The 57,671-nt window shown below is 51.5% G+C and carries 49 protein-coding genes, 3 tRNA genes and 3 rRNA genes (2 of these 55 running past the window's edge); 38 read left to right on the forward strand and 17 right to left on the reverse strand.

Annotation, left to right across the window (positions count from 1 at the left end; translation table 11 throughout):
• Positions 1–1,323, forward strand: partial view of a Fe(3+)-hydroxamate ABC transporter permease FhuB gene (gene fhuB / locus HV346_RS04055; protein WP_181622305.1) — the 3' portion only. It extends 660 nt beyond the left edge of the window; the window shows 1,323 of its 1,983 coding nt (coding positions 661–1,983); the start codon falls outside the window, past its left edge; it ends in the stop codon at positions 1,321–1,323.
• Positions 1,324–1,377: 54 nt separating this feature from the next.
• Here fhuB and hemL read toward each other — a convergent pair whose 3' ends face one another.
• The gene (gene hemL, locus HV346_RS04060) at positions 1,378–2,658 is read right to left on the reverse strand and encodes a glutamate-1-semialdehyde 2,1-aminomutase (RefSeq protein ID WP_181622306.1); all 1,281 of its coding nucleotides are present in this window, start codon (positions 2,656–2,658) and stop codon (positions 1,378–1,380) included.
• 176 nt (positions 2,659–2,834) lie between these two features.
• Between hemL and clcA the strand changes: the two genes are divergently transcribed.
• On the forward strand, positions 2,835–4,235 hold the full coding sequence (gene clcA, locus HV346_RS04065) for a H(+)/Cl(-) exchange transporter ClcA (protein WP_181622307.1): 1,401 nt from the start codon (positions 2,835–2,837) through the stop codon (positions 4,233–4,235).
• 86 nt (positions 4,236–4,321) lie between these two features.
• Entirely contained in the window at positions 4,322–4,669 is a 348-nt protein-coding gene (gene erpA / locus HV346_RS04070; RefSeq protein ID WP_014068960.1) for an iron-sulfur cluster insertion protein ErpA, read from the forward strand.
• Positions 4,670–4,748: 79 nt separating this feature from the next.
• Here the strand turns inward: erpA and HV346_RS04075 are convergent, their stop codons facing one another.
• Genes HV346_RS04075 through mtnN form a run of 3 tightly spaced genes read right to left on the reverse strand, consistent with a single transcriptional unit; the run spans position 4,749 to position 6,897 of the window.
• Positions 4,749–5,372: a TRIC cation channel family protein gene (locus HV346_RS04075; protein ID WP_181622308.1), complete on the reverse strand. Its 624-nt coding sequence runs from the start codon at positions 5,370–5,372 to the stop codon at positions 4,749–4,751.
• Positions 5,373–5,405: 33 nt separating this feature from the next.
• Positions 5,406–6,206, reverse strand: coding sequence for a vitamin B12 ABC transporter substrate-binding protein BtuF (btuF, locus tag HV346_RS04080; protein ID WP_181622309.1), 801 nt, complete (start codon positions 6,204–6,206; stop codon positions 5,406–5,408).
• The gene (gene mtnN / locus HV346_RS04085) at positions 6,199–6,897 is read right to left on the reverse strand and encodes a 5'-methylthioadenosine/S-adenosylhomocysteine nucleosidase (RefSeq protein ID WP_181622310.1); all 699 of its coding nucleotides are present in this window, start codon (positions 6,895–6,897) and stop codon (positions 6,199–6,201) included. The genes btuF and mtnN overlap by 8 nt, the downstream gene beginning before the upstream one ends.
• Before the next feature lie 82 nt (positions 6,898–6,979).
• Between mtnN and dgt the strand changes: the two genes are divergently transcribed.
• The 3 genes from dgt to cdaR all read left to right on the forward strand — a co-directional run bounded on the left by dgt (position 6,980) and on the right by cdaR (position 11,385).
• On the forward strand, positions 6,980–8,494 hold the full coding sequence (gene dgt / locus HV346_RS04090) for a dGTPase (RefSeq protein ID WP_181622311.1): 1,515 nt from the start codon (positions 6,980–6,982) through the stop codon (positions 8,492–8,494).
• Positions 8,495–8,626: 132 nt separating this feature from the next.
• On the forward strand, positions 8,627–10,072 hold the full coding sequence (gene degP, locus HV346_RS04095) for a serine endoprotease DegP (protein WP_181622312.1): 1,446 nt from the start codon (positions 8,627–8,629) through the stop codon (positions 10,070–10,072).
• Positions 10,073–10,227: 155 nt separating this feature from the next.
• A complete protein-coding gene (cdaR, locus tag HV346_RS04100; RefSeq protein WP_014068966.1) occupies positions 10,228–11,385 on the forward strand; it encodes a DNA-binding transcriptional regulator CdaR in 1,158 nt (385 codons plus the stop codon).
• A gap of 94 nt (positions 11,386–11,479) precedes the next feature.
• Here cdaR and HV346_RS04105 read toward each other — a convergent pair whose 3' ends face one another.
• The 4 genes from HV346_RS04105 to map form a co-directional block, all read right to left on the reverse strand.
• Positions 11,480–11,869, reverse strand: a complete 390-nt coding sequence (locus HV346_RS04105) for a DUF3461 family protein (RefSeq protein WP_181622313.1) — start codon at positions 11,867–11,869, stop codon at positions 11,480–11,482.
• A 112-nt stretch (positions 11,870–11,981) separates the two neighbouring features.
• Positions 11,982–12,806: a 2,3,4,5-tetrahydropyridine-2,6-dicarboxylate N-succinyltransferase gene (gene dapD / locus HV346_RS04110; RefSeq protein ID WP_181622314.1), complete on the reverse strand. Its 825-nt coding sequence runs from the start codon at positions 12,804–12,806 to the stop codon at positions 11,982–11,984.
• Positions 12,807–12,838: 32 nt separating this feature from the next.
• Positions 12,839–15,514 carry a bifunctional uridylyltransferase/uridylyl-removing protein GlnD gene (glnD, locus tag HV346_RS04115; RefSeq protein ID WP_181622315.1) on the reverse strand — a complete coding sequence of 892 codons (2,676 nt, stop codon included), beginning with the start codon at positions 15,512–15,514 and terminating at the stop codon, positions 12,839–12,841.
• 62 nt (positions 15,515–15,576) lie between these two features.
• Entirely contained in the window at positions 15,577–16,371 is a 795-nt protein-coding gene (gene map / locus HV346_RS04120; protein WP_181622316.1) for a type I methionyl aminopeptidase, read from the reverse strand.
• A 322-nt stretch (positions 16,372–16,693) separates the two neighbouring features.
• Between map and rpsB the strand changes: the two genes are divergently transcribed.
• The 20 genes from rpsB to tilS all read left to right on the forward strand — a co-directional run bounded on the left by rpsB (position 16,694) and on the right by tilS (position 40,204).
• Entirely contained in the window at positions 16,694–17,419 is a 726-nt protein-coding gene (gene rpsB, locus HV346_RS04125) for a 30S ribosomal protein S2 (RefSeq protein ID WP_181622317.1), read from the forward strand.
• A gap of 122 nt (positions 17,420–17,541) precedes the next feature.
• Positions 17,542–18,393: a translation elongation factor Ts gene (gene tsf, locus HV346_RS04130; RefSeq protein WP_181622318.1), complete on the forward strand. Its 852-nt coding sequence runs from the start codon at positions 17,542–17,544 to the stop codon at positions 18,391–18,393.
• 150 nt (positions 18,394–18,543) lie between these two features.
• Positions 18,544–19,269: a UMP kinase gene (pyrH, locus tag HV346_RS04135; protein ID WP_181622319.1), complete on the forward strand. Its 726-nt coding sequence runs from the start codon at positions 18,544–18,546 to the stop codon at positions 19,267–19,269.
• 169 nt (positions 19,270–19,438) lie between these two features.
• On the forward strand, positions 19,439–19,996 hold the full coding sequence (gene frr / locus HV346_RS04140) for a ribosome recycling factor (protein WP_181622320.1): 558 nt from the start codon (positions 19,439–19,441) through the stop codon (positions 19,994–19,996).
• Between the two features lie 97 nt (positions 19,997–20,093).
• Positions 20,094–21,293, forward strand: a complete 1,200-nt coding sequence (gene ispC / locus HV346_RS04145) for a 1-deoxy-D-xylulose-5-phosphate reductoisomerase (RefSeq protein ID WP_181622321.1) — start codon at positions 20,094–20,096, stop codon at positions 21,291–21,293.
• 186 nt (positions 21,294–21,479) lie between these two features.
• The gene (gene ispU, locus HV346_RS04150; protein WP_181622322.1) at positions 21,480–22,238 is read left to right on the forward strand and encodes a (2E,6E)-farnesyl-diphosphate-specific ditrans,polycis-undecaprenyl-diphosphate synthase; all 759 of its coding nucleotides are present in this window, start codon (positions 21,480–21,482) and stop codon (positions 22,236–22,238) included.
• Positions 22,239–22,250: 12 nt separating this feature from the next.
• Positions 22,251–23,108 (forward strand): phosphatidate cytidylyltransferase, encoded by an 858-nt coding sequence (cdsA, locus tag HV346_RS04155; RefSeq protein ID WP_181622323.1) that lies wholly within the window; start codon positions 22,251–22,253, stop codon positions 23,106–23,108.
• A gap of 11 nt (positions 23,109–23,119) precedes the next feature.
• Positions 23,120–24,472, forward strand: a complete 1,353-nt coding sequence (gene rseP / locus HV346_RS04160; protein ID WP_181622324.1) for a sigma E protease regulator RseP — start codon at positions 23,120–23,122, stop codon at positions 24,470–24,472.
• 31 nt (positions 24,473–24,503) lie between these two features.
• Positions 24,504–26,915 (forward strand): outer membrane protein assembly factor BamA, encoded by a 2,412-nt coding sequence (gene bamA, locus HV346_RS04165; RefSeq protein ID WP_181622325.1) that lies wholly within the window; start codon positions 24,504–24,506, stop codon positions 26,913–26,915.
• 122 nt (positions 26,916–27,037) lie between these two features.
• Positions 27,038–27,532, forward strand: coding sequence for a molecular chaperone Skp (gene skp / locus HV346_RS04170; protein WP_181622326.1), 495 nt, complete (start codon positions 27,038–27,040; stop codon positions 27,530–27,532).
• A gap of 3 nt (positions 27,533–27,535) precedes the next feature.
• Positions 27,536–28,561: a UDP-3-O-(3-hydroxymyristoyl)glucosamine N-acyltransferase gene (lpxD, locus tag HV346_RS04175; RefSeq protein ID WP_181622327.1), complete on the forward strand. Its 1,026-nt coding sequence runs from the start codon at positions 27,536–27,538 to the stop codon at positions 28,559–28,561.
• Positions 28,562–28,665: 104 nt separating this feature from the next.
• Positions 28,666–29,121, forward strand: coding sequence for a 3-hydroxyacyl-ACP dehydratase FabZ (gene fabZ, locus HV346_RS04180; RefSeq protein ID WP_007373234.1), 456 nt, complete (start codon positions 28,666–28,668; stop codon positions 29,119–29,121).
• Positions 29,122–29,124: 3 nt separating this feature from the next.
• Positions 29,125–29,913 (forward strand): acyl-ACP--UDP-N-acetylglucosamine O-acyltransferase, encoded by a 789-nt coding sequence (lpxA, locus tag HV346_RS04185; protein WP_181622328.1) that lies wholly within the window; start codon positions 29,125–29,127, stop codon positions 29,911–29,913.
• Positions 29,913–31,061 carry a lipid-A-disaccharide synthase gene (lpxB, locus tag HV346_RS04190; RefSeq protein WP_181622329.1) on the forward strand — a complete coding sequence of 383 codons (1,149 nt, stop codon included), beginning with the start codon at positions 29,913–29,915 and terminating at the stop codon, positions 31,059–31,061. Before lpxA ends, lpxB begins: the two co-directional genes overlap by 1 nt.
• A complete protein-coding gene (gene rnhB, locus HV346_RS04195) occupies positions 31,058–31,654 on the forward strand; it encodes a ribonuclease HII (RefSeq protein WP_181622330.1) in 597 nt (198 codons plus the stop codon). The genes lpxB and rnhB overlap by 4 nt, the downstream gene beginning before the upstream one ends.
• 38 nt (positions 31,655–31,692) lie before the next feature.
• Positions 31,693–35,175 (forward strand): DNA polymerase III subunit alpha, encoded by a 3,483-nt coding sequence (gene dnaE, locus HV346_RS04200; RefSeq protein ID WP_181622331.1) that lies wholly within the window; start codon positions 31,693–31,695, stop codon positions 35,173–35,175.
• Positions 35,176–35,187: 12 nt separating this feature from the next.
• Positions 35,188–36,147 carry an acetyl-CoA carboxylase carboxyl transferase subunit alpha gene (gene accA / locus HV346_RS04205; protein ID WP_181622332.1) on the forward strand — a complete coding sequence of 320 codons (960 nt, stop codon included), beginning with the start codon at positions 35,188–35,190 and terminating at the stop codon, positions 36,145–36,147.
• A 100-nt stretch (positions 36,148–36,247) separates the two neighbouring features.
• A complete protein-coding gene (locus HV346_RS04210; protein ID WP_181622333.1) occupies positions 36,248–38,380 on the forward strand; it encodes a lysine decarboxylase LdcC in 2,133 nt (710 codons plus the stop codon).
• 65 nt (positions 38,381–38,445) lie between these two features.
• Complete coding sequence (locus HV346_RS04215) at positions 38,446–38,835, forward strand: VOC family protein (protein WP_181622334.1); 390 nt, start codon at positions 38,446–38,448, stop codon at positions 38,833–38,835.
• A gap of 58 nt (positions 38,836–38,893) precedes the next feature.
• Positions 38,894–40,204 (forward strand): tRNA lysidine(34) synthetase TilS, encoded by a 1,311-nt coding sequence (gene tilS, locus HV346_RS04220; protein ID WP_181622335.1) that lies wholly within the window; start codon positions 38,894–38,896, stop codon positions 40,202–40,204.
• Between the two features lie 3 nt (positions 40,205–40,207).
• On the opposite strand, the gene rof is transcribed toward tilS, so the two are convergent.
• Together rof and HV346_RS04230 are read right to left on the reverse strand one after the other, a co-directional pair.
• Positions 40,208–40,468, reverse strand: a complete 261-nt coding sequence (rof, locus tag HV346_RS04225) for a Rho-binding antiterminator (protein WP_181622336.1) — start codon at positions 40,466–40,468, stop codon at positions 40,208–40,210.
• A complete protein-coding gene (locus tag HV346_RS04230; protein WP_006173580.1) occupies positions 40,455–40,655 on the reverse strand; it encodes a YaeP family protein in 201 nt (66 codons plus the stop codon). The genes rof and HV346_RS04230 overlap by 14 nt, the downstream gene beginning before the upstream one ends.
• Before the next feature lie 197 nt (positions 40,656–40,852).
• Here HV346_RS04230 and HV346_RS04235 point away from each other — a divergent pair, with 197 nt between their 5' ends.
• The 3 genes from HV346_RS04235 to nlpE are packed head-to-tail and all read left to right on the forward strand — an operon-like array spanning position 40,853 to position 42,550.
• A complete protein-coding gene (locus HV346_RS04235; protein ID WP_181622337.1) occupies positions 40,853–41,398 on the forward strand; it encodes a YaeQ family protein in 546 nt (181 codons plus the stop codon).
• Complete coding sequence (gene arfB / locus HV346_RS04240; protein ID WP_181622338.1) at positions 41,395–41,817, forward strand: alternative ribosome rescue aminoacyl-tRNA hydrolase ArfB; 423 nt, start codon at positions 41,395–41,397, stop codon at positions 41,815–41,817. The genes HV346_RS04235 and arfB overlap by 4 nt, the downstream gene beginning before the upstream one ends.
• Positions 41,818–41,851: 34 nt before the next feature.
• Positions 41,852–42,550, forward strand: a complete 699-nt coding sequence (gene nlpE, locus HV346_RS04245) for an envelope stress response activation lipoprotein NlpE (protein WP_181622339.1) — start codon at positions 41,852–41,854, stop codon at positions 42,548–42,550.
• 53 nt (positions 42,551–42,603) lie between these two features.
• On the opposite strand, the gene proS is transcribed toward nlpE, so the two are convergent.
• From proS to metN, 6 genes are all read right to left on the reverse strand, one after another.
• Positions 42,604–44,322 carry a proline--tRNA ligase gene (gene proS, locus HV346_RS04250; RefSeq protein WP_181622340.1) on the reverse strand — a complete coding sequence of 573 codons (1,719 nt, stop codon included), beginning with the start codon at positions 44,320–44,322 and terminating at the stop codon, positions 42,604–42,606.
• Between the two features lie 112 nt (positions 44,323–44,434).
• Positions 44,435–45,139, reverse strand: coding sequence for a tRNA (N6-threonylcarbamoyladenosine(37)-N6)-methyltransferase TrmO (gene tsaA / locus HV346_RS04255; RefSeq protein WP_181622341.1), 705 nt, complete (start codon positions 45,137–45,139; stop codon positions 44,435–44,437).
• Complete coding sequence (gene rcsF / locus HV346_RS04260) at positions 45,136–45,540, reverse strand: Rcs stress response system protein RcsF (RefSeq protein ID WP_181622342.1); 405 nt, start codon at positions 45,538–45,540, stop codon at positions 45,136–45,138. The genes tsaA and rcsF overlap by 4 nt, the downstream gene beginning before the upstream one ends.
• Before the next feature lie 106 nt (positions 45,541–45,646).
• A complete protein-coding gene (gene metQ / locus HV346_RS04265; RefSeq protein WP_181622343.1) occupies positions 45,647–46,462 on the reverse strand; it encodes a methionine ABC transporter substrate-binding lipoprotein MetQ in 816 nt (271 codons plus the stop codon).
• A gap of 40 nt (positions 46,463–46,502) precedes the next feature.
• Positions 46,503–47,156, reverse strand: a complete 654-nt coding sequence (locus tag HV346_RS04270) for a methionine ABC transporter permease MetI (RefSeq protein ID WP_181622344.1) — start codon at positions 47,154–47,156, stop codon at positions 46,503–46,505.
• Positions 47,149–48,180: a methionine ABC transporter ATP-binding protein MetN gene (gene metN / locus HV346_RS04275; RefSeq protein WP_181622345.1), complete on the reverse strand. Its 1,032-nt coding sequence runs from the start codon at positions 48,178–48,180 to the stop codon at positions 47,149–47,151. The genes HV346_RS04270 and metN overlap by 8 nt, the downstream gene beginning before the upstream one ends.
• 188 nt (positions 48,181–48,368) lie before the next feature.
• Here metN and gmhB point away from each other — a divergent pair, with 188 nt between their 5' ends.
• The 8 genes from gmhB to dkgB all read left to right on the forward strand — a co-directional run bounded on the left by gmhB (position 48,369) and on the right by dkgB (position 55,531).
• Positions 48,369–48,935, forward strand: a complete 567-nt coding sequence (gmhB, locus tag HV346_RS04280) for a D-glycero-beta-D-manno-heptose 1,7-bisphosphate 7-phosphatase (protein ID WP_181622346.1) — start codon at positions 48,369–48,371, stop codon at positions 48,933–48,935.
• A 367-nt stretch (positions 48,936–49,302) separates the two neighbouring features.
• Positions 49,303–50,842, forward strand: a 16S ribosomal RNA gene (locus HV346_RS04285).
• 71 nt (positions 50,843–50,913) lie between these two features.
• Positions 50,914–50,990, forward strand: a tRNA-Ile gene (locus HV346_RS04290).
• A 47-nt stretch (positions 50,991–51,037) separates the two neighbouring features.
• Positions 51,038–51,113: transfer RNA gene (locus HV346_RS04295), tRNA-Ala, on the forward strand.
• A 207-nt stretch (positions 51,114–51,320) separates the two neighbouring features.
• A 23S ribosomal RNA gene (locus tag HV346_RS04300) occupies positions 51,321–54,224 on the forward strand.
• A 93-nt stretch (positions 54,225–54,317) separates the two neighbouring features.
• A 5S ribosomal RNA gene (gene rrf / locus HV346_RS04305) occupies positions 54,318–54,433 on the forward strand.
• Together the 16S, 23S and 5S rRNA genes with 3 tRNA genes alongside form the textbook arrangement of a ribosomal RNA operon.
• Before the next feature lie 55 nt (positions 54,434–54,488).
• A tRNA-Asp gene (locus tag HV346_RS04310) sits at positions 54,489–54,565 on the forward strand.
• 162 nt (positions 54,566–54,727) lie between these two features.
• Complete coding sequence (gene dkgB / locus HV346_RS04315) at positions 54,728–55,531, forward strand: 2,5-didehydrogluconate reductase DkgB (RefSeq protein ID WP_181622347.1); 804 nt, start codon at positions 54,728–54,730, stop codon at positions 55,529–55,531.
• A 10-nt stretch (positions 55,532–55,541) separates the two neighbouring features.
• Here the strand turns inward: dkgB and yafC are convergent, their stop codons facing one another.
• On the reverse strand, positions 55,542–56,453 hold the full coding sequence (gene yafC / locus HV346_RS04320; RefSeq protein ID WP_181622348.1) for a DNA-binding transcriptional regulator YafC: 912 nt from the start codon (positions 56,451–56,453) through the stop codon (positions 55,542–55,544).
• Between the two features lie 104 nt (positions 56,454–56,557).
• Between yafC and HV346_RS04325 the strand changes: the two genes are divergently transcribed.
• Positions 56,558–57,671, forward strand: the 5' portion of a protein-coding gene (locus tag HV346_RS04325; protein WP_181622349.1) for an MFS transporter. Its footprint extends 62 nt past the window's final position; the window shows 1,114 of its 1,176 coding nt (coding positions 1–1,114); the start codon lies at positions 56,558–56,560; its stop codon lies beyond the right edge, outside the window.

A 57,671-nucleotide genomic window follows, 5' to 3' on the forward strand; every position in this document is an offset into this window, starting at 1 on the left:
GTGGCGCGCAACCTGGGGCTGGCGCTTTCGCTGGCCCGTCTGGCGGCTTTGTCGCTGGCCATTGTGCTGAGCGCATTGCTGGTGAATGCGGTAGGGATCATCGGCTTTATCGGGCTGTTTGCTCCACTGCTGGCGAAAATGCTCGGCGCGCGCCGTTTACTGGCTCGGCTGATGCTGGCGCCCTTGATTGGGGCGCTCATCCTTTGGCTCTCGGATCAAGTCATTCTCTGGCTGGCGCGTGTCTGGATGGAAGTCTCTACGGGGTCGGTGACGGCGCTTATTGGCGCACCGCTCCTGCTGTGGTTACTGCCACGCCTTCGCAGCATGAGTGCGCCGGCGATGGATGCGGGCGATAAAGTGTATGCCGAGCGCCAGTCGGTGCTGTGGTATAGCCTGGCTGGTCTGGCGATATTAGCACTTGCTGTATTGATGGCGCTTTCGCTTGGGCGTGATGCGCAGGGCTGGCACTGGGCAACCGGGACATTGCTTGACGAGCTGTTGCAATGGCGCTGGCCGCGTATCTTCTCTGCATTGATCGCGGGCATGATGCTGGCTGCTGCAGGTTGCATTATCCAGAGACTGACCGGCAACCCAATGGCCAGCCCGGAAGTTCTGGGTATCAGTTCCGGCGCAGCGTTTGGCGTGGTGTTGATGCTGTTCCTCGTGCCGGGTAATGCGTTTGGCTGGCTTATGCCCGCCGGGAGCATTGGCGCGGCGGTCACGCTGCTGATCATCCTGATTGCATCCGGAAGAGGCGGTTTTTCACCGCATCGTATGTTGCTTGCCGGGATGGCGCTCAGCACTGCATTTACCATGCTGCTGATGATGCTACAGGCGAGCGGTGATCCACGTATGGCGCAGATCCTGACCTGGATCTCCGGTTCGACTTATGGCGCGACCGGTAGTCAGGTTGTTCATACCGGAATTGTGATGGTGGTGTTGCTGGCAATTGTGCCGTTATGTCGTCGCTGGATGACGATCCTGCCACTGGGTGGCGAAACGGCGCGTGCTGTCGGGATTGCACTTACGCCCACCCGCATTGGCCTGCTGCTACTTGCTGCCTGCCTGACTGCGGCGGCGACGATGACTATCGGTCCATTGAGTTTTGTAGGGCTGATGGCCCCGCATATTGCCAGAATGCTTGGCTTCCGCCGGACCATGCCGCATATCGTGATTTCTGCTCTGACAGGTGGTGTGATGCTGGTCTTCGCTGACTGGTGCGGGCGAATGGTGCTCTTTCCGTATCAGATCCCGGCAGGGCTGTTGTCGACCTTTATCGGTGCGCCGTACTTTATTTATCTGCTGAGAAAGCAGAGTCGATAGTGAACATGCAGGCCGGGTAAGCGCGTAAGCGCTACCCGGCAATTCACACATGACTTAGAGCTTAGCAAACGCCTTACGTGCTGCGTCGATGGTGTTATTGATATCTTCTTCGCTATGCGCCACGGACATAAAGCCCGCCTCAAACGCGGATGGTGCCAGGTAAACCCCTTCTTCCAGCATCAGGTGGAAGAAATGCCTGAAGCGCTCTACGTCGCATTTCACCACGTCCTGATAGCAGGTAACCGTTTTGGCGTCGGTGAAGAAAATCCCGAACATCCCGCCTACGTGGTTCACTACCAGCGGAATACCTGCCTCTTCTGCGGCTTCCAGCAGGCCGTTTGCCAGTTGGGTTGTCAGGGCTGTCAGCGTTTCGTGAATACCCGGTTGCGCGACTTCGGTCAGGCAGGCAAACCCGGCAGCCATCGCGATAGGGTTACCGGACAGCGTACCCGCCTGGTAAACCGGACCCGTTGGAGCCAGTGCTTCCATCACGTCCTTACGACCACCAAATGCACCGACCGGCATACCGCCGCCGATGATTTTACCCAGACAGGTCAGGTCCGGCTCTACGCCGTAGTAAGACTGTGCCCCCGCCAGAGCCACACGGAAACCGGTCATCACTTCATCGATAATCAGCAGGGCGCCAAATTCGTCACACAGTGCGCGCAGGCCTGGCAGGAAGTCAGGCTGCGGTGGAATGCAGTTCATGTTGCCCGCAACGGGTTCAACGATGATGCAGGCAATTTCCTGCGGATATTGTTCGAATGCGGCGCGAACGGTCGCCAGATCGTTGTAGGTGCAAGTCAGCGTGTGTTTAGCAAAGTCAGCCGGTACGCCAGGAGAGTTCGGTTGTCCGAGGGTTAGCGCACCGGAACCTGCTTTCACCAACAAGCAATCAGCATGGCCGTGGTAACACCCTTCGAATTTGATGATCTTATCGCGACCGGTAAACCCGCGCGCCAGACGAATAGCGCTCATGGTCGCTTCTGTTCCGGAGTTGACCATGCGGACCATGTCCATGGTAGGAACCAGTTCGGTCACCAGTTCCGCCATTTTGACTTCCATCTCGGTTGGCGCACCAAAACTTAATCCGCGATGAGCCGCTTCAATGACCGCGTTGCGGATCGACGGGTGGTTGTGACCCAGTACCATCGGACCCCAGGAGCCAACATAATCAATATAGGCTTTGTCATCGACATCATACAGATACGCGCCGTCTGCACGTTCGATAAACAGCGGCGTTCCGCCTACGCCGGTAAAGGCGCGAACAGGGGAGTTCACGCCGCCTGGGATGAGCTCCCGGGCAGCACTGTAGAGGTTTTCTGACTTGCTCATGGCGTCGTTCCTGGTTCGTAGAAATAAGTTAAGGAGACTATTCTAAGGGATTAACCAAAGGTTATGAAATTTTTGCCGCATTGACACTTAACAATTGTTAAGGATTTTTCCGAAGACGCAGTGGTTGCGTCTGGTAGAATTCCTTGTGCTATTTGTATGACTAAAAAGAAAAGGCAATGAAAGCAGATAACCCCTCTTTTGAAGAACAGCAATTTTCGCGTGCACGACAACGTATCAGCATTCGACGACTGCTCAATCGCGATAAAACGCCACTGGCGATCCTGCTTGCTGCCGCAGTCGTGGGGTCGCTGGCAGGGCTGGCTGGTGTGGCGTTCGAAAAGGCCGTTAATGTGGTCCTGAACTGGCGCATTGGTACGGTTGCGGGATACGCGGATCGCGGCTGGGTAGTTTGGGTCATGGCGTTTGGCTTGTCCGCATTACTGGCGATGGCCGGCTATTTTTTGGTTCGCAGATTTGCGCCTGAAGCCGGAGGGTCTGGGATCCCGGAGATTGAGGGGGCGCTTGAAGAACTGCGTCCGGTTCGCTGGTGGCGGGTTATTCCGGTGAAATTTATCGGCGGGATGGGGACGCTGGGCGCGGGTATGGTGTTGGGACGCGAAGGGCCAACCGTCCAGTTAGGCGGAAACCTTGGACGTATGGTGGGCGATATCTTCCGTATGCGTAGCGCTGAATCACGTCATACGTTACTGGCGGCTGGGGCTGCTGCGGGTCTTTCTGCCGCGTTTAACGCCCCTCTGGCGGGCATCCTGTTTATTATCGAGGAGATGCGCGCGCAATTTCGCTACAACCTGATCTCCATTAAAGCGGTGTTTACAGGCGTTATCATGTCGAGCATCGTCTTTCGCATTTTCAACGGCGAAGGTGCAGTGATCGAGGTGGGAAAGCTGACCAACGCACCGGTGAACACGCTCTGGCTTTACCTGATCCTCGGTATGATTTTTGGCGTTGTAGGGCCGTTGTTTAATACGCTGGTGCTGCGAACGCAGGACATGTTCCAGCGTATCCATGGCGGGAACACAACTAAATGGGTGCTCGTGGGTGGTCTGCTTGGCGGGATGTGCGGCATACTGGGATTTGTGGAACCCAATGCTGCAGGCGGAGGCTTTGGGCTCATTCCGATTGCCGCAGCAGGCAATTTTAGCGTTGGTCTGCTCTTGTTTATGTTTGTCTCCAGAGTGATCACCACGCTGCTGTGTTTCTCTTCGGGCGCGCCCGGCGGAATATTTGCGCCCATGCTGGCATTAGGAACGCTGCTTGGCACAGCCTTTGGCATGGCGGCGGAAGCAGGCTTTCCGGCTTATCACCTGGAGGCGGGAACATTTGCTATTGCGGGAATGGGGGCGTTACTCGCGGCCTCTCTTCGTGCTCCGCTGACCGGAATTGTGCTTGTTCTGGAAATGACCGACAATTATCAGCTCATTTTGCCAATGATCATTACCTGTCTCGGCGCGACACTATTGGCCCAATTCCTGGGTGGAAAACCGCTATACTCCACCATTCTTGCTCGTACCCTGGCGAAACAGGAGGCTGAACGGGCCTCAACGCAGAATACTTGAATGAATTACCAGGGTATTAGATAATGAAAAAAAGAATTGGGTGATTTTTACCCAATAGCAGTAAGCAGTATTCATGGGAGCATAAGATGAGTGATGACGTAGTCGCTGTGCCGCTGGAGTTTACAGAAGCCGCAGCCAACAAAGTGAAAACCCTGATTGCCGACGAAGACAATCCGGATCTGAAACTGCGTGTATATATTACCGGGGGCGGCTGCAGCGGCTTCCAGTACGGTTTTACCTTTGACGACCAGGTAAACGATGGTGATATGACTATCGAGAAGCAGGGTGTCGCGCTGGTTGTTGACCCGATGAGCCTGCAATATCTGGTGGGCGGTGCGGTTGATTACAGCGAAGGCCTGGAAGGTTCTCGCTTTGTGGTGACGAACCCGAATGCAACAAGCACTTGCGGGTGTGGTTCGTCATTCAGTATTTGATTTTCCGGCGGGAGTGGCCTGATGCCATCATCCCGGAATCGCACTAAAAACGGTAACCCTCGGGTTACCGTTTTGCTTTTTACCTGCCATTCTCATCAAGCGCAAACGTCGGCAGTTTCAGATGCCAGCGAATAGCCGCTAACCGAATCGCCAGCGTCACCACCATACCCAACATGGCCGCATTCTCCAGCGGAACGGCAAAGGTGTAATAGGCTGTGGCATGAACAATCCCGCCAATAATACAGGCTGTGGCATAGATTTCAGTCCGCAGGATCATGGGAACTTCGCGTGCCAGAATGTCGCGAATGATGCCACCCCCGACGCCCGTCAATACGCCCATGCAGATGGCAACCATCGGTCCGGTATTCGCCATAAAGGCTTTATTGACGCCAATTCCTACAAAGACGGCCAGGCCGACGGCATCCAGCACCGGTAGCACCCATTTGGGCAGCCTGCGAGGCTGACGCACTAGCACGATTGTTAGCAGACAGGTGACCATCGCCACCACCAGATCGGTGGGATCTTTCACCCAAAATACCGGGCCGTTCGCGAGAGCCATATCGCGAATTGTGCCGCCGCCAACGGCGGTAACAACGCCCAGCACCAGAACACCGAACGGGTCCATGCGTAATTTCCCGGCGAGCAAAACGCCGGAGATAGCAAATACGGCTGTGCCAAGAATATCCAGCCAATAGACGAGCATCGTTAAATCCTCGGGTTTGGGTCTAAAACAACGTTAATGACTTTGTGCCAGTGCGGTGCAGAGCTGTTTAGCGGCGAGGATAATACGCGGGCTGGCGCGTTCAAACCAGTCGCTGTGCAGGGCAATTACCGGAATTTTTAACTGGCGCTGCCAGAATTGTTCAATTTTAGGAATTTCGCTTGCGTCACCGACGACGACAATGGCCTGCGGCTGGCGTGCCAGGACCTGTTCCCGGCTGACCTGTGGCCAGGGCACTCGGCTGGCGGCAAAGATATTTTCACCCCCGCAGATTTCGAGCACCTGATTCTGGATAGATCCCTGACCGGTAGTGAACAGCGGCTGACTACCAAATTGCAGAAACACCCGCTTTTTGGTGGTCTTATCATATTCGGTTTTTAGCGCCGCGTAGTCACTGAGCATACGTTGTGCAGCTTGTTCGGCTTTGCTGGGGGTTGGGCTGAAAGGGGCAAGATCGCGAAGCGCCTGAGCGACTTGCTCAATGCTTACTGCATCAATCCATTGCACTTTTATGCCCAGAGAGATGAGTTGGTTTACCTGCCGCTCGGCATTGCCACCGCGCCAGGCGAGCACCAGATCGGGCTTCAGGGCAACGATGCGCTCAAGATTCATACCTTGCCAGGTCGAGACTTGTTCGATCTGCTTCGCTTCAGGAGGAAAATCGGAATAACTGCTGACACCAACGGGGGTGATCCCGGCGGCAAAAGCCAGCTCAGTATTCGCGGGGGAGAGGGTAATCACACGCGGCGCGGCGTAAAGCCAGGCCGGTGTGAGCAGTAACAGGGCGACCAGCGCCCTTAAGGTCTGTTTACCCACGAGCCAGTTTCTGCACCAGGGTTTCCACCATTACGGTGGATTGTTTTGCTGCGACGGCCAGGAACTCGTCAAAGCTCAGGTGTGACTGTTGGTCGGCAACGTCTGAAATGGCGCGAACTACCACGAACGGGACGTTAAAGTTGTGGCATACGTGTGCAATCGCCGTGGCTTCCATTTCAACGGCAACGGCCTGTGGGAAGTTGTGACGGATTTTCGCCAGGCCCACTGAACCATTGATGAAAGCGTCACCGCTAACAATCAGGCCGCGCACAGCGTTGAGGTTCAGCTCAGCGATGCAGGTTTCTGCGGCACTAATCAGTTTCGCATCAGCTTTAAAGCCTGCCGGGCAACCCGGAAGCTGACCATATTCGTAACCGAATGCCGTGACATCCGCATCGTGATAACGCGCTTCGTCGGATACCACGATATCGCCCACTTTCAGCGTTGGAGCCAGACCGCCAGCAGAGCCGGTGTTAATGATCACATCTGGCTTACAGCGTTCGAGCAGCAGCGTCGCGCCCAGTGCTGCAGCTACTTTACCGATGCCTGATTTCAGCAGAGCAACGTCAACGCCGTTCAACTGGCCGGTATAAATTTCACAACCACCCAGTGAGAGGGTCTGACGGTTCTCAATTTTGTCACGCAGCAGCGTAACTTCTTCTTCCATTGCACCAATAATGCCGATTTTCATAGATTTACTCGCGATGTGCCTTGTTAAGATGCATAGTCTATCATGCGCATACGGGGAAACGCATTCTCACGCGGGGGAGCACATGGAACCAATCGATTTTCGCAATAAAATTAACTGGCATCGTCGTTTCCGTTCTCCGCAAGGAGCGAAAAGCGAGCACGAGATCCTGCGTATCTTTGAAAGCGATCGCGGGCGCATTATCAATTCTCCTGCCATCCGCCGCTTACAGCAAAAAACACAGGTTTTCCCACTCGAGCGTAATGCGGCAGTTCGCACGCGACTGACCCACTCAATGGAAGTTCAGCAGGTCGGGCGTTATATTGCCAAAGAGATCCTGAGCCGTCTTAAAGAGCAACGTCGCCTGGAAACCTACGGTCTGGATGAACTGACCGGGCCGTTTGAAAGCATCGTTGAGATGGCGTGTCTGATGCACGATATTGGCAACCCGCCTTTTGGACATTTTGGGGAGGCCGCTATTAATGACTGGTTCAAACAGCGGTTGTTCCCTTCAGACGCCGCCAGCCAGCCGCTTAGCGACGATCGTTGTGTCGTCAGCGCCTTACGTTTGCGGGAGGGTGAGGAAGTTGTAAACGACTTGCGGCGTAAAGTACGTCAGGATCTGTGTCACTTTGAAGGCAACGCGCAGGGTATCCGTCTGGTGCATTCCCTGATGCGTATGAACCTGACCTGGGCGCAAGTCGGTTGTATTCTCAAATATACGCGTCCGGCATGGTGGATGGGCGAACCTCCGGAGTCACACAGCTATTTGATGAAAAAACCGGGCTATTACTTATCGGAAGAAGCCTATATTGAGCGGTTGCGTAAAGAACTTTCACTGACCCCAAATGGGCGCTTCCCATTAACCTGGATAATGGAAGCGGCCGACGATATTTCCTATTGTGTTGCAGACCTGGAAGACGCGGTTGAAAAAAGAATATTCAGCGTCGAAGAACTTTATCAGCATCTTTATGATGCCTGGGGTAAACATGAAAAAGGATCTCTGTTTGCTCAGGTCGTCGAAAACGCGTGGGAGAAATCGCGTTCTAATTCTCTTAGCCGCAGTACGGAAGATCAGTTCTTTATGTATTTACGGGTCAACACATTAAATAAGTTGGTCCCCTATGCCGCAGCCCGCTTTATTGACAATTTACCGACGATTTTTACCGGTGAATTCAATCACGCCTTGCTGGAAGATGACAGCAGCTTTAGTCAACTTCTTGAGTTATATAAGAATGTAGCCGTACGCCATGTGTTCAGCCACCCGGACGTTGAACAACTGGAATTACAAGGTTATCGGGTCATAAGTGGTCTGCTGGAAATTTATCGCCCGTTACTGCAATTATCAGTCGATGAGTTTAGCGAACTGGTAGAAAAAGAACGTGTGCGGCGCTTGCCTATTGAATCCCGCCTGTTCCATAAACTTTCAACACGACATCGTCTTGCCTATGTTGAAGCAGTGAGCAAAATTGATCGCCAGACTTCCCGCTGGCCAGTGCTGGAATATTATTATCGTTGTCGACTGATTCAGGACTATATCAGCGGAATGACGGATTTGTATGCGTGGGATGAATACCGCAAGCTCATGGCGGTTGAATAAACACTGAGTTTTGTAAAGACGACCAATAAATTTTTACTTTTTCCATAAACTTAATCCCGGAACTTCGCGCTATAAAACGAATCTGACGTACACAGCAATTTTGCGTTATCTGTAAAATAGAGATTGAGAAACATGAAAAAAACCACATTAGCAATGAGTGCACTGGCTCTGAGTTTAGGTTTAGCGCTGTCTCCTCTGTCTGCTACTGCAGCCGAGACCGCGTCTTCGGCTGCAACCGCGCAGCAGATGCCTAGCCTGGCCCCGATGCTCGAAAAAGTGATGCCATCGGTGGTGAGCATTAACGTTGAGGGCAGTACAACCGTCAATACGCCGCGTATGCCGCGTAACTTCCAGCAGTTCTTTGGCGATAACTCCCCGTTCTGTCAGGACGGTTCGCCATTCCAGAGCTCCCCGTTCTGTCAGGGGGGGGGTGCAGGTGATGACAGCGGAAGCAGCAACGGTGGCGGTCAACAGCAGAAATTCATGGCTCTTGGCTCTGGCGTTATCATCGATGCGGCGAAAGGCTATGTCGTAACCAACAACCACGTTGTCGATAATGCTAACAGCATCAAAGTTCAGCTGAGTGATGGTCGTAAATTCGATGCAAAAGTGGTGGGGAAAGACCCACGCTCTGACATCGCACTGATTCAGATTCAGGATCCGAAAAACCTGACAGCGATTAAAATCGCCGATTCTGACGCACTGCGCGTTGGTGACTACACCGTTGCAATCGGTAACCCGTTCGGTCTGGGTGAAACCGTAACCTCGGGTATTGTCTCTGCGCTGGGACGTAGCGGCCTGAACGCTGAAAACTACGAAAACTTTATCCAGACGGATGCCGCGATTAACCGGGGTAACTCGGGCGGTGCGCTGGTTAACCTGAACGGCGAGTTGATTGGTATCAACACCGCGATCCTGGCGCCAGACGGTGGCAATATTGGTATCGGTTTTGCTATCCCGAGCAACATGGTGAAAAACCTGACGGCTCAGATGGTGCAGTATGGCCAGGTTAAACGCGGTGAGTTGGGCATTCTGGGTACTGAACTGAACTCTGAACTGGCGAAAGCGATGAAAGTTGACGCTCAGCGCGGGGCATTTGTCAGCCAGGTTATGCCAAATTCATCTGCGGCGAAGGCTGGTATCAAAGCAGGTGATGTGATCACCTCTCTGAACGGTAAGCCTATCATCAGTTTTGCAGCGCTGCGTGCCGAAGTGGGCTCGATGCCGGTGGGTAGCAAAATTCAGTTGGGTCTGCTGCGTGATGGTAAACCGGTGAACGTGAGCCTTGAACTGCAGCAGAGCAGCCAGACTCAGGTTGACTCCAGCTCTATCTTCAGCGGTATTGAAGGGGCTGAGATGAGCAACAAGGGCGACGATAAAGGCGTGGTGGTGAATAACGTGAAAGCGAATTCTCCGGCAGCCCGAATCGGCCTGAAAAAAGGTGATGTGATCATGGGGGCTAACCAGCAACCCGTGAAAAACATTGCCGAACTGCGCAAAATTCTCGACAGCAAACCGTCTGTGCTGGCGTTGAATATTCAGCGTGGTGACTCTTCACTCTACCTGTTAATGCAGTAACCCTCTCAACCCTCTGCTCGCGTTCGGGCAGAGGGTTTTCCTGTTTCTGTGACCCTTTCCACAAGTCCATACTTCTCCCCCTGACTTTGTGCATTCGCACAATGCAGCAGTGATTGAACTCCCCTATGCTTGAGCTCTGCTCACAGGAGGGTTACATGGCTGGCTGGCATCTCGATACCAAAATGGCGCAGGATATCGTGGCACGTACTATGCGCATCATTGATACCAATATTAACGTAATGGATGCGCGTGGCCGTATTATTGGCAGTGGCGATCGGGAGCGTATTGGGGAATTGCACGAAGGCGCACTGCTGGTGCTCTCTCAGGGGCGCGTGGTGGATATTGATGATGCCGTTGCAAAACATCTCCACGGTGTACGTCAGGGCATTAATTTACCTCTGCGGCTTGAAGGTGAAATTGTCGGTGTGATTGGCTTGACCGGAGAGCCAGAGTCACTGCGAAAATACGGTGAACTGGTGTGCATGACGGCAGAGATGATGCTGGAGCAGTCACGGCTAATGCATCTGCTGGCGCAGGATAGCCGCCTGCGTGAAGAGCTGGTCATGAACCTGATTCAGGCTGAAGAACACACGCCCGCTCTCAGTGAATGGGCACAGCGTCTGGGAATCGACCTCAATCAGCCGCGCGTGGTGGCGGTGATAGAGGTGGATAGCGGCCAGTTAGGGGTAGACAGTGCGATGGCGGAACTGCAACAGCTGCAAAATGCGCTGGCTACACCGGAACGTAATAACCTCGTCGCGATTGTCTCCCTGACGGAGATGGTTGTACTTAAGCCAGCACTCAATCAGTTTGGCCGCTGGGATGCAGAAGATCACCGCCGACGAGTCGACCAACTGATCGCCCGTATGAAAGAGAACGGCCAGCTCCGTTTTCGCGTTGCATTAGGGAACTACTTTACCGGGCCAGGCAGTATTGCCCGTTCGTGGCGTACGGCACGCACCACGATGATGGTCGGTAAACAACGTATGCCCGAAAGCCGTAGCTATTTCTATCAGGATTTGATGTTACCGGTGTTACTCGACAGCTTGCGCGGTGGTTGGCAGGCCAATGAACTGGCGCGTCCTTTGGTTCGCCTGAAAGCGATGGATAACAATGGGCTGTTGCGCCGTACATTGCAGGCCTGGTTTCGTCATAACGTGCAGCCTTTGGCAACATCTAAGGCACTGTTTATCCACCGTAATACGCTAGAATATAGACTTAACCGGATTTCGGAGCTAACGGGTCTGGATCTGGGGAATTTTGACGACAGGTTGTTATTGTATGTGGCGTTGCAACTGGATGAGCAGCGGTAGGTAAATGCAAGACGGCAACCTTAGGTTGCCGTTTTAGTGTTTGCTCCCTCTCCTCATAGGGAGAGGAGGGGGAAAGCATCAGGCCGCACCTGGCTTATTTGGTGCGAGTCAACTTCTCAAGATCGGCTTCGATTTCACTGATCTTGTTGGTGACAACGCTTTCCAGATGGCGCAGGTCATCCAGGATCTTACGTTTAAGATCCACTTCGGTGCGGTCACGTTGGCAGATCTGATCGAGTTCATCGATCACATAGCGCAGGTTCGGGCTAATCTCCTGAACCTCTTTGTATCCCTGCCCGATGCCATCAGCGACGACAGTCTTACGCTGACGTGGGTATTTAAACTTCACGCTCTTTGCAAAAAACTCGCCCTTGTCCTTGTGAAAATAGATTTTCAGAATATCGTTATTGGCTTCCTGGCGGAGGCTGTAACGATCAATTTCATCAGGATTGGTAATGCCCAGACTTTTCAGATTATCGTACATAGCGGTACCCTTTGATCTCAACATAACCTTTGAATAATTAACGAAAAAATCTAATTTCGCTACCCCCGGATACAAAAAAAGCGGGGTTGCCCCCGCTTTTTGTTATACCGGATTAATCGATAGTACGCAGCAATTCATTAATGCCGACTTTGCCGCGGGTTTTAGCATCAACTTTCTTCACAATCACTGCACAGTACAGGCTGTATTTGCCATCTTTTGACGGCAGGTTGCCGGAAACGACAACGGAGCCTGCTGGCACGCGACCGTAGTGAACCTCACCGGTTTCACGGTCATAAATGCGGGTGCTTTGGCCGATGTAAACGCCCATGGAGATGACTGAGCCTTCTTCAACGATCACGCCTTCAACGACTTCAGAGCGTGCGCCGATGAAGCAGTTATCTTCGATGATGGTTGGGTTAGCCTGCAGAGGCTCCAGTACACCACCGATACCCACGCCGCCGGACAGGTGAACGTTTTTGCCGATCTGAGCACAAGAACCCACGGTTGCCCAGGTATCCACCATCGTACCTTCGTCAACGTATGCACCGATGTTCACATAAGATGGCATCAGGACAGTATTACGCGCAATGAATGCACCCTGACGAACCGCTGCCGGTGGAACGACACGGAAGCCTTCTTTCTGGAAACGCGCTTCGTCGTAATCGGCGAATTTCATGGGCACTTTATCGAAGTAGCGGCTTTCTGCACCGTCGATAACCTGGTTATCGTTAATACGGAAAGAGAGCAGCACGGCCTTCTTCAGCCACTGATGGGTTACCCAATGGCCATCAATTTTTTCCGCGACGCGAAGTGCGCCGGAATCAAGCAGGGAGATCACCTGGTTAACCGCTTCGCGGGTTACGGTATCCACATTTGCCGGAGTGATGTCGGCACGACGCTCAAAAGCGGACTCAATAACGTTCTGTAACTGCTGCATTGTTTACTCTATCCATTTCACTAAAAAACACGTCACCCTTTATCGTTTGGATTGAGGGCTGCTGTCAACCGTTGTTGTACCTCTCGTTGCAACGCATTATTAAGTGCGCGCCTGTCGGCGGTTGCGATTATGAATAAATCTTCTACTCGCTCGCCAATGGTTGTAATTCTGGCTCCGTGAAGCGAAATTCCCAGATCGGCAAAAACCTGGCCGACGCGGGCAAGCAGTCCAGGCTGATCGAGCGCTATCAGCTCCAGGAAGGATTTACGGTCGGTGTGGGTCGGCAGGAAATTGACCTCGGTATCGACAGTAAAATGGCGCAATTTGGCGGGCTGACGACGAGGCTGTGGTGGCTGCCAGCTGTGCTGGGTAATGGCTTGTTCCAGACCAAATCGAATGCCTTCGTGGCGATCTGCCGAAAGTGGACTCCCGTCCGGCTCCAGCACGATAAAGGTATCCATCGCCATTCCGTCGCGGGTCGTGAAAATTTGCGCGTCATGAACGCTCAGATTGCGCCGGTCCAGCTCCGCACACACGGCAGCGAACAGATAGGCTCTGTCCGGGCTCCAGATGAAGATCTCCGTGCCGCCGCGCGTGGCTTGTGGGCTGAGCAAGATCATCGGTTTCGACAAATCGTGCTTCAGTAAATGCCGTGCATGCCAGGCAAGCTGATTTGGGCTATGGCGTACAAAGTAGTTCGCGCGACAGCGTGCCCAGATTTGATGTAATGCCTCTTCATCAATGTTTTCCATCCGCAGTAGCGCCAGGGCCTGGAGCTGGTGGTGACGGACGCGCTCGCGCATGTCTGGGGTGTTTTGCATCCCGCGTCGCAGCTGTTTTTCCGTCGCGAAATATAGCTCGCGCAACAGGCTCTGTTTCCAGCTGTTCCACAGCGTCTCATTGGTGGCGCAAATATCAGCCACTGTCAGGCAGACCAGATAGCGCAGACGGTTCTCGGTTTGCACCTCTTCGGCAAACTGCTTAATGACCTCCGGATCCTGAATATCACGGCGCTGTGCGGTGACTGACATCAGCAGATGATGGCGTACCAGCCAGGCGACAAGTTGCGTTTCACGTGAATTCAGGCCGTGCAGTTCGGCAAATTTGAGGACGTCTTGTGCACCCAGTACCGAATGGTCTCCGCCCCGGCCTTTGGCAATATCGTGGAACAGCGCGGCGATCAAAATCAGTTCTGGATGTGTGAGACGTGGCCACAGTTCGACACACAATGGGTGACGGGAGCGAGTCTCTTCTTTGGCGAAGCTCTCCAGTTTGAGCATGACGCGGATCGTGTGCTCATCTACGGTATAGGCGTGGAAAAGATCGAACTGCATCTGGCCCACAATGTGTGACCATTGCGGCATATAAGCCCACAGTACACTGTGGCGATGCATAGGCAACAAGCCACGGCTGACTGCGCCTGGGTGGCGGAGCATGCTTAAAAAGAGCGAACGCGCTTCCGGGATATAACACAGTGGCTGAGTCAGATGGCGACGCGCATGGCGCAAATGGCGCAGTGTTGTGGAGTAAATTCCGGTGATCGTGCTGTTGCGAACCATGGTGTAGAACATTCGCAGGATCGCTTCCGGCTCGCGGATAAACAGTGTTTCATCGCGCAGATCGATAAGCGTACCGCGTAACTGGAATTCATCATCAACAGGACGCGGTTTTTCATCGGCAGTGAGCGCCAGAATGGCCTCGTCGAACAGTTGCAGCAGCATCTGGTTTAGCTCAGTGACACGACGAGTGACACGGAAGAAATCCTTCATCATATGCTCAACCGGTTCGTTACCTTCACCGCTGTAGTTCAGACGCTGGGCGACACTAAGCTGGCGGTCGAAAAGCAGACGGTTATCGTAGCGGTTAAGTTCCAGATGCAGAGCAAAGCGAATACGCCACAGGAGATGCAGACATTCGTTTAGCTCGTTGCGCTCGGCTTCGGTTAAGAAGCCGAAACCGACCATTTCATCCAGCGACGTTGCACCAAAGTGGCGGCGCGCAACCCACTGCAACGTGTGGATATCGCGCAGGCCTCCGGGGCTACTTTTAATATCTGGCTCAAGGTTATAGCTGGTTCCGTGGTAGCGCTGGTGGCGCACGTTTTGTTCTTCAACCTTGGCGGCGAAAAACTTTTCAGAAGGCCAAAAACCGTCGCTGAAAATGTGTTTTTGCAGCTCAAGAAACAGAGCAACATCGCCAATTAACAGGCGCGTTTCAATCAGGTTGGTGGCAACGGTGAGATCCGATAGTCCTTCAAGCAGACACTCTTCCAGCGTCCGGACGCTGTGACCGACTTCCAGCTTCACATCCCACAGAAGGGTGAGCAATTCACCTATTTTTTGCGCCTGATCGTCTGACAGCTTTTTACGGCTCAGGATCAAAAGATCGATATCGGATAAAGGATGTAATTCGCCACGCCCATAGCCGCCGACGGCAACCAGTGCCACATCGCTGATTTGTCCGAATCCATAGTCAATCCACAGGCGTTGCAACAACTGGTCGATAAACTCGGTGCGTGCTTCGATGAGCGCTTCAGCAGAGATCCCTGCATCAAACGCGCTACCTAGCCAGCGATGGAAAACATCCATATGCGCTTTAATATCAGCGCAGGTCAGCTCTTGTTGAGGCCAGACGCCGGGGTTATCGGGCTGATCGGGAAGGGTGGGGAGTGCCGTATTAGCATACTGTTCAGGTAAAAGATTACTCATCGCGTGCCACCCATAAGAAAAAACTATAGCTATTAAAAAAGCCGGCATTTGCCGGCTTTTTATCATTCGTTGTGCGTCAGTATTGCCGGGATGGTGTCATCCTTGCGCAACGTCATAATTTCGCAGCCGTTGTCTGTTACCACAATAGTATGCTCGTACTGCGCAGACAAGCTTCTGTCTTTGGTTTTCACCGTCCAGCCATCTTTCATGGTGCGGATACGGTAATCGCCGGAGTTGACCATAGGTTCGATGGTAAAGGTCATGCCTTTTTGCAGGACAACACCGCCGTCATCTGCATCATAGTGCAGAACCTGTGGCTCTTCGTGGAACACACGACCAATGCCGTGACCACAGTATTCGCGCACCACGGAAAAACCTTCAGCTTCAACGAATTTCTGAATAGCCGCACCGATAGTGCGCAAACGAATGCCTGGCTTAACCATTTTCAGCGCCAGGTAGAGGCTTTCCTGGGTCACTTTGCATAAACGTTCACCCAGAATGGTCGGTTTGCCGACAATAAACATCTTCGAGGTGTCGCCGTGATATTCGTCTTTAATAACGGTCACATCGATATTAACGATATCGCCATCTTTCAGCAGTTTCGCATCATCAGGAATGCCGTGACAGACCACTTCATTAATAGAGATGCAAACGGATTTCGGGAAACCGTGGTAGCCGAGGCAGGCGGAGACGGCATGTTGCTCATTTACAATGTAGTCATTACAGATACGATCCAGCTCGCCAGTGCTTACGCCGGGCTTAACAAAAGGTTCGATCATTTCCAGCACTTCAGCGGCCAGACGACCGGCGACGCGCATCTTTTCAATTTCTTCAGGTGTCTTAATAGAGATAGCCATGTAATCTGTCCATCGGTGTCGTTTTTTTCGACAATACTAATCTACGTGTCGTCAATGGTATCAGTCTGGCGTACTCGCTGCCAAATTGAGAATCATTAACAGCACACCCCGCCAACAACTGTTGGTTTCTGGCTGCATTTTGTGGTATAAAGCGCGCCGGACTTCCGATCCATTTTCATATACACAGAATGGACGGAGGCGACAAATCTCACTTTGTGTAACAACACACACGTATCGACACATATTCCGGGGTGCCCTTTGGGGTCGGTAATATGGGATACGTGGAGGCATAACCCCAACTTTTAAATAGAGGTTTTAAAACATGGCAACTGTTTCCATGCGCGACATGCTCAAGGCTGGTGTTCACTTTGGTCACCAGACCCGTTACTGGAACCCGAAAATGAAGCCTTTCATCTTCGGCGCACGTAACAAAGTTCACATCATCAACCTTGAGAAAACTGTACCAATGTTCAACGAAGCCTTGGCTGAGCTGAACAAGATCTCTTCCCGTAAAGGTAAGATTCTGTTCGTTGGTACTAAGCGCGCTGCAAGCGAAGCTGTGAAAGATGCTGCTAACAGCTGCGACCAGTTCTTCGTGAACCATCGCTGGTTGGGCGGCATGCTGACTAACTGGAAAACCGTTCGTCAGTCAATCAAACGCCTGAAAGATCTGGAAACTCAGTCTCAGGACGGTACTTTCGACAAGCTGACCAAAAAAGAAGCGCTGATGCGCACTCGTGAGCTGGACAAGCTGGAAAACAGCCTGGGCGGTATCAAAGATATGGGCGGCCTGCCAGACGCGCTGTTCGTAATCGATGCTGACCACGAGCACATCGCAATCAAAGAAGCTAACAACCTGGGTATCCCGGTATTCGCTATCGTTGATACCAACTCCGATCCGGACGGTGTTGACTTCGTTATCCCGGGTAACGACGATGCAATCCGTGCTGTTAGCCTGTACCTGAGCGCTGTTGCTACTACCGTTCGTGAAGGCCGTTCCCAGGATCTGGCTTCTCAGGCGGAAGAAAGCTTCGTAGAAGCTGAATAATAAGGTTCTAACCCTTATTTAGTACCGTGTATAAATAGGGGCCTCTATCTGGCCCCTTTTTCACTTTTAAGCCTGTTTGGTTTCTTAAAACCGGGCAGGTCATCTCTCCCGAGGATTAAAGAATGGCTGAAATTACCGCATCCCTGGTAAAAGAGCTGCGCGAGCGTACTGGCGCAGGCATGATGGATTGCAAAAAAGCGCTGACTGAAGCAAACGGCGACATCGAGCTGGCAATCGAAAACATGCGTAAATCTGGTGCGATCAAAGCGGCGAAAAAAGCAGGTAACGTTGCTGCTGACGGCGTGATCATCACTAAGATCAACGGCAACTACGGTATCATTCTGGAAGTTAACTGCCAGACTGACTTCGTTGCTAAAGATGGCGGCTTCCAGGCATTTGCTAACAAAGTTCTGGACGCAGCTGTTGCTGGCAAAATCACTGACGTTGAAGTTCTGAAAGCACAGTTCGAAGAAGAACGTGTTGCGCTGGTTGCTAAAATCGGTGAGAACATCAACATCCGTCGCGTTTCTTCTCTGGAAGGTGACGTTCTGGGCTCTTACCAGCACGGCGCACGTATCGGTGTTCTGGTTGCGGCTAAAGGTGCTGATGAAGAGCTGGTTAAACAGCTGGCAATGCACATCGCTGCAAGCAAACCAGAATTCGTTAAACCAGAAGACGTGTCTGCTGAAGTGGTAGAGAAAGAGTACCAGGTTCAGCTGGATATCGCGATGCAGTCTGGTAAGCCAAAAGAAATCGCAGAGAAAATGGTTGAAGGCCGCATGAAGAAATTCACCGGCGAAGTTTCTCTGACTGGTCAGCCTTTCGTAATGGACCCAAGCAAGTCTGTTGCTCAGCTGCTGAAAGAGCATAACGCTGACGTGACTGGCTTCATCCGCTTCGAAGTGGGCGAAGGCATCGAGAAAGTTGAGACTGACTTTGCAGCAGAAGTTGCTGCAATGTCCAAGCAGTCTTAATAATGAAAAGGAGCCGCCTGAGGGCGGCTTCTTTTTGTCACCCGTCACACGAAAATCAGACAGGTTGCTGTATCACTGTGCTGATATGCGACATATCATGTCGCCAGAATTAACCCCCATCTTAATCGTTGACAGTCTCAGGAAAGAAACATGGCTACCAATGCAAAACCCGTGTACAAACGCATTCTGCTTAAGCTGAGTGGCGAAGCGCTGCAGGGATCGGAAGGCTTCGGTATTGACGCAAGCATCCTTGATCGCATGGCACAGGAAATCAAAGAACTGGTCGAACTGGGCATTCAGGTTGGCGTGGTCATTGGCGGTGGCAACCTTTTCCGTGGTGCTGGTCTGGCGAAAGCGGGGATGAACCGTGTTGTGGGCGACCACATGGGTATGCTGGCAACCGTGATGAATGGCCTGGCCATGCGTGATGCGCTTCATCGCGCCTATGTAAACGCCCGTCTGATGTCTGCTATTCCACTGAATGGTGTATGTGATAACTACAGCTGGGCAGAGGCCATTAGCCTGCTGCGTAACAACCGCGTAGTGATCCTCTCTGCGGGTACAGGGAATCCGTTCTTTACCACCGACTCTGCGGCATGTCTGCGCGGGATTGAAATTGAAGCCGACGTTGTGCTTAAAGCAACGAAAGTAGATGGCGTGTTTACAGCCGATCCAGCCAAAGATCCCACGGCGACCATGTACGAACAGCTGACCTACAACGAAGTTCTGGATAAAGAGCTGAAAGTGATGGATCTTGCCGCCTTCACGCTGGCCCGAGACCACAAACTGCCAATTCGTGTCTTCAACATGAATAAACCTGGTGCACTGCGTCGCGTAGTGATGGGTGAAAAAGAAGGCACTTTGATTACGGAATAATTTCCGTTGGCGGTAAATACAGGTAAGATTCGGCTCTACTTTATTGCGGTTTTTTACCTGGACGCGCCCCGGGCGCTGTCATGAATTAAACAGGGCTATACTTAGCACATCTTTTAACGGTGGTGCTGGCGGATAGTCTGCCTGAGACAAGTTTTCAAGGATTCGTAACGTGATTAACGAAATCAGAAAAGATGCAGAAGTACGCATGGATAAATGCGTAGAAGCCTTCAAAAACCAAATCAGCAAAGTGCGTACTGGTCGTGCTTCCCCAAGCCTGCTTGATGGCATTATCGTGGAATACTACGGTACACCAACACCACTGCGTCAGTTGGCAAGCGTCACGGTTGAAGATACCCGTACGCTGAAAATCAACGTATTCGATCGCTCTATGGGGCCGGCCGTTGAGAAAGCGATTATGGCGTCCGACCTGGGTCTGAACCCAAGCTCCGCAGGTACTGACATCCGCGTACCACTGCCAGCGCTGACGGAAGAACGTCGTAAAGAGTTGATCAAAGTTGTTCGTGGTGAAGCAGAGCAGGGGCGCGTTGCTGTTCGTAACGTGCGCCGTGATGCGAACGATAAAGTGAAAGCCCTGCTGAAAGATAAAGAAATCAGTGAAGACGACGATCGCCGTTCTCAGGACGACGTGCAGAAACTGACTGACGCTGCCATCAAGAAACTTGATGCGGCGCTGGCAGATAAAGAAGCGGAACTGATGCAGTTCTGATTTCTGTCGTAATCTGATTGAACGCCGTACAGAAAGTCCTGGTGACTTTGCTGGCGGCGTTTTGCTTTTTTCTGGTTTAATTTTTTCCGGACATCTCATGAAGCATTTAACTCTCCTCGGCTCAACTGGCTCTATCGGTTGTAGCACTCTCGACGTCGTTCGCCATAACCCTGAACATTACGCAGTGACTGCCCTGGTGGCCGGTAAAAATGTTCAGCGTATGGTTGAGCAATGTCTTGAGTTTACCCCCCGCTATGCGGTTATGGATGACGAGGACAGTGCTCGCCAGGTTAAGGCATTGCTTCTTGAAAAAGGCAGTCACACTGACGTTCTGAGTGGTCAGCAGGCGGCATGTGATATGGCTTCACTTGATGATGTTGATCAGGTCATGGCGGCAATCGTCGGTGCGGCAGGGCTTTTGCCGACGCTTGCCGCTATTGATGCGGGGAAAACCGTCTTACTGGCGAACAAAGAGTCACTGGTGACCTGTGGGCGCTTGTTTATGGATGCAGTTAAGCAACGAGGTGCACGTCTTTTACCTGTCGACAGCGAACACAACGCTATTTTTCAGAGTTTGCCGCAACCTTTTCAGCAAAACCTGGGGTACGCTGATCTGGAGCAAAATGGTGTTGTGTCCATTCTGCTTACCGGGTCTGGTGGCCCGTTCCGGGAAACGCCACTGTCTGAATTGAGCGCGATGACGCCGGATCAGGCATGTCGTCACCCGAACTGGTCGATGGGACGCAAGATTTCAGTCGATTCAGCCACCATGATGAACAAAGGTCTGGAATACATTGAAGCGCGTTGGCTGTTCAATGCCTCTGCAAAACAGATGGAAGTACTGATCCACCCGCAATCGGTGATTCACTCCATGGTGCGTTACCAGGATGGCAGTGTGCTTGCGCAACTGGGTGAGCCGGATATGCGTACACCCATTGCACATTCGATGGCGTGGCCAAACCGTGTGCAGTCTGGCGTAAAGCCGCTCGATTTTTGCAAGCTAAGTTCACTGACGTTCAGCGAGCCTGATTATGACCGCTATCCGTGCCTGAAGCTGGCGATGGAAGCGTTCGACCAGGGGCAGGCAGCGACAACAGCACTCAATGCGGCTAATGAAATTACCGTTGCCGCGTTTCTTGCACAGCAAATCCGCTTTACGGATATTGCCGCATTAAATCTATCTGTTCTGGAAATGATGGATTTACGTGAGCCGCAAAGCGTAGAAGAGGTGCTGACTGTCGATGCTGATGCACGTATTGTGGCGCAAAAACAGGTGACTCGTCTCTCAAGCTGGTGATAATCCACCCACTAGTGGTCGTGCTATTTGTTAGCGTTGTGCTTCAGTGATATAGTCTGCGCCACCTGATCGCAGGTATTTGGCTTTATGTGGTCAGGTAAGCCGTGGTTTGACACGGCTTTTTTGTGTATAGGCTTCAGTATTCCTGAGTACCGTTAAATCCTTTTCAGGGACTAAAAACGCGTTATGTTGTCTGTGAATCAACCATTAAGCGTAAACTTGCCAGCACATGGCTGTCGTCATGTCGCAATCATTATGGATGGCAATGGCCGCTGGGCGAAAAGACAAGGGAAGATACGGGCCTTTGGGCATAAAGCTGGGGCGAAATCTGTTCGCCGCGCCGTTTCTTTTGCCGCCAATAACGGCATTGATGCGTTAACGCTCTATGCTTTTAGCAGTGAAAACTGGAATCGACCCGCGCAGGAAGTGAGCGCGTTGATGGAGTTATTTGTGTGGGCGCTCGACAGTGAAGTAAAAAGCCTGCACCGCCACAACGTCCGTCTGTGCATCATTGGTGATACCAGTCGTTTTAACTCGCGTCTGCAGGAACGTATTCGTAAAGCTGAGGCGTTGACCGAAAATAACACAGGTCTGACACTCAATATTGCGGCGAATTACGGCGGGCGTTGGGATATTATCCAGGGCGTTCGGCATTTGGCTGAACAGGTTCAGGAAGGGCTGTTGAGACCCGACCAAATTGATGAAGAGGCGCTGAGTAAGCAAATCTGCATGAATGAACTGACTCCCGTGGATTTAGTAATTAGGACAGGGGGAGAGCATCGTATTAGTAACTTCTTGCTGTGGCAAATTGCCTATGCCGAACTTTACTTTACAGATGTTCTTTGGCCCGATTTTGATGAACAAGACTTTGAAGGTGCGCTGCATGCCTTTGCCAATCGAGAGCGTCGTTTCGGCGGCACCGAGCCTGGTGGCGACAAAGCCTGATGGGGGTAGCTTTTGCTGAAGTATCGCCTGATTTCCGCTTTTGTATTAATACCTATTGTTATTGCGGCGCTGTTTTTACTGCCTCCGGTGGGATTCGCTATTGTCACGCTGGTGGTATGTATGCTCGCCGCGTGGGAATGGGGACAGTTTAGCGGCTTTACCTCACGCACTCAGCGGGTATGGCTGGCGGTGCTCTGTGGCCTGTTATTGGCGCTGATGCTGTTTACGTTGCCTGAATACCATCATGATATTCATCAGCCATTGGTTGCTGGCGCACTGTGGGCGTCGCTAGGCTGGTGGGGTGTTGCACTCTTGCTGGTGTTTTTTTATCCAGGCTCAGCGGCAGTATGGCGCGAATCTAAAGTTCTGCGTCTTATTTTCGGCCTGCTCACAATTGTTCCTTTTTTCTGGGGTATGCTCGCGCTGCGCGCCTGGCACTATGATGACAATCACTACAGCGGTGCATTTTGGCTGCTTTATGTCATGATTCTCGTCTGGGGGGCTGACTCCGGGGCCTATATGTTTGGTAAACTGTTTGGCAAGCATAAACTTGCGCCAAAGGTTTCCCCTGGTAAAACCTGGCAAGGGTTTATCGGTGGCCTGTTTACGGCCGCGGTGATTTCCTGGGGCTACGGTGTCTGGGCGAATCTCGAAGTCGCACCGTCAACGTTGCTGGTTTGCTCCATTTTTGCTGCGCTGGCATCGGTACTCGGTGATTTGACTGAAAGTATGTTCAAGCGTGAAGCAGGGATTAAGGACAGTGGTCACCTTATTCCAGGTCATGGCGGTATTCTGGATCGCATTGATAGCCTGACGGCTGCGGTCCCTGTGTTTGCCTGCCTGTTGTTACTGGTATTCGGGACGATTTAACGGAAGGTTTTATGCTGAGCATTCTCTGGAATCTGGCGGCGTTCATTGTTGCACTGGGTGTACTGATTACCGTGCATGAATTTGGCCATTTCTGGGTTGCTCGGCGCTGTGGTGTGCGAGTGGAGCGATTCTCCATCGGGTTTGGTAAATCACTCTGGAAACGCACCGATCGCCATGGCACTGAATTTGTCATCGCACTTATTCCTCTGGGTGGCTATGTCAAAATGCTCGACGAGCGTGTTGAGCCTGTAGCCCCCGAATTGCGGCACTATGCGTTCAACAACAAAACTGTTGGCCAACGTGCTGCTATCATTGCTGCCGGTCCGGTAGCCAACTTTATCTTTGCTATCTTCGCTTACTGGCTGGTGTTTATCATCGGTGTTCCTGGTGTGCGTCCGGTGGTGGGTGAAATTGCCCCTAATTCCATCGCGGCAAATGCGCAAATTAATCCTGGGATGGAACTTAAAGCGATTGATGGCATCGAAACCCCTGATTGGGATGCCGTGCGACTGCAACTGGTTGCCAAGATTGGTGATGAGCAGGCAACTGTCAGCGTGTCGCCGTTTGGGTCTGATCAGCGGCAGGAAAAAGTCCTGAACTTACGCCACTGGGATTTCGAGCCTGATAAAGAAGATCCCGTTTCAGCGTTGGGTATTCGTCCTCGTAGCGCGCAGATCGAGCCGGTATTAGCCGAAGTACAGGTAAATTCAGCGGCGAGTAAAGCGGGTTTGCAAGCGGGCGACAGGATCGTTAAAGTCGATGGTCAGCCATTAACACAATGGATGACCTTTGTTAATCTGGTGCGCGATAATCCAGGTGTTTCGCTCGCGCTAGAAGTAGAAAGGCAGGGGAGTCCGCTCTCTCTGACGTTAATTCCGGATACTAAATCGGGTAGCGGTAGGGCTGAGGGGTTCGCAGGCGTTGTGCCTAAAGTGATCCCACTGCCAGATGAGTATAAGACAATACGCCAGTATGGGCCGTTTAGTGCCATTCTTGAAGCCACGGATAAAACATGGCAACTGATGAAGCTAACGGTCAACATGTTGGGGAAATTGATAACCGGTGATGTGAAACTGAACAACCTCAGTGGGCCAATCTCTATTGCCCAGGGGGCTGGGATGTCAGCGGAGTTCGGGGTGATTTACTATCTCATGTTTCTCGCGCTCATTAGCGTGAACCTGGGGATAATCAACCTGTTCCCGCTTCCCGTGTTAGACGGGGGGCATCTGCTGTTTTTAGCGATTGAAAAGCTAAAAGGCGGACCGGTATCCGAGCGAGTTCAAGACTTTAGTTATCGCATTGGCTCGATTTTGCTGGTGCTGTTAATGGGGCTTGCACTTTTCAATGATTTCTCTCGGTTGTAAGAGAGTTAGTTAGGAAGAACGCATAATAACGATGGCGATGAAAAAGTTGCTCATAGCGTCGCTGCTGTTTAGCAGCGCAACCGTATACGGTGCTGACGGGTTCGTAGTGAAAGACATTCATTTCGAAGGCCTTCAGCGTGTCGCCGTTGGTGCAGCCCTCCTCAGTATGCCTGTGCGCCCTGGCGACACGGTTAATGATGATGATATCAGTAACACCATCCGTGCTCTGTTTGCCACTGGCAACTTTGAGGACGTCCGCGTCCTGCGTGATGGTGATACGCTGCTGGTTCAGGTAAAAGAACGCCCGACGATCGCCAGTATCACTTTCTCCGGCAACAAGTCGGTTAAAGATGACATGCTCAAGCAGAACCTTGAAGCATCTGGTGTCCGTGTGGGTGAATCCCTGGACCGCACAACTCTCTCCGATATTGAGAAAGGACTGGAAGACTTCTACTACAGCGTCGGTAAATACAGCGCTAGCGTGAAAGCGGTTGTCACACCGCTGCCGCGTAACCGTGTAGACCTTAAGCTGGTCTTCCAGGAAGGTGTCTCTGCGAAGATCCAACAGATCAACATCGTTGGTAACCATGCTTTCACCACCGATGAGTTGATTTCAACGTTCCAGTTGCGTGATGAAGTACCATGGTGGAACGTGGTTGGCGATCGAAAATACCAGAAGCAAAAGCTTGCGGGTGACCTCGAAACTCTGCGTAGCTACTATCTGGATCGCGGTTATGCCCGTTTCAACATCGATTCTACTCAGGTGAGTCTGACGCCGGACAAGAAAGGTATCTACATTACGGTTAACATTACTGAAGGCGAGCAGTACAAGCTTTCGGGTGTTGAAGTTAGTGGAAATCTGGCGGGCCATTCTGCAGAGATCGAGACACTGACTAAAATTCAGCCAGGCGATCTGTATAGCGGCGCGAAAGTAACCAAAATGGAAGACAGCATTAAGAAACTGCTCGGCCGTTATGGTTATGCCTATCCACGTGTACAAACTCAGCCTGAAATCAACGATGCTGATAAAACCGTTAAGCTGCGTGTGAATGTCGATGCCGGTAACCGTTTCTACGTGCGTAAGATCCGCTTTGAAGGTAACGATACCTCCAAAGATTCCGTTCTGCGCCGCGAAATGCGTCAGATGGAAGGTGCATGGTTAGGCAGCGATCTGGTTGACCAGGGTAAAGAACGTCTGAACCGTCTCGGCTACTTTGAAACAGTAGATACAGATACCCAGCGTGTTCCTGGCAGCCCGGATCAAGTTGATGTTGTTTATAAAGTGAAAGAGCGTAACACCGGTAGCTTCAACTTCGGTGTGGGTTACGGTACTGAAAGTGGTGTGAGTTTCCAGGTTGGTGTTCAACAAGATAACTGGTTAGGCACAGGTTATTCTGTTGGCATTAACGGGACCAAAAACGACTATCAGACCTACTCTGAATTCTCTGTCACAAACCCGTACTTCACTGTTGATGGTGTAAGTTTGGGTGGTCGTATTTTCTATAACGACTTTAAAGCGGATGATGCGGATCTTTCCTCCTATACCAACAAAAGTTATGGTCTGGATGGTACGCTCGGCTTCCCGATTAACGAATACAACACCCTGCGTGCTGGCTTAGGTTACGTACATAACGACCTGTCCAACATGCAACCGCAGGTGGCGATGTGGCGTTATCTGGACTCTATTGGTCAGTCGACAAGCACATCCAGTGACAGCAACGGGTTTGCTGCGGATGACTTCACCTTCAACTACGGCTGGACCTATAATCGTCTTGATCGCGGTTATTTCCCGACAGAAGGTTCGCGCGTTAACCTGAACGGTAAAGTCACCATCCCTGGTTCCGATAACGAGTTCTATAAAGTTACGCTGGATACCGCGTCTTACTTCCCTATTGATGATGACCATAAATGGGTCGTTCTGGGTCGTACCCGTTGGGGTTATGGCGATGGTCTGGGCGGTAAAGAACTGCCGTTCTATGAGAACTTCTATGCCGGTGGTTCCAGTACCGTTCGTGGCTTCCAGTCCAATAACATTGGTCCGAAAGCGGTGTATTACGGCGGTAAAGGGCTGGATAACTGCGATACGACAGATACGACGAAATTATGTAGCTCTGATGATGCCGTTGGTGGTAACGCCATGGCTGTCGCTAGCCTTGAGTTCATCACACCAACGCCGTTTATCAGTGATAAATATGCGAACTCAGTCCGTACTTCCTTCTTCTGGGATACGGGTACAGTGTGGGATACCAACTGGAGTACGAAAGGGATGCCTGCTGACATTCCAGACTACAGCGATCCGAGCAATATTCGCATGTCTGCAGGTATCGCATTACAATGGATGTCACCGCTGGGGCCGTTGGTGTTCTCCTACGCCCAGCCGTTTAAGAAATACGATGGAGACAAAGCGGAACAGTTCCAGTTTAACATTGGTAAAACCTGGTAATAATTCGCTGCAACGGAATGCGCAGGCAGTGTAGCGCTGACAATTGGCGATCGTGAAAACGATCGCCTTGCCACGCAAAGAACGGCACTCTTGGGTGCTAATGGGATGGTAAGGAGTTAATTGTGAAAAAGTGGTTATTAGCTGCAGGTCTCGGTTTAGCGATGGTAACGTCTGCCCAGGCAGCGGATAAAGTTGCAATCGTCAACATGGGTAGCTTGTTCCAGCAGGTTGCACAGAAAACGGGTGTTTCCGCAACGCTGGAAAACGAGTTCAAAGGCCGTGCAAGCGAACTGCAAGGTATGGAAAACGATCTTCAGTCCAAAATGCAGCGTCTGCAGCGTGATGGTTCTACCATGAAGGCAGCAGACCGTAGCAAACTGGAAAAAGACGTAATGGCTCAGCGCCAGACTTTCTCTCAGAAGGCACAGGCATTCGAGCAGGATCGTCAACGTCGTTCTAACGAAGAACGTGGCAAACTGGTTACTCGTATTCAGACTGCTGTTAAATCAGTTGCTGCCGATCAGAGCATCGATCTGGTTGTAGATGCGAATGCCGTTGCTTACAACAGCAAAGATGTTAAAGACATTACTGCTGATGTACTGAAACAGGTTAAATAAGTAATGCCTTCAATTCGACTGGCTGATTTAGCTCAGCAGTTGGATGCAGAATTACACGGTGATGGCGATATCGTCATCACCGCTGTTGCGTCCATGCAATCTGCTAAAGCTGGCAACATTACCTTCATGGTAAGCCCTAAGTACCGTGAACATCTGGCTCAATGCCAGGCGTCGGCTGTTGTTCTGACGCAGGATGATCTTCCGTTTGCCGCAGGCGCTGCATTGGTAGTGAGGAACCCCTACCTGACGTATGCTCGCATGGCTCAAATTCTTGATACCACGCCGCAACCGGCGAAAAACATTGCTGCAAGTGCAGCGATCGACCCGACGGCGAAGCTGGGTAACAATGTTGCTATTGGCGCGAATGCTGTTATTGAATCCGGCGTTGTACTGGGTGATAACGTAGTGATTGGTGCGGGTAGCTTCGTTGGGAAAAATACCAAAATTGGTGCAGGTTCCCGTTTATGGGCCAATGTGTCCGTTTACCATGAAGTTGAGATCGGCGAAAATTGCCTTGTTCAGTCTGGAACTGTAATTGGTTCAGACGGGTTTGGCTATGCTAACGATCGTGGTAATTGGGTGAAGATCCCACAGCTTGGTCGTGTCATTATTGGCGATCGTGTTGAGATCGGTGCATGTACAACCATTGACCGTGGTGCGCTTGATGACACCATTATTGGCAAAGGTGTTATCATCGATAATCAGTGTCAGATTGCACATAACGTCGTGATTGGCGACAATACTGCTGTTGCAGGTGGCGTAATCATGGCTGGCAGCCTGAAAATTGGCCGTTATTGTATGATTGGCGGGGCTAGCGTGATCAATGGGCATATGGAAATATGCGACAAAGTCACGGTAACCGGGATGGGCATGGTGATGCGTCCTATTACTGAGCCAGGTGTCTACTCCTCCGGTATCCCGCTGCAGCCCAACAAGGTGTGGCGTAAAACAGCAGCTTTGGTGATGAATATTGATGATATGAGCAAGCGACTCAAGGCTCTTGAGCGCAAGATCGATCAACAAGACTAAACGTTCACCCGTTTAACGCTAACTTTCCCGGCCTGTCGGCTTTCTTATAAACCGGCAGGCCGTGTTATTATTGCTATTCAGTACATTTTGACAGGAAGAGTATTTTGACTACTGACACTCATACTCTGCATATTGAAGAGATTTTAGAACTTCTGCCTCACCGCTATCCGTTTTTGCTGGTAGACCGTGTGCTGGATTTTGAAGAAGGTCGTTTTCTGCGCGCAGTGAAAAATGTCTCCGTAAATGAGCCATTCTTCCAGGGGCATTTCCCTGGTAAACCTATCTTCCCGGGTGTGTTGATCCTGGAAGCGATGGCACAGGCAACGGGTATTCTGGCGTTTAAAAGCGTTGGTAAACTGGAGCCTGGTGAGTTGTATTACTTCGCAGGTATTGATGAAGCGCGCTTTAAGCGTCCAGTCGTGCCCGGTGATCAGATGATCATGGAAGTCACTTTTGAAAAAACGCGTCGTGGCCTGACTCGCTTCAAAGGCGTAGCTCTGGTTGATGGCAAAGTTGTTTGCGAAGCGACAATGATGTGCGCGCGTAGCCGGGAGGCCTGATACGTGATTGATAAATCCGCCTTTATTCATCCTACTGCGATTGTGGAAGTTGGTGCCATCATTGGTGCTAATGCCCACATTGGTCCTTTCTGTATTGTTGGGCCCAATGTTGAAATTGGTGAGGGTACAGTACTGAAATCTCACGTTGTGGTGAATGGCCATACGACCATTGGTCGCAACAACGAGATCTATCAGTTTGCCTCCATTGGTGAAGTAAACCAGGACCTGAAATACGCTGGTGAACCGACCCGTGTGGAAATCGGCGATCGTAACCGTATTCGCGAAAGCGTCACCATTCATCGTGGCACAGTACAGGGTGGTGGATTGACAAAGGTGGGCAGCGACAACCTGTTTATGATCAATGCACATATCGCGCACGATTGTACGGTAGGTAGCCGCTGTATTCTCGCCAACAATGCAACGCTGGCGGGACACGTATCGGTTGATGATTTCGCAATTATTGGCGGCATGACTGCTGTCCATCAATTTTGCATCATTGGTGCACATGTGATGGTCGGTGGCTGCTCCGGTGTGGCGCAAGATGTCCCACCGTACGTCATTGCGCAGGGCAATCACGCAACGCCGTTTGGCGTGAATATCGAAGGTCTCAAGCGTCGTGGCTTTAGCCGTGAAGCGATTACAGCGATCCGTAACGCGTACAAACTACTGTACCGTAGCGGAAAAACGCTGGAAGAGGCTAAACCGGAAATTGCTGAGTTAGCGAAAAAATACCCTGAAGTGAATGAGTTCATGGAGTTCTTTGAACGTTCAACTCGCGGTCTGATTCGTTAATGGTCGACAATCGTCCTCTTACGATAGCCCTGGTCGCCGGAGAAACCTCCGGCGATATTCTTGGTGCAGGTCTTATCCGTGCGCTTAAAGCTCGTGTACCGAATGCTCGCTTTGTGGGTGTTGCGGGTCCACTTATGCAGGCTGAAGGTTGCGAAGCCTGGTATGAAATGGAAGAGTTGGCGGTCATGGGCATTGTTGAGGTGCTGGGACGCCTGCGTCGCCTGTTGCATATTCGCGCCGATCTCACTCGCCGTTTTACCGATCTCAAACCCGATGTGTTTGTTGGTATCGATGCGCCTGACTTCAATATCACGCTTGAAGGCAATCTGAAAAAACAGGGCATCAAAACCATTCATTACGTCAGTCCATCTGTTTGGGCGTGGCGACAGAAACGCGTTTTCAAAATAGGAAAATCCACCGATTTGGTGCTGGCTTTTCTGCCTTTCGAAAAAGCGTTTTACGATAGATTCAATGTTCCGTGCCGCTTTATCGGCCATACCATGGCAGATGCAATGCCATTGGATCCAGATAAAAATGCGGCGCGTGACGTGTTGGGTATTCCGCATGATGCACATTGTCTGGCACTACTGCCCGGAAGTCGTGGAGCGGAAGTGGAGATGCTGAGTGCTGATTTCCTGAAAACAGCACAAATACTGCGTAACACATACCCCGACCTGGAAGTGGTTGTACCGTTAGTGAATGCTAAACGTCGCGAGCAGTTCGAACGAATTAAGGCAGAGGTTGCACCTGACCTGCATGTCCACTTGCTGGATGGTAAAGGCCGCGAGGCTATGGTGGCCAGCGATGCCGCATTGCTGGCGTCGGGTACGGCAGCGCTGGAGTGTATGCTGGCAAAATGCCCGATGGTTGTAGGCTACCGCATGAAGCCATTCACCTTCTGGCTGGCAAAACGTCTGGTTAAAACGGATTATGTTTCTTTGCCAAACTTGCTTGCCGGACGTGAATTGGTGAAAGAGTTGTTACAGGATGAATGCCAGCCTCAGGCGTTGGCGGATGCATTATTGCCGCTCCTGGCAGACGGTAAAACCAGCCATCAGATGCATGATACTTTCAGGGAACTGCATCAGCAGATCCGTTGTAATGCCGATGAGCAAGCGGCTGACGCGGTGCTGGAGCTAGCAAAATGATAGAATTTATCTATCCACACACGCACCTTGTGGCGGGTGTGGATGAAGTGGGCCGTGGCCCTCTGGTTGGTGCAGTGGTGACTGCTGCTGTGATCCTTGATCCGGCTCGCCCGATTGTTGGGTTAAACGATTCTAAAAAACTTTCAGAAAAGCGCCGATTGGCGCTCTTTGATGAGATCAACGAAAACGCTCTGGCCTGGAGTCTGGGTCGCGCGGAACCGCATGAAATCGATGAATTAAATATATTGCACGCTACTATGCTGGCGATGCAGCGTGCGGTTGCGGGACTGAAAATTGCGCCGGAATACGCCCTTATTGACGGTAATCGCTGTCCGGCACTGCCAGTGCCTTCTATGGCAGTGGTCAAAGGTGATAGCCGGGTTGCTGAAATCAGTGCCGCTTCTATTATGGCTAAAGTGACACGTGACGCCGAAATGGCTGAACTGGATCTCATTTATCCCCAGTATGGTTTTGCCCAGCATAAGGGATATCCAACCGCTTTCCATCTGGAAAGGCTGGCTGAATATGGCGCAACTGAACATCATCGGCGCAGCTTTGGTCCGGTGAAACGCGCGCTGGGACTGGTGTCCTGAATCAATACGCAAGCAAATAAGTAACGCGGAATCTGAAGATGGCTGAACCACGTTTCGTACACCTGCGGGTGCATAGCGACTACTCCATGATTGATGGGCTGGCGAAGACCGGACCGCTTGTAAAAAAGGCGGCTGCTCTTGGCATGCCTGCGCTGGCGATCACCGATTTCCTCAACCTTTGCGGTCTGGTGAAGTTCTACGGGACGGCGCATGGCGCAGGGCTGAAACCTATCGTTGGAGCAGATTTTCATGTGCAGAGCGAGTTACTCGGCGATGAAATGACGCAGCTCACCGTACTTGCCATGAACAACACAGGGTATCAGAACCTGACGTTGTTGATCTCCCGTGCGTATCAGCGTGGCTATGGCGTATTGGGTCCCTGGATTGATCGCGACTGGCTGGCGGAGTTGAGTGAAGGGCTGTTGCTGATTTCAGGCGGTCGCATGGGCGATGTCGGTAAAAGCTTGCAGCGAGGAAACCCGGCTCTGGTTGAGCAGTGTGTTTCATTTTACGAACAGCATTTCCCGGATCGTTACTATCTTGAACTGATCCGTACCGGACGGCCAGAAGAAGAAAATTATCTGCATGCCGCTGTGGCTCTGGCGGAGGAGCGCGGGTTGCCGGTTGTGGCCACTAACGATGTGCGCTTCCTCGAACCGGGGGATTTTGACGCGCATGAGATTCGCGTGGCGATCCATGATGGTTTTACGCTCGACGATCCCAAACGCCCACGTAACTACTCACCGCAGCAGTATATGCGCAGTGAGGATGAGATGTGCGAGTTGTTCGCCGATCTTCCGGAAGCGCTGGAAAACTCAGTTGAAATTGCTAAACGCTGTAATGTGACGGTGCGTTTAGGCGAATACTTCTTGCCCCAATTCCCGACCGGCGAGATGACTACGGAAGATTTTCTGGTCCTCAAATCGAAAGAGGGCCTGGAAGATCGTCTGGAATTTCTGTTCCCTGATGAAAATGTGCGGAAAGAGAAACGACCGCCTTACGATGAGCGACTGGATATTGAACTCCAGGTTATCAACCAGATGGGATTCCCTGGCTACTTCCTGATCGTGATGGAGTTTATCCAGTGGTCCAAGGATAACGGCGTACCTGTTGGTCCAGGACGTGGTTCTGGTGCAGGGTCGCTCGTGGCCTATGCACTTAAAATTACCGATCTTGATCCGCTGGAGTTTGACCTGCTGTTTGAACGTTTCCTTAACCCGGAACGTGTTTCCATGCCCGACTTTGACGTTGACTTCTGTATGGAGAAGCGCGACCAGGTTATTGATCACGTGGCTGAAATGTACGGTCGTGATGCGGTATCGCAGATTATCACTTTCGGTACAATGGCCGCGAAAGCGGTTATCCGTGACGTAGGACGCGTGCTGGGACATCCATACGGATTTGTTGACCGAATTTCTAAGCTAGTTCCGCCTGATCCTGGCATGACGCTTGCGAAAGCGTTCGAAGCAGAGCCGCAATTACCGGAAATTTACGAAGCGGACGAAGAAGTTAAAGCGCTGATTGATATGGCGCGTAAGCTGGAAGGTGTCACGCGAAATGCCGGTAAGCACGCGGGGGGCGTGGTTATTGCGCCAACCAAAATTACTGACTTTGCTCCGCTATACTGCGATGAGGCAGGGCAGCATCCAGTAACCCAGTTTGACAAGAATGACGTTGAATACGCCGGGCTCGTGAAATTTGACTTCCTGGGTTTGCGTACGCTCACTATCATTGACTGGGCACTGAAGATGATCAATCCGCGTCGGGCTAAACAAGGCCTGGAACCGATTGATATCGCAGCCATCCCTCTTGATGATAAGAAAAGTTTCGACATGCTGCAGCGCTCGGAAACCACAGCGGTATTCCAGCTTGAATCCCGTGGCATGAAAGATTTGATTAAGCGCCTGCAGCCTGACTGCTTCGAAGATATGATCGCACTGGTCGCCCTTTTTCGTCCGGGCCCACTGCAGTCAGGGATGGTAGATAACTTTATTGACCGTAAACACGGGCGCGAAGAGATTTCTTACCCGGATGTACAGTGGCAGCACGAAAGCCTGAAACCCGTACTGGAGCCGACCTACGGCATTATCTTGTACCAGGAACAGGTTATGCAGATTGCACAGGTGCTTTCTGGCTATACGCTCGGCGGCGCAGATATGCTTCGCCGCGCGATGGGTAAGAAAAAGCCTGAAGAGATGGCCAAACAGCGTGGTACGTTCGAAGAAGGCGCAAAAAATAACGGCGTTGATGGCGAGCTGGCGATGAAGATTTTCGACCTGGTGGAGAAATTCGCTGGGTACGGATTTAACAAATCACACTCCGCCGCCTATGCTTTGGTGTCATACCAGACGCTGTGGCTGAAAGCGCACTATCCCGCAGAGTTTATGGCAGCGGTAATGACCGCAGATATGGACAACACGGAGAAAGTGGTTGGCCTGGTGGATGAGTGCTGGCGCATGGGGTTGAAAATCCTGCCGCCAGACATTAACTCCGGTCTTTACCATTTCCACGTCAATGATGACGGCGAGATTGTGTATGGGATCGGTGCGATCAAAGGGGTAGGTGAAGGTCCGATCGAAGCGATTCTTGAGGCGCGTAACAACGGCGGATATTTCCGCGAGCTGTTCGACCTCTGTGCCCGTACCGACACTAAAAAATTGAACCGTCGTGTGCTGGAAAAGCTGATCATGTCTGGCGCGTTCGACAGGCTGGGGCCACATCGTGCCGCGCTGATGAACTCGTTGGCGGATGCCCTGAAGGCAGCCGATCAGCATGCAAAAGCGGAAGCGATTGGGCAGGCCGATATGTTTGGCGTGCTGGCAGAAGAGCCTGAGCAAGTTGAACAGTCTTATGCCAGCTGCCAGCCGTGGCCAGAACAGGTTGTACTGGATGGTGAGCGTGAAACGTTAGGGCTTTACCTGACGGGTCACCCGATCACCCAGTACCTAAAAGAAATTGAGCGCTATGTCGGAGGCTATCGGCTGAAAGACATGCATCCGACAGAACGTGGTAAAATTACCACAGCTGCGGGGCTCGTGATTGCTGCAAGGGTAATGGTCACCAAGCGCGGCAATCGTATCGGCATCTGTACGCTGGATGACCGTTCCGGGCGTCTGGAGGTGATGTTGTTCACCGACGCGCTGGATAAATACCAGCAATTGCTGGAAAAAGACCGCATACTTATCGTCAGCGGACAGGTCAGCTTTGATGACTTCAGCGGGGGGCTTAAAATGACCGCCCGTGAAGTGATGGACATTGACGAAGCCCGGGAAAAATATGCTCGCGGGCTTGCTATCTCGCTGACGGACAGGCAAATTGATGACCAGCTTTTAAACCGACTCCGTCAGTCTCTGGAACCCCACCGCTCGGGGACCATTCCAGTACATCTCTACTATCAGAGGGCGGATGCACGTGCGCGCTTGCGCTTTGGTGCAACGTGGCGTGTCTCTCCGAGCGATCGTTTACTTAACGATCTCCGTGGCCTCATTGGTTCGGAGCAGGTGGAACTGGAGTTTGACTAATACAGGAATACTATGAGTCTGAATTTCCTTGATTTCGAACAGCCGATTGCAGAGCTGGAAGCGAAAATCGATTCTCTGACAGCGGTAAGCCGTCAGGATGAAAAACTGGATATTAACATCGACGAAGAAGTGCATCGTCTGCGTGAAAAAAGCGTAGAACTGACGCGCAAAATCTTTGCCGATCTCGGCGCATGGCAGATAGCCCAACTGGCACGTCACCCTCAGCGTCCGTACACCCTGGATTATGTCCGCCTGGCGTTTGATGAATTTGACGAACTGGCTGGCGATCGCGCTTATGCTGACGACAAAGCCATCGTGGGCGGTATTGCTCGTCTGGATGGGCGTCCGGTGATGATCATTGGTCATCAGAAAGGGCGTGAAACCAAAGAGAAAATTCGTCGTAACTTTGGTATGCCAGCGCCAGAAGGCTATCGTAAAGCACTGCGTTTGATGGAGATGGCTGAGCGTTTCAATATGCCAATCATCACCTTCATTGACACCCCAGGTGCGTACCCTGGTGTGGGGGCTGAAGAACGTGGTCAATCTGAAGCGATTGCCCGTAACCTGCGTGAGATGTCACGCTTGAATGTACCGGTTATCTGCACCGTTATTGGTGAGGGTGGCTCCGGTGGGGCGCTGGCAATCGGTGTGGGCGATAAAGTGAATATGCTGCAGTACAGCACCTATTCCGTTATTTCCCCAGAGGGTTGTGCATCCATTCTGTGGAAAAGCGCGGACAAAGCCCCGCTGGCTGCAGAAGCCATGGGTATCATTGCGCCACGCCTGAAAGAACTGAAGTTGATCGACTCCGTGATCCAGGAGCCGTTGGGTGGTGCGCATCGCAACCCGGAAGCGATGGCTGCATCGCTGAAAGCACAGCTGCTGGCCGATCTCGCCGATCTCGATGTGTTAAGCAAAGACGATCTGCGCAATCGCCGTTATCAGCGTCTGATGAACTACGGTTACGCCTAAGCGTCACAATTATCCGAAAAGCCGCACAATGTTGCGGCTTTTTTTATACCTGTTGTTTAGCTCAGCTATGCTTAGCTAATGTTTTTCAAGGAGGTAAGCCGTGAATATTATTGCGATTATGGGGCCGCACGGCGTCTTTTATAAAGACGAACCCATCAAGGAGCTGGAACAGGCATTAGCTGCGCGTGGGTTTCAATTGATCTGGCCGCACAACAGTGCCGATCTGCTAAAGTTTATCGAGCATAACCCCCGGATTTGCGGCGTCATCTTTGACTGGGATGAGTATGATCTGGAGCTGTGTAGTGACATCAATCAGCTCAATGAATACTTGCCGCTCTATGCTTTCATTAATACCCACTCAACGATGGATGTCAGCGCCCATGATATGCGCATGGCGTTATGGTTCTTCGAATATGCGCTGGGTGCTGCGGAAGATATCGCGACGCGCGTTGAACAGTATACGCGTGAATATCTCGACAATATTACCCCACCGTTTACCCGCGCGCTTTTCACCTATGTGAAGGAAGGGAAGTACACCTTTTGTACGCCAGGACATATGGCTGGCACGGCGTATCAGAAGAGCCCTGTCGGTTGTCTTTTCTATGATTTTTTTGGCGGGAACACTCTTAAAGCTGATGTATCGATTTCAGTCACGGAACTGGGTTCTTTGCTCGACCATACCGGCCCGCATCTGGATGCCGAAGAATACATTGCCCGCACTTTTGGTGCGGAGCAGAGTTACATGGTGACTAACGGAACGTCGACGTCGAACAAAATTGTTGGGATGTATGCAGCGCCCGCTGGCAGCACGCTACTGATTGACCGTAATTGCCATAAATCTTTGGCACATCTTCTGATGATGAGTGATGTTGTCCCACTGTGGTTATCACCCACGCGTAATGCGCTGGGGATCCTGGGGGGAATTCCGCGTCGTGAATTTTCCCACGCTGCCATTGAACAAAAAGTGGCAACCATTCCCGGTGCAACCTGGCCGATTCACGCGGTGATCACCAACTCCACGTACGATGGTCTGCTGTATAACACCAACTGGATCAAGCAGACACTCGACGTGCCTTCTGTTCATTTCGATTCGGCCTGGGTTCCTTATACCAACTTCCATCCAATCTATGCTGGTAAAAGTGGGATGAGCGGTGAACGCGTACCGGGCAAAGTCTTCTTCGAAACGCAGTCGACTCACAAAATGCTGGCTGCCTTTTCGCAGGCCTCCTTAATCCATATTAAGGGCGAATATGACGAAGAGACATTCAATGAAGCCTTTATGATGCACACCACCACTTCCCCGAGCTATCCGCTGGTGGCCTCCATTGAAACGGCAGCGGCAATGCTGCGTGGAAATCCGGGCAAGCGACTGATCAACCGTTCTGTGGAAAGGGCGCTCCATTTCCGCAAAGAAGTACAGCGGCTAAAAGAGGAAGCTGACGGATGGTTCTTTGACATCTGGCAACCGGAAGAGATTGATGAAGCTGAATGTTGGCCCGTAGCACCGGGTGAAAACTGGCATGGCTTCCGTGATGCCGATGGCGATCATATGTTCCTCGATCCCGTGAAAGTGACGATTCTGACGCCGGGCATGGACGAACAAGGCGTGATGAGTGATGAAGGGATCCCTGCCGCACTGGTAGCGAAATTCCTTGATGAGCGTGGTGTCGTGGTGGAGAAGACCGGACCATATAATCTGTTGTTCCTGTTCAGCATCGGCATTGATAAGACCCGCGCGATGGGACTGTTGCGCGGTCTGATGGAGTTCAAACGTGCCTACGATCTGAATTTGCGGGTGAAGAATATGCTGCCCGATCTCTATGCCGAAGATCCTGATTTTTACCGCAATATGCGCATTCAGGATCTGGCGCAGGGGATCCACAAACTGATCCGTCAGCACGATCTGCCACGCCTGATGTTGCAGGCTTTTGACGTGCTGCCAGAGATGAAGTTAACACCGTATAAAGCCTGGCAACAGCAGGTGAAAGGTGAGGTTGAAACCATCGAACTGGAAAATCTGGTTGGACGCGTGTCGGCGAACATGATTCTGCCATATCCACCAGGCGTGCCGCTGCTGATGCCGGGAGAGATGCTCACTGAAGAAAGTCGGGCTGTGCTCGATTTTCTGCTGATGCTTTGTTCCGTAGGACGCCACTATCCTGGTTTTGAGACCGATATCCATGGCGCGAAGCGTGATGAGCAAGGCGGTTACTGGGTCCGAGTCCTAAAATAAGGAGGGCAGCTTGCAAGCCCCGGGTTTTCGGTTGTAACGTTCAGGCATCATAAAAAGGAGAAGCTATGCTGGTTTTAAAACAGGTTCACCACATTGCGATCATTGCGACCGATTACGCCAAAAGTAAGGCATTCTATTGCGATATCTTGGGTTTCACGCTGTTGAGCGAGTTTTACCGTGAGGAACGTGATTCATGGAAAGGGGATCTTGCGTTGAACGGCCAATATGCCATTGAGCTGTTTTCTTTTCCTTTTCCGCCAGCGCGTCCGTCACGACCTGAAGCCTGTGGACTGCGTCATTTAGCGTTTAGCGTCGATGATGTTGAGCGTGCGATAAAACATCTTGAGAGTCATGGCGTGAAATGCGAAGCGATTCGGGTCGATCCCTTTACCGATAAGCGTTTTACCTTTTTCAACGATCCGGACGGATTACCGCTGGAGCTTTACCAGCAGTAATATCCATCATGTGTGATAATGCCCGCTCAGTTCGGGCATTTTTTATGTGTAATTTCATATGACTTCTTCTGCTATCGCTCAAGTCGTTTTGCCGTACCGCCAGTTGCTGGTGGGGTTTAGCGGCGGACTGGATTCCACCGTTTTGCTTCATCGGCTTAAACTCTGGCGTGATCTGGAACCTGATGTTCGGCTTCGGGCGATTCACATTCACCATGGTTTGAGCACGCATGCTGACGCCTGGGTAGCACACTGTGAAGCATTATGCGCGAAGTGGGCGATCCCACTTGTTGTTGAGCGTGTCACGCTCCGGGATGAAGGCCTGGGAATTGAAGCGCAAGCACGGAAAGCCCGCTACGCTGCGTTTGCAAACGCACTGCAAGCTGGTGAAGCTCTGGTGACAGCGCAGCATCTTGATGATCAATGTGAAACTTTTTTGCTGGCGCTTAAGCGGGGAAGTGGTCCTGCGGGGCTTTCCGCTATGCCGGCGCGGACTGATTTTGCGGATACTGAACTGATTCGCCCGTTATTGGGAGAAACGCGTGCTTCCCTTGAAGCCTGGGCGCAGGAGCATCACCTGCGCTGGATTGAAGATGAGAGCAATCTGGACGATAGCTACGACCGCAATTTTCTGCGTTTACGCGTTTTACCCCTCCTGAATCATCGCTGGCCACATTTTGCTGATGCTACGGCAAGAAGTGCTCTGCTTTGTGCAGAGCAGGAAAGTTTGCTGGACGAATTACTGCGCGAAGAGTTGATCGGCATAACCTCTTCAGAGGGTGCGCTGGCGATCCCCCCGCTTGAGGGGATGAGCGTAGTGCGTCGTTCTGCGCTGTTACGCCGCTGGCTTGGCACACAGGGGGCAGTAATGCCTTCACGTGCGATGCTGAACCGCATCTGGGATGAGGTGGCTCAGGCACGGCAAGATGCCACGCCTTGTTTGCATCTGAACGGCTTTGAGGTGAGACGCTATAAAGAGCAGCTTTGGTGGATCAAATGCCAGCCCTCACTTGCGGAGATGATCCTCGACTGGGATTGTCCTGACGAAGCACTGGTGTTGCCTGCAGGAGCAGGGACGGTGTCGCTTGTGGCGTCCGGGAATGTCCGTTTACCGACGGAGAATGAGACTGTCACTGTGCGCTTTAAAGCCCACGGCTTGCTGCATATTGTTGGACGGAACGGCGGACGTAAGCTGAAAAAAATCTGGCAGGAGTGCAATGTGCCACCCTGGTTACGTGACACCACACCGCTGCTATTTTACGGCGAAACGCTAATTGCCGCCGCTGGGGTATTTGTGACTCAGGAAGGATGGGCGGAGCAGGGCGTGTGTTTTGAATGGAGAGCATACGGGCAGCAGGCTGCCCGTTCGTGAAAATCAGGACTCGCTCACCACGACGGTTCCGATTTCTGGGTGACTGAAGCTGGCAATTTTATCGAGACGGAGCTCACGTGTTGCACCAGCATCTTCCACGACCAGATATTCCACATTTTTCCGTGAAACCAGGTCGCTGGCTTTGGCCTTCAACACTTCGCCATCTTTTAACTCCAGCGTCAGCATCAAATGATGCTGGCAGGCGAGTTCGAGGTTGTCATAGTCATCACAATTGATGGGTTGATAGGTATCATTCATCGACATAATCGCTCACCAGTAAATTCGCAGCAGCATACGCTGCTTTTTCCCTGACCGATTCTGAAAGGCTCTCATCAGAGGCCACTTCATTTAGCACTTTCAATACACAGCCCAACGCGTCCGGGATGTATCCCAGATCGCCGCTGGCGATTTCCGCATACCGTTTGCGAATTAACTCACAATAATTATTCACATCCCCTCCTGCCAGCGTACTGACTTTACTGTGAGATATCATTAAGCCTACGAAGATAAACTCGGTTTAGCAAGGTGACTATACCATACTCATTCAAGCAATATCAGCGCCTTGATGGTCTGCCATTCATCACCTCGTAACAGCCTTTTTGCGCTATTTTCGCTACAATGCACGCCTGAATCGAAAGGAGTTCTCTCATGGCGCTGAAAGCGACAATTTATAAAGCGGTGGTCAATGTGGCCGATCTTGACCGCAACCAGTTTCTCGATGCGTCATTAACCCTGGCGCGTCACCCTTCTGAGACCCAGGAGCGGATGATGTTACGCCTGCTGGCATGGATTAAACACGCCGACGAACGCCTGCAATTTACTCGTGGTTTAAGTGCGGAAGATGAACCAGAAGCCTGGTTGCGTAACGACCATCTGGGTATTGATTTGTGGATAGAACTCGGTCTGCCGGATGAACGTCGTATTAAGAAGGCATGCACCCAGGCTGCGCAAGTGTCGCTGTTTACCTATAATCAACGGGCCGCTGAAATATGGTGGCAGCAGCACAAGAATAAGTGTGCGCAGTATGCCAATCTCTCAGTCTGGTATCTGGACGATGAGCAACTGGCGCAGGTGAGTGCGTTCGCGAGCCGTACTATGGTATTGCAGGCGACCATTCAGGATGGCGCGATCTGGCTCTCCGACTCTCAGAATAATCTGGAAATACAGTTTACGGCGTGGCAACCCACTTCATGATTGTTTTGTCCCGAAATGTCAGCATCCCTGATAATGAGCTAGAGATCACGGCGATCCGTGCGCAGGGTGCGGGCGGACAGCATGTTAACAAGGCCTCAACCGCCATTCATTTGCGCTTTGACATCCGGGCATCCAGCCTGCCAGAGTATTACAAAGAAAGCCTTCTTGCTGCCAGCCATCATCTGATCACCAGCGAAGGGATCATTGTGATTAAGGCTCAGGAGTATCGTAGCCAGGAATTAAACCGGGAAGCAGCCATTTCCAGGCTGGTGGCGGTGATAAAAGAATTAACCGCAGTGCAAAAAAGTCGCCGTGAAACCAGACCAACACGCGCATCGAAAGAGCGCAGGTTATCGACGAAAGCTCAGAAATCCACAGTGAAAGCACTACGCGGTAAAGTTCGTCGCCCGATGGAGTGACGAAAAGGAACACAATTTTCATAAGGAATTCATTGTGAAAAAAGCAGTATTGTCAGTACTGGCAGTCAGTACGCTCTTTGCACTTTTTGGGTGTAATAACCGTTCAGAAACCCAGATGTTGCAACCGACGCCAACTGAAGAATTAAAACCGATGCAGCAGAGCTGGCGTGGTGTATTGCCTTGCGCTGATTGCGAAGGGATCGAAACGTCATTGTTTCTGGAGAAAGATGGTAGCTGGGTGATGAACCAGCGCTATCAGGGAGCAAAAGAACCTTCGTCGTTTGCAACCTACGGAACCTGGGCTCGTACCGCAGAGAAGTTGATTCTTACGGATACCACCGGAGAGAAAACCTATTTCCGGGCCAAAGGCGAGGGGATGGAGATGCTCGATCGTGAGGGTAATCCAATCGAGTCTCAGTTTAATTACACTCTGGCGCCGGTTAAAGCGGCTTTGCCGTCAACGCCAATGGCGATGCGAGGGATGTATTTTTACATGGCTGATGCCGCGATCTTTACGGACTGTGCAACAGGTAAGAAAGTGAGTGTGGCTAATAACGCCCAACTGGAGCGTGATTATGCTGTCGCGCGAGGTAATGACAGTAAACCAGTGCTACTGACCGTTGAGGGTCACTTTACACTGGAAGCCAATCCGGATAGCGGCGAGATGGTGAAAACGCTGGTGGCGGATAAAGATGCGAAGTTTGTTGCGGGCAAAGAGTGCGGGAGTAAGTAAGCTAAGCTGCGTTTTGCCATAAAAAACCCCGCATTTGCGGGGTTTTTCGTTTCTTAGCCTTTAATGGCTTTCACCAGGTAATCAAGGATGTCGCCGGTCTTGATCATCTGTTTCTCGCCGCTACGACGGTATTTGTATTCAATCTCGTCGCTGTCGAGGTTGCGGTCGCCGATAACGACAGTGTGCGGAATACCGATCAGTTCCATATCAGCAAACATCACGCCTGGACGCTCTTTACGGTCATCCATCAGCACTTCGATACCCTGAGCACGCAATTCGCTGTAGAGCTTCTCAGCCAGTTCTTGCACGCGATAAGATTTGTGCATATTCATTGGCAGGATAGCGACCTGGAACGGAGCGATATTATCTGGCCAGACAATCCCGCGTTCGTCATGGTTCTGCTCAATCGCCGCGGCAACCACACGTGTTACCCCGATTCCATAGCAACCCATAGTCAGGATCTGGTTACGACCGTCTTCACCCTGAACTGAAGCATTCAGCGCCTGAGAGTATTTCGTACCCAACTGGAAGATGTGACCCACTTCGATACCGCGTTTGATCATCAAAGTACCCTGGCCGTCCGGGCTTGGGTCGCCCGCAACTACGTTACGGATGTCAGCCACTTCTGGTGTCGCGACATCGCGCTCCCAGTTAATGCCGAAGTAGTGCTTACCGTCGATGTTTGCACCCGCGGAGAAATCACTCATTGCGGCAACGGTACGGTCAATGATCACCGGAATTGGCAGATTAACCGGACCAAGAGAACCCGGACCTGCGTTGACCACAGCACGGATCTCGGCTTCGGTAGCGAAAGTCAGTGGGCTTGCAACCTGTGGCAGTTTTTCCGCTTTTACTTCGTTCAGTTCGTGATCGCCACGGACCAGCAATGCAACCAGCGGATATGCGCTGCCTTCCGCTGATTTTACCAGCAGCGTTTTCACCGTTTTCTCAATTGGCAGATTGAACTGTTCAACCAGCTCGGCGATGGTTTTCGCATTTGGCGTATCAACCAGTTTCATCTCTTCGGTTGCGGCTGCGCGCGGTGTTGTAGGCGCCAGAGCTTCCGCAAATTCGATATTGGCTGCGTAATCAGAGGTATCAGAGAAGATCACATCGTCTTCACCGCTTTGCGCCAGCACCTGGAATTCGTGAGATGCGCTACCGCCAATGGAGCCGGTGTCAGCCTGTACGGCACGGAAATCCAGACCCATGCGGGAGAAGATTTTGCTGTAGGCTTCGTACATCTTGTCGTAAGTCTCTTGCAGAGATTCCTGCGATGTATGGAAAGAGTACGCATCTTTCATCAGGAATTCGCGAGAACGCATCACGCCAAAACGCGGGCGGACCTCGTCACGGAATTTAGTCTGGACCTGGAAGAAATTCAGCGGCAGCTGTTTGTAAGAGCTCAGCTCGTTACGAATCAGGTCAGTGATCACTTCTTCATGTGTAGGACCCAGGACAAACGGACGCTCGCCACGGTCAACAAAACGCAGCAGTTCCGGGCCGTACTGCTCCCAACGACCGCTTTCCATCCACAGGTCTGCGGGCTGAACCACAGGCATGGACACCTCGATTGCACCGGCGTTGTTCATCTCTTCACGCACGATGTTTTCGACTTTTTTCAGGACGCGCAGGCCAGTCGGCAGCCAGGTATATAACCCGGAGGCCAGCTTGCGGATCATCCCGGCGCGCAGCATCAACTGGTGGCTGATCACTTCGGCGTCGGCAGGTGTCTCCTTCAGAGTGGAGAGCAGATATTGGCTAGTACGCATGTTGTTACGGTTCCATTTCTACGATTGGAACAGGCTGAAACACCAGCCTGACACAAAAAAAGTGGTTTAGTTTACCAGTGTGGCAAAGATGCCAAAAGAGAGGAAAATAAAATTACTTTGGCTCAAGGGCAAAGACTTCAAAACCATCCTCAGTAACGCGCCAGCGAACATTAAAATCAAGCAGCCAGACAGCATACGTTTTCCCTGCTTCTTCTTCCTTACGGTAGGCTGGACGGGGATCCTGAGCCAGTACCTCAACGATAAATTCCCGCAGGTGGGGATAGCGTTTTTCCAGCAGGTTTAACTGTTGAATAACTTCAACTGAGAACCCGACTGGCATATCTGCCTGTGGCGCTTGTTGGGCATAGCTTGCGCGTGCATCCGGCAAGGCTTCGGCAAAGGGCAAATAAGGCTTGATGTCGATGACGGGTGTGCCATCAACGAGATCGAGGCTGCCTAAATCCAGTATGACCTGATCTTTCTGACACCGGATGCCTTTTAACTCAACCAGAGACATACCGATCGGGTTTGGGCGAAATGTCGAGCGGGTCGCAAAGACGCCCATTCTGGCGTTTCCACCCAGGCGAGGAGGACGAACAGTTGGACGCCATCCACCTTCCATTGTTTGATGGAAGACAAAAATGACCCACAAATGACTAAATGCATCGAGCCCACGAACGGCGTCGGCCTGGTTGTAAGGTGCAAGCAAGTGAAGCTCACCATTGCTTTTTACCAAACCAGGCTGGCGTGGCACGGCGAACTTCTCTTTATAAGGTGAGCGGATAACGCCTATCTGCTCAAACTGAAATGAACTCATTTCGCCGAAATGTTCAGTGCAGAACCGATGCAAACGGCCTGACGGTAGCAGCCAGGTGTTCCACTGGTCACTTCGCAACTGTGCAGCAGAACCGCGTTAGCTTTCATTTTTGCCGCGTTGATCTGCATGCGCTTACGTGCCGTAGGGATGTTGGGTGGGGAGTCCTGATTAGTTGCCTGACAGGATTCGCCGCTCACTTCACCCAGTTCACGGAAAGGTTTACCCACCAGATCGTCAGCTTTGGTAATAATTCTTACCGGTGCAGGACGTGGTGCTTTCGGTTTTACTGGCTCCGCTTTTGGCGGTGTTGCAGTGCTTTGAACAGGTTCAACAGGAGATCTGCTTAGCATAGAACAGCCGCTCAGCATGAGTGCTAAAAGACAGATCGGTAAAGCACGCATAATATTTCCTCAATGGATAATCAAATCGTCAGATATTGAATCAGTTGCCTGCACAAATGACAAGACGGGCATACGCCCGTCCTGATGATTTTACACTAAGGTCAGATTACCAGCCTTTAACCGCACCGCCGTTAAAGACTTTGTTTGCTTCCTGATACACTTCATCTGACTGATACGCCTGAACGAATTTCTTCACGTTTTCAGCATCTTTGTTGTCTTCGCGAGTCACGATCAGGTTGACGTACGGGGAGTCTTTGTCTTCAACGAAGATACCGTCTTTAGCCGGTGTCAGACCAATCTGGCTAGCGTAGGTGGTATTGATAACCGCCAGCGCAATTTGTGCATCGTCCAGAGAGCGTGGCAGTTGTGGGGCTTCCAGCTCAACCAGCTTCAGATTTTTAGGATTCTCGACAACATCAAGAGCGGTTGGCAGCAGGCCTACGCCTTCTTTCAGTTTGATCAGGCCCACTTTCTGCAGGAGCAGCAGTGAACGGCCAAGGTTAGTTGGATCGTTAGGGATAGCGACCTGGGAGCCAGGCTGCAGTTCATCCAGAGATTTAATTTTCTTGGAGTAACCAGCAATTGGGTAAACGAAGGTATTACCGACGGCAACCAGTTTGTAACCGCGATCTTTGATCTGCTGATCCAGATACGGTTTATGCTGGAAGGCGTTTGCATCGATATCGCCTTTGCTGAGTGCTTCGTTCGGCAGCACATAATCGTTAAAGGTCACCAGCTCAACATCCAGGCCATATTTCTCTTTTGCCACTTTCTGAGCAACTTCTGCAACCTGCTGTTCTGCACCCACGATAACGCCCACTTTGATGTGGTTTGGATCTTTCTCGTCCTGACCGCAACCCACCAGTGCCAGAGAGCCGATCAGCGCGCCTACCGCTGCAAAGGTCTTTAATTTAAACGCCATGTTTTATCCTTAACTCGTCGAGTTTGTGTTGTGTGTAACGTTATTTGTGAGTAACAGCCCGGACGATGCGATCGCCAGAGAATTGGATTAAGTAAACCAGAACAACCAGCAATACCAGAACGGTGTTCATCACGGTAGCGTTATAGCCAATATACCCGTACTGATAACCAATCTGGCCTAAACCGCCAGCCCCCACAGCGCCGCCCATTGCGGAATAGCCCACCAGAGTAATGAGTGTAATGGTTGCCGCATTTACCAGACCCGGCAGTGCTTCAGGCAGTAAGACTTTACGAACGATCTGAATAGGCGTTGCGCCCATCGCGCGTGAGGCTTCAATCAAACCGGTCGGGATTTCCAGTAGCGCATTTTCTACCATACGGGCAATAAAGGGTGCAGCACCGACGGTCAGTGGCACAATCGCGGCCTGCAGCCCGATAGATGTACCGACAATCACGCGGGTAAAAGGAATCATCCAGACCAGAAGAATAATGAACGGGATGGAACGGAATATATTCACCAGTGCGGAGAGCGTACGATACAGTTTTGCGTTCTCAATGATCTGGCCAGGGCGCGTGACATACAGCAGCACGCCGACTGGCAAACCAATCACAAAACCAAAAAAGCCCGATACGAAGGTCATTGCCAGCGTTTCCCATACGCCGCGAACCAGCAGCCACATCATCGGTTCAGACATAACCCAGTACCTCTACTTTTACATGGTGTTCTTGCAGCCACGCGATTGCGCCTTGCGTCTCTTCTTGCGTGCCGTGCATTTCTGTCAGCATGATGCCGAACTTAACGCCACCGGCATAATCCATCTGCGCGCTAATAATGTTGTTGTTCACATTAAAGCGACGTGCAGTTTCGGACAGCAACGGAGCATCAACGGACTGACCGGTGAACTCCATACGTAACATGGGCACGCTGTCTGGCGTCGGTTCTGCTTTCAGACGGGCCAGATAATCTTCCGGGATATCCAGATGCAGTGTGGATTGAATAAACTGTTGAGCCAGTGGTGTCTTCGGATGTGAGAACACTTCGCTGACCGTATCCTGTTCGATCAATTCACCGTTGCTGATGACTGCGACGCAGTCACAAATACGTTTAACCACATCCATCTCATGTGTAATCAGAAGGATGGTCAAACCCAGACGCCGGTTAATGTCTTTCAGCAGTTCCAGAATAGAACGTGTGGTTGCTGGATCTAATGCGCTGGTGGCTTCATCGCACAGCAGGACTTTCGGATTGCTTGCCAGCGCGCGGGCAATTGCGACGCGCTGTTTTTGACCGCCGGACAAATTTGCCGGGTAGCTATCGTGCTTATCAGCAAGGCCGACCAGATCCAGTAATTCCGTAACGCGACGCTTAATTTCGTCTTTAGGGGTATTATCCAGTTCCAGTGGCAATGCCACGTTGCCGAAAACAGTGCGGGATGCCAGCAGGTTAAAGTGCTGGAAGATCATGCCAATCTGGCGGCGCGCTTTCGTTAATTCTTTTTCAGAGAGCGCCGTGAGTTCTTGCCCACCGACCTCTACATTTCCCTGAGTAGGGCGCTCAAGTAAGTTAACACAACGGATCAGCGTACTTTTACCTGCACCCGATGCGCCAATGACGCCATAAATTTGACCAGCAGGAACATGCAGGCTGACGTTGTTCAGCGCCTGAATGGTTCGGTTCCCCTGCTGGAACACTTTGGTGATATTGGAAAGTTTAATCATTAGATTATTTTTATCGTATGTAAGTTAGCCGTGGCATTTTGTTCTGCCAGATACGGGGGATGCCCGTAAACAAAATGGATGTTAAGGCATCCAGACGGCTAAATCAATCCAACTCTGTGCGATGAGCACTTTATTGCGCTGCGATTCATGAGATACTAACCAGACATGCCTTTTTCAGGAGCAAACCGGTGGCAAAATCAGTACCCGCAATTTTTCTCGATCGTGATGGCACTATCAATGTGGATCACGGTTATGTCCACGAGATTGATGAGTTCGAGTTTATCGATGGCGTAATAGATGCAATGCGTCAGTTGAAAGAGATGGGTTATGTGCTCGTGGTGGTCACCAACCAGTCCGGTATTGCGCGTGGCAAGTTTACCGAAGCACAATTCGAAACGCTGACGGAATGGATGGATTGGTCGTTAGCAGATCGAGGGGTAGATTTGGATGGCATCTATTACTGCCCACACCATCCTCAAGGAACAGTAGAGGAGTATCGCCAAACTTGTGATTGCCGTAAGCCACATCCAGGGATGTTTGTCTCAGCACAGGAATTTCTGCATATCGATATGGCTGCTTCTTATATGGTGGGTGACAAACTGGAAGATATGCAGGCTGCAACCGCAGCTGGTGTTGGTACGAAGGTATTAGTGCGTACGGGTAAACCTGTGACCCCAGAGGCAGAGAATGTGGCGGATTGGGTGATAAGTAGTCTGGCAGAGCTGCCAAAAGAGATTAAAAAGCATCAAAAGTAAACGTTTTGGTGGAAATGTGAGCGGTTGAAATAAAATTGCATTTTTCCGCTTGTCATTCCTTGGAAGCTCCCTATAATGCGCCTCCATCGACACGGCGGATGTGAATCACTTCACAAACAACCCGGTCGGATGAAGAGAAAAATCCTGAAATAACGGGTTGACTCTGAAAGAGGAAGGCGTAATATACGCCACCTCGCGACAGAGCGCTAAAGCGCGTCGCAACTGCTCTTTAACAATTTATCAGACAATCTGTGTGGGCACTCAAAGTGACATGGATTCTTGACGTCGCAAGACGAAAAATGAATACCAAGTCTCTGAGTGAACATACGTAATTCATTACGAAGTTTAATTCACGAGCATCAAACTTAAATTGAAGAGTTTGATCATGGCTCAGATTGAACGCTGGCGGCAGGCCTAACACATGCAAGTCGGGCGGTAACACAGGGAGCTTGCTCCCGGGTGACGAGCGGCGGACGGGTGAGTAATGTCTGGGAAACTGCCTGATGGAGGGGGATAACTACTGGAAACGGTAGCTAATACCGCATAATGTCGCAAGACCAAAGAGGGGGACCTTCGGGCCTCTTGCCATCAGATGTGCCCAGATGGGATTAGCTAGTAGGTGGGGTAATGGCTCACCTAGGCGACGATCCCTAGCTGGTCTGAGAGGATGACCAGCCACACTGGAACTGAGACACGGTCCAGACTCCTACGGGAGGCAGCAGTGGGGAATATTGCACAATGGGCGCAAGCCTGATGCAGCCATGCCGCGTGTATGAAGAAGGCCTTCGGGTTGTAAAGTACTTTCAGCGGGGAGGAAGGCGTTGTGGTTAATAACCACAGCGATTGACGTTACCCGCAGAAGAAGCACCGGCTAACTCCGTGCCAGCAGCCGCGGTAATACGGAGGGTGCAAGCGTTAATCGGAATTACTGGGCGTAAAGCGCACGCAGGCGGTCTGTCAAGTCGGATGTGAAATCCCCGGGCTCAACCTGGGAACTGCATTCGAAACTGGCAGGCTAGAGTCTTGTAGAGGGGGGTAGAATTCCAGGTGTAGCGGTGAAATGCGTAGAGATCTGGAGGAATACCGGTGGCGAAGGCGGCCCCCTGGACAAAGACTGACGCTCAGGTGCGAAAGCGTGGGGAGCAAACAGGATTAGATACCCTGGTAGTCCACGCCGTAAACGATGTCGACTTGGAGGTTGTTCCCTTGAGGAGTGGCTTCCGGAGCTAACGCGTTAAGTCGACCGCCTGGGGAGTACGGCCGCAAGGTTAAAACTCAAATGAATTGACGGGGGCCCGCACAAGCGGTGGAGCATGTGGTTTAATTCGATGCAACGCGAAGAACCTTACCTACTCTTGACATCCACGGAATTTAGCAGAGATGCTTTAGTGCCTTCGGGAACCGTGAGACAGGTGCTGCATGGCTGTCGTCAGCTCGTGTTGTGAAATGTTGGGTTAAGTCCCGCAACGAGCGCAACCCTTATCCTTTGTTGCCAGCGGCTAGGCCGGGAACTCAAAGGAGACTGCCAGTGATAAACTGGAGGAAGGTGGGGATGACGTCAAGTCATCATGGCCCTTACGAGTAGGGCTACACACGTGCTACAATGGCATATACAAAGAGAAGCGACCTCGCGAGAGCAAGCGGACCTCATAAAGTATGTCGTAGTCCGGATTGGAGTCTGCAACTCGACTCCATGAAGTCGGAATCGCTAGTAATCGTAGATCAGAATGCTACGGTGAATACGTTCCCGGGCCTTGTACACACCGCCCGTCACACCATGGGAGTGGGTTGCAAAAGAAGTAGGTAGCTTAACCTTCGGGAGGGCGCTTACCACTTTGTGATTCATGACTGGGGTGAAGTCGTAACAAGGTAACCGTAGGGGAACCTGCGGTTGGATCACCTCCTTACCTTAAAGAACCTGCCTTTGTAGTGTCCACACAGATTGTCTGATGAAAAATAAGCAGTAAAGAATCTCTGCAGGCTTGTAGCTCAGGTGGTTAGAGCGCACCCCTGATAAGGGTGAGGTCGGTGGTTCAAGTCCACTCAGGCCTACCAAAATCCTTATGAACAAGGATGAGCGGTACAGAGATTAGTCTTTCGATGGGGTTATAGCTCAGCTGGGAGAGCGCCTGCCTTGCACGCAGGAGGTCTGCGGTTCGATCCCGCATAGCTCCACCATCCTTTACTGTTGAAAACAAGAAAACTTCAGAGTGTACCTGAAAAGGTTCACTGCGAAGTTTTGCTCTTTAAAAATCTGGATCAAGCTGAAAATTGAAACGACACACTGTGTCTGTTCTCCGTAATAAGAACAGATGAAGGTGTGTTCGAGTCTCTCAAATTTTCGCAATTTGATGATGAATCGAAAGAAACATCTTCGGGTTGTGAGGTTAAGCGACTAAGCGTACACGGTGGATGCCCTGGCAGTCAGAGGCGATGAAGGACGTGCTAATCTGCGAAAAGCGTCGGCGAGGTGATATGAACCTTTGACCCGGCGATGTCCGAATGGGGAAACCCAGTGCAATTCGTTGCACTATCGTTAACTGAATACATAGGTTAACGAGGCGAACCGGGGGAACTGAAACATCTAAGTACCCCGAGGAAAAGAAATCAACCGAGATTCCCCCAGTAGCGGCGAGCGAACGGGGAGCAGCCCAGAGTCTGAATCAGCAGGTGTGTTAGTGGAACGGTCTGGAAAGTCCGGCGGTACAGGGTGATAGTCCCGTACACAAAAACGCATCTGGTGTGAACTCGAAGAGTAGGGCGGGACACGTGGTATCCTGTCTGAATATGGGGGGACCATCCTCCAAGGCTAAATACTCCTGACTGACCGATAGTGAACCAGTACCGTGAGGGAAAGGCGAAAAGAACCCCGGCGAGGGGAGTGAAAAAGAACCTGAAACCGTGTACGTACAAGCAGTGGGAGCCTCTTTATGGGGTGACTGCGTACCTTTTGTATAATGGGTCAGCGACTTATATTCTGTAGCAAGGTTAACCGAATAGGGGAGCCGAAGGGAAACCGAGTCTTAACTGGGCGTTAAGTTGCAGGGTATAGACCCGAAACCCGGTGATCTAGCCATGGGCAGGTTGAAGGTTGGGTAACACTAACTGGAGGACCGAACCGACTAATGTTGAAAAATTAGCGGATGACTTGTGGCTGGGGGTGAAAGGCCAATCAAACCGGGAGATAGCTGGTTCTCCCCGAAAGCTATTTAGGTAGCGCCTCGTGAACTCATCTTCGGGGGTAGAGCACTGTTTCGGCTAGGGGGCCATCCCGGCTTACCAACCCGATGCAAACTACGAATACCGAAGAATGTTATCACGGGAGACACACGGCGGGTGCTAACGTCCGTCGTGAAGAGGGAAACAACCCAGACCGCCAGCTAAGGTCCCAAAGTCATGGTTAAGTGGGAAACGATGTGGGAAGGCACAGACAGCCAGGATGTTGGCTTAGAAGCAGCCATCATTTAAAGAAAGCGTAATAGCTCACTGGTCGAGTCGGCCTGCGCGGAAGATGTAACGGGGCTAAACCATGCACCGAAGCTGCGGCAGCGACACTATGTGTTGTTGGGTAGGGGAGCGTTCTGTAAGCCGTTGAAGGTGTCCTGTGAGGGATGCTGGAGGTATCAGAAGTGCGAATGCTGACATAAGTAACGATAATGCGGGTGAAAAGCCCGCACGCCGGAAGACCAAGGGTTCCTGTCCAACGTTAATCGGGGCAGGGTGAGTCGACCCCTAAGGCGAGGCCGAAAGGCGTAGTCGATGGGAAACAGGTTAATATTCCTGTACTTGGTGTTACTGCGAAGGGGGGACGGAGAAGGCTATGTTAGCCGGGCGACGGTTGTCCCGGTTTAAGCATGTAGGCGGAGAGTTTAGGTAAATCCGGACTCTTTTAACGCTGAGGTGTGATGACGAGGCACTACGGTGCTGAAGTAACAAATGCCCTGCTTCCAGGAAAAGCCTCTAAGCATCAGGTAACACGAAATCGTACCCCAAACCGACACAGGTGGTCAGGTAGAGAATACCAAGGCGCTTGAGAGAACTCGGGTGAAGGAACTAGGCAAAATGGTGCCGTAACTTCGGGAGAAGGCACGCTGATATGTAGGTGAAGCCCCTGCGGGTGGAGCTGAAATCAGTCGAAGATACCAGCTGGCTGCAACTGTTTATTAAAAACACAGCACTGTGCAAACACGAAAGTGGACGTATACGGTGTGACGCCTGCCCGGTGCCGGAAGGTTAATTGATGGGGTCAGCGGCAACGCGAAGCTCTTGATCGAAGCCCCGGTAAACGGCGGCCGTAACTATAACGGTCCTAAGGTAGCGAAATTCCTTGTCGGGTAAGTTCCGACCTGCACGAATGGCGTAATGATGGCCAGGCTGTCTCCACCCGAGACTCAGTGAAATTGAACTCGCTGTGAAGATGCAGTGTACCCGCGGCAAGACGGAAAGACCCCGTGAACCTTTACTATAGCTTGACACTGAACACTGGTCCTTGATGTGTAGGATAGGTGGGAGGCTTTGAAGCGTGGACGCCAGTCTGCGTGGAGCCGCCCTTGAAATACCACCCTTTAATGGCTGGTGTTCTAACGTGGACCCGTGATCCGGGTTGCGGACAGTGTCTGGTGGGTAGTTTGACTGGGGCGGTCTCCTCCCAAAGAGTAACGGAGGAGCACGAAGGTTAGCTAATCCTGGTCGGACATCAGGAGGTTAGTGCAATGGCATAAGCTAGCTTGACTGCGAGAGTGACGGCTCGAGCAGGTGCGAAAGCAGGTCATAGTGATCCGGTGGTTCTGAATGGAAGGGCCATCGCTCAACGGATAAAAGGTACTCCGGGGATAACAGGCTGATACCGCCCAAGAGTTCATATCGACGGCGGTGTTTGGCACCTCGATGTCGGCTCATCACATCCTGGGGCTGAAGTAGGTCCCAAGGGTACGGCTGTTCGCCGTTTAAAGTGGTACGCGAGCTGGGTTTAGAACGTCGTGAGACAGTTCGGTCCCTATCTGCCGTGGGCGCTGGAGAATTGAGGGGGGCTGCTCCTAGTACGAGAGGACCGGAGTGGACGCATCACTGGTGTTCGGGTTGTCATGCCAATGGCATTGCCCGGTAGCTAAATGCGGAAGAGATAAGTGCTGAAAGCATCTAAGCACGAAACTTGCCCCGAGATGAGTTCTCCCTGACCCTTTAAGGGTCCTGAAGGAACGTTGAAGACTACGACGTTGATAGGTCGGGTGTGTAAGCGTAGCGATACGTTGAGCTAACCGATACTAATGAACCGTGAGGCTTAACCTTACAACGCCGAAGATGTTTTGGCGAAAGAGACATGATAATCAGCCTGATACAGATAATATTAGCCGGCGAAAGCGGGTTAATGAACAGAATTTGCCTGGCGGCTTTAGCGCGGTGGTCCCACCTGACCCCATGCCGAACTCAGAAGTGAAACGCCGTAGCGCCGATGGTAGTGTGGGGTCTCCCCATGTGAGAGTAGGGAACTGCCAGGCATCAAATTAAGTAGTAAGCCGGTGCACTAAACCGGTGGTTACAGAAGTCTTCGGTGGAGCGGTAGTTCAGTCGGTTAGAATACCTGCCTGTCACGCAGGGGGTCGCGGGTTCGAGTCCCGTCCGTTCCGCCACTTATTAAGAGCCCTGAGTTAACACTCAGGGCTTTTTTTTGTCTGTGGTTTAATTATTGCTAAATTAGCAAAAATCCTCTGCTTTTTACTCTCTTTTTCTGCATAACTTCAGCAGAGATAATCCTCCTCAGTCAACGAACACTATGATTAACGAGGAATTAAATGGCTATCCCTGCATTCGGTCTTGGCACTTTCCGCCTGAAAGACGACGTTGTTATCGCATCTGTAAAAACCGCACTTGAACTGGGCTATCGTGCCGTTGATACCGCACAGATTTATGAAAATGAAGCCGCTGTTGGCCTGGCACTTGAAGAGAGTGCTATTCCCCGCAATGAGCTCTTTATCACCACGAAAATCTGGATTGAAAACCTCAGCAAGGACAATCTACTCCCAAGCCTGAAGAAAAGCCTGAAAAAACTACGTACAGACTATGTTGATCTGACATTAATCCACTGGCCATCACCGAATGATGCTGTTTCTGTTGAAGAGTTTATGCAGGCACTGCTGGATGCGAAGACGCAGGGTTTAACCCGCGAGATAGGTATCTCCAACTTCACCATCCCTCTGATGGAAAAGGCAATTGCGGCCGTTGGGGCGGAGAATATTGCCACCAATCAGATCGAGCTTTCTCCTTATCTGCAAAACCGTAAAGTGGTCGACTGGGCAAAACAGCACGGTATCCATATTACCTCTTACATGACGTTGGCCTATGGTAACGCATTGAAAGATGACGTTATCTTACGTATCGCTGGTAAGCATAATGCCACAGCTGCACAGGTGATCCTGGCATGGGCGATGGATGAAGGTTATGCGGTTATCCCGTCGTCAACGAAACGTGAAAATCTGGAAACTAATCTGGCTGCGTTGGACCTCAAGTTGGATGAAGAAGACAAAAGAGCAATCGCTGCACTGGAGTGCAACGACCGCCTTGTCAGCCCAGAAGGTTTAGCCCCTGACTGGGACTAAGATTAGTACCCTACCTCTCACACAGCTCCTTCGGGGCTGTTTTTACATGCTCACTAAGAAAGTCAATAAATGCCCTTATTCGCGTACTCACAGCTCTGTCACTGTAGTACACCGCGCTGAACGGCATCTCTACCGGTAGACGTTTATCTGCCATTAATTCTACGAGTTCACCTCGGGCAATCTCTTTATCAATCATATAATCGGATAAACACGCAATTCCGTTGCCTTCAAGACACAGTTGTTTGAGAGTTTCCCCGCTATTTGAAGATAAACCGCTGGTAACAACATGAAGCTGCCCATCATGGCAGGCGACAGGCCAGGTGTTTAGCGATAACGGTTCAGTAAATCCGAGGCACATATGCTGCCTGAGGTCTTCCACCGTCTCTGGCCGGCCAAACTGGGCAATATACTGTGGTGAGGCAATAATCCTGCGATAGCTTGTGAACAATGGTCGGGCACGCAAGCTTGAGTCAGTTAATGTTCCTGCCCGGATCGCGACATCTACTTTTCGCTCAATCAGATTGATAAATGTCTCAGAGGAGACAAGCGACAAGGTCATCTCAGGGTAGCGTTCCCGGAAAGGTTTAATGAGTGGCATCAAAAAATGCAGAACAACTGGTGTTGCCGCATCAATGCGCAGCAACCCACGCGGAGTACTGCGTGTTTCCATTATCTCTGTCTCTGCGGCCGCCATTTCCTGCAAAACGGACTGTACGCGGCGAAAATAGCGCTCACCCTCTTCGGTCAGGCTTAATTGCCGCGTTGTCCGGTTAAGTAAACTGACCCCAAGCTTCATTTCCAGCTTCTTTACCGAGCGGCTGATTGCCGAATTTGCCTGCCCAAGTTGCTCGGCGGCTCGGCTAAAACTGCCACTTTCCACTACAGCGACAAAGATTGTCAGCTCTTCCGACGTTGCTTTCATTGTTGCATCACTCGCAAAATTCTATTGAGATTTTGACCATTTTTGTTATTTAAGCACTGGCGCATACTTCGTGTCATCTTAATCCTGATGATACGGAGTATTTTATGCCACTGGCGCTACTCGCCCTGACAATCAGTGCCTTTGCTATTGGCACGACTGAATTTGTTATTGTAGGACTCGTGCCTACTATTGCCGACCAGCTAGCGATTTCGCTGCCTTCAGCAGGGCTGCTGGTTTCTATTTACGCCCTGGGGGTTGCTGTTGGCGCGCCCGTGCTGACGGCGCTTACCGGACGATTCCCGCGTAAACAGCTGTTGATGGCTCTGATGGTCTTATTCACCGCTGGGAACGTTCTGGCCTGGCAAGCGCCAGACTACACTACACTGGTAGTGGCGCGGCTTTTGACCGGTCTTGCACATGGCGTGTTTTTCTCAATAGGATCTACCATTGCTACGAGCCTTGTCTCAAAAGAGAAAGCAGCATCCGCCATTGCTATCATGTTTGGCGGCTTAACCGTCGCGCTAGTGACAGGTGTTCCGCTGGGGACGTTCATTGGTCAGCATTTTGGTTGGCGTGAAACATTCCTGGCTGTATCCATGCTGGGCGTGATTGCTCTGGTGGCGAGTTTAGTACTTGTTCCATCGAATATTCCCGGCCGGGCAAGCGCCACCCTGAGCGATCAGCTTAAAGTGCTGACTCATCCTCGCTTGCTGATCATCTACGCAATTACGGCGCTGGGATACGGTGGTGTCTTCACCGCTTTTACTTTCCTTGCACCAATGATGCAGGATCTCGCAGGTTTCTCCCCAGGTACGGTGAGCTGGATATTGCTGGGGTATGGTGTATCCGTTGCGATTGGCAACATCTGGGGCGGGAAGCTTGCGGACAAACATGGTGCAGTGCCTGCTCTGAAGTTCATTTTTGCGGCGCTCGCGGCCCTGCTGGTCGTGTTCCAGTTCACGGCTTCAGTTCAGTATGCTGCCCTGGCAACAGTGCTGGTGATGGGGATCTTCGCTTTTGGCAACGTACCTGGCTTGCAGGTCTATGTTGTACAGAAAGCAGAGCTCTATACACCTAACGCAGTTGATGTTGCTTCAGGTCTTAATATTGCCGCATTTAATATTGGGATTGCGATCGGCTCTATCATTGGCGGGCAAGTTGTAGAGAACTTTGGTTTGGCACAAACACCGTGGATTGGTGCAGTTATCGTTCTTGCGG

It is taken from the genome of Enterobacter sp. RHBSTW-00994 (genome assembly GCF_013782625.1).
Lineage (GTDB): Bacteria > Pseudomonadota > Gammaproteobacteria > Enterobacterales > Enterobacteriaceae > Enterobacter.

Coding starts and splice junctions, on each gene's coding strand:
- ispU (WP_181622322.1), top strand. CDS start 21,480: ATGTTGTCTGTGAATCAACCATTAAGCGTAAACTTGCCAGCACATGGC.
- rof (WP_181622336.1), bottom strand. CDS start 40,468: ATGTCGATGAATGATACCTATCAACCCATCAATTGTGATGACTATGAC.
- tilS (WP_181622335.1), top strand. CDS start 38,894: ATGACTTCTTCTGCTATCGCTCAAGTCGTTTTGCCGTACCGCCAGTTG.
- dkgB (WP_181622347.1), top strand. CDS start 54,728: ATGGCTATCCCTGCATTCGGTCTTGGCACTTTCCGCCTGAAAGACGAC.
- rcsF (WP_181622342.1), bottom strand. CDS start 45,540: ATGCGTGCTTTACCGATCTGTCTTTTAGCACTCATGCTGAGCGGCTGT.
- tsf (WP_181622318.1), top strand. CDS start 17,542: ATGGCTGAAATTACCGCATCCCTGGTAAAAGAGCTGCGCGAGCGTACT.
- glnD (WP_181622315.1), bottom strand. CDS start 15,514: ATGAGTAATCTTTTACCTGAACAGTATGCTAATACGGCACTCCCCACC.
- mtnN (WP_181622310.1), bottom strand. CDS start 6,897: ATGAAAATCGGCATTATTGGTGCAATGGAAGAAGAAGTTACGCTGCTG.
- accA (WP_181622332.1), top strand. CDS start 35,188: ATGAGTCTGAATTTCCTTGATTTCGAACAGCCGATTGCAGAGCTGGAA.
- yafC (WP_181622348.1), bottom strand. CDS start 56,453: ATGAAAGCAACGTCGGAAGAGCTGACAATCTTTGTCGCTGTAGTGGAA.
- tsaA (WP_181622341.1), bottom strand. CDS start 45,139: ATGAGTTCATTTCAGTTTGAGCAGATAGGCGTTATCCGCTCACCTTAT.
- ispC (WP_181622321.1), top strand. CDS start 20,094: ATGAAGCATTTAACTCTCCTCGGCTCAACTGGCTCTATCGGTTGTAGC.
- HV346_RS04270 (WP_181622344.1), bottom strand. CDS start 47,156: ATGTCTGAACCGATGATGTGGCTGCTGGTTCGCGGCGTATGGGAAACG.
- HV346_RS04235 (WP_181622337.1), top strand. CDS start 40,853: ATGGCGCTGAAAGCGACAATTTATAAAGCGGTGGTCAATGTGGCCGAT.
- rseP (WP_181622324.1), top strand. CDS start 23,120: ATGCTGAGCATTCTCTGGAATCTGGCGGCGTTCATTGTTGCACTGGGT.
- HV346_RS04215 (WP_181622334.1), top strand. CDS start 38,446: ATGCTGGTTTTAAAACAGGTTCACCACATTGCGATCATTGCGACCGAT.
- proS (WP_181622340.1), bottom strand. CDS start 44,322: ATGCGTACTAGCCAATATCTGCTCTCCACTCTGAAGGAGACACCTGCC.
- map (WP_181622316.1), bottom strand. CDS start 16,371: ATGGCTATCTCTATTAAGACACCTGAAGAAATTGAAAAGATGCGCGTC.
- arfB (WP_181622338.1), top strand. CDS start 41,395: ATGATTGTTTTGTCCCGAAATGTCAGCATCCCTGATAATGAGCTAGAG.
- lpxB (WP_181622329.1), top strand. CDS start 29,913: ATGGTCGACAATCGTCCTCTTACGATAGCCCTGGTCGCCGGAGAAACC.
- dapD (WP_181622314.1), bottom strand. CDS start 12,806: ATGCAGCAGTTACAGAACGTTATTGAGTCCGCTTTTGAGCGTCGTGCC.
- HV346_RS04075 (WP_181622308.1), bottom strand. CDS start 5,372: ATGCTCGTCTATTGGCTGGATATTCTTGGCACAGCCGTATTTGCTATC.
- degP (WP_181622312.1), top strand. CDS start 8,627: ATGAAAAAAACCACATTAGCAATGAGTGCACTGGCTCTGAGTTTAGGT.
- lpxD (WP_181622327.1), top strand. CDS start 27,536: ATGCCTTCAATTCGACTGGCTGATTTAGCTCAGCAGTTGGATGCAGAA.
- metQ (WP_181622343.1), bottom strand. CDS start 46,462: ATGGCGTTTAAATTAAAGACCTTTGCAGCGGTAGGCGCGCTGATCGGC.
- rnhB (WP_181622330.1), top strand. CDS start 31,058: ATGATAGAATTTATCTATCCACACACGCACCTTGTGGCGGGTGTGGAT.
- cdaR (WP_014068966.1), top strand. CDS start 10,228: ATGGCTGGCTGGCATCTCGATACCAAAATGGCGCAGGATATCGTGGCA.
- clcA (WP_181622307.1), top strand. CDS start 2,835: ATGAAAGCAGATAACCCCTCTTTTGAAGAACAGCAATTTTCGCGTGCA.
- hemL (WP_181622306.1), bottom strand. CDS start 2,658: ATGAGCAAGTCAGAAAACCTCTACAGTGCTGCCCGGGAGCTCATCCCA.
- erpA (WP_014068960.1), top strand. CDS start 4,322: ATGAGTGATGACGTAGTCGCTGTGCCGCTGGAGTTTACAGAAGCCGCA.
- rpsB (WP_181622317.1), top strand. CDS start 16,694: ATGGCAACTGTTTCCATGCGCGACATGCTCAAGGCTGGTGTTCACTTT.
- bamA (WP_181622325.1), top strand. CDS start 24,504: ATGGCGATGAAAAAGTTGCTCATAGCGTCGCTGCTGTTTAGCAGCGCA.
- metN (WP_181622345.1), bottom strand. CDS start 48,180: ATGATTAAACTTTCCAATATCACCAAAGTGTTCCAGCAGGGGAACCGA.
- pyrH (WP_181622319.1), top strand. CDS start 18,544: ATGGCTACCAATGCAAAACCCGTGTACAAACGCATTCTGCTTAAGCTG.
- HV346_RS04105 (WP_181622313.1), bottom strand. CDS start 11,869: ATGTACGATAATCTGAAAAGTCTGGGCATTACCAATCCTGATGAAATT.
- dnaE (WP_181622331.1), top strand. CDS start 31,693: ATGGCTGAACCACGTTTCGTACACCTGCGGGTGCATAGCGACTACTCC.
- dgt (WP_181622311.1), top strand. CDS start 6,980: ATGGAACCAATCGATTTTCGCAATAAAATTAACTGGCATCGTCGTTTC.